Source organism: Myxosarcina sp. GI1 (assembly GCF_000756305.1).
Lineage (GTDB): Bacteria > Cyanobacteriota > Cyanobacteriia > Cyanobacteriales > Xenococcaceae > Myxosarcina.
This window is the reverse complement of record NZ_JRFE01000003.1, coordinates 1-57,671: the sequence shown is the minus strand read 5'-3', so window position 1 is coordinate 57,671 and position 57,671 is coordinate 1. Positions and strand designations below refer to the sequence as shown.

Below are 57,671 nucleotides of genomic sequence, written 5' to 3'. Positions count from 1 at the left end.
GCATTTTTACCAGGAGCGATTTTGACCCTGGGAGCGGGAGTAATCTTTGGCGTAATTTTGGGTTCGATTTATGTTTTTGTTGGGGCAACTATTGGAGCGACTCTAGCATTTTTAGTAGGACGTTACCTGGCTAGAGGCTGGATTTCGCAAAAAATAGCAGGCGATCGCAAGTTTCAAGCAATTGACGAGGCTGTAAGCAGGGAAGGATTAAAAATTGTCTTACTGACGCGACTTTCCCCCGTGTTTCCCTTTAATTTGCTCAACTATTCACTTGGCGTGACTGGAGTATCTTTAAAAGACTACGTTATCGGCTTTGCAGGAATGATTCCAGGAACGATTATGTATGTCTATATAGGTTCTCTGGCAGGTAGTATTGCTACAGTTGGTGGCGAGAGTCAACCTACAAATCCTACAGTTCAATGGACGATTCGCATTATTGGCTTTATTGCTACCGTTGCCGTAACTCTTTACGTTACTCGTATTGCCAGACAGGCTTTAAATAAAGAAATTGCCGATACACATTCAGAGGCTTGAGGCTTGAGCTTTAGATAAACCTATCCTAACTAATGCCAAAAATATGATAATTTACTCTTACATTACATGAGACGGAAAGTAAAATGGCTGGACGTTTTGAGGGATTAAACGCTCTAGAGTAGAAACTATTTGAAGATATTTTTCCACAAATGCCAAAAAAGAGCGCGCGCGGAATCCTCCTGTTCCGTTTCGCTATGTGTCGAACAGCTTGCTGTACATTTTAATAACTGGCTGTCGATGGTGCGACTTACCACGAGGAAAAATATGGGCATCGAAAAGTTCAGCGACGAACTTTGTTCGTCCCATGCTGAAAGCTGGGATAGGTTCACGAACAATAATAACTGTTCATTGCTCGTTGCTCATTGTTCATTGCTAACTGCTCATTACTTTGCTTCATCTAAGCAGTTTTTATAACCATAGAAATCGATGCGATAGTCAGTAATTTTGACACCTGTTTGTTGTTCGATGCGATCGATAATATCGTCTGGTAAAGCTATACGAACATCGATAATTTGGTTGGTATCGAGACAGTTAACATGACTGTGAGAATCGCTAATATTACCGTATAGCCTTCCTTCAGAACGCTCTACACACTCAACAATGCCATTTTTTGATAGGGCTTCGAGATTTTGATAAACTGACGTGTGACCGATTTCTTTGCCCTGTTGATTGAGCAAATCGTAGATCTCTCTGGCTGAAAGGTGTTCTTCTCGTTCCCAAAGTAATTCTAAAATATAGCGACGCTGACAACTAACTCGCATTCCCAGTGCGTGGCAGCGAGTCAAAGCATCTTTTAAAGAGTTAATTGGCTGTAAACGTGCCTCTGAAGTATTCATAAGCGAGGCTGATTTTTTTGCAACTTATACATAATCATTACCACTTTAACTTAAAATGGAGGTAAATGTCCAATATCATTCAGCAATATCGGTAGTAAATACAGATTTGGTAAACTCGCTTAATGACTTTCAACATTGCTTTAGATAATCAAAAGATCGATCGCCTGGATTTGACTGATGTTCATAACACAATTGTGCCACTATTAGAAAATAATCGCATAGCAAGTTACGAACAGCAGTTGCGATTGAAAATTGACTACCAGCGAGATGCAACAGATCCTCGCGAACTATCGGAAATTCCAACAATTAGACTATGGCATGTACGCTTGGATGCGGCATATCCCTGGTTGCCTTTTCTCCTGGACTGGAAAGCAGGTGAATTAGCTCGTTATGGAGCGATGCTAGTTCCCCACCAGTTTAATCGCAGTGAAGGAATTATTTTTAATCCTGAAGCTTTAGAAATTTTTGTAATGAACAAAATTTTTGTTCTGTCAGATTGGTTGCGTCAACAGGAAATTACTCCTCAACTTCGTCTTAAGTCATTGGCGCAAAGTTTTGGTTACGATATTGACGATGCTTTTTTTGAGATGATTTACTAAATATTTTACAAAATAAAAGACCGCTCTAATTAGTTCTTAGAGCGGTAACTTTACAAGCTGTTTTTTACTGAGGTGCAGCTTTAGGTATTGTATTAATTCTACATTCCAGAACCAACACCACCATAAGCACCATAGAAAAACAGACCAACAACGACAATTACACCTAAACCTGCGACTGTCGCTACAATCCACAAAGGGATTCTTCCGTTTGCAAACATTGTTTTTATCTCCTACTTGCCGTTATTAATTAAACCATTAAACGTAATTAGTTGAAGAAATAACTAGAAAATAAAATACCGAGAACTGCAACTAAAAGCAAACCTAAATAAAGAGAAGTGCGATTTAGCTCTACTGGTTGTTTATTGGGATTGGTATTTCTATCCATTTTTAAAACCTCTTATCTTTGAATAAACTGCATAGCCGCGATCGCGCCTAAGAAAAATACAGTGGGAACTGCTAAAGTATGAACTGCCAGCCATCTGATTGTAAAAATGGGATATGAAACTGGCTGATTGGGATTGTTACTTGTCATAGTGTTTTGCCTATTTTAAAAATCGAAACTTCTATTTGTTATATTGTTCAATTTGTTCTTTAGCCGTAAAGCGTTCTTGCAGAATGGGTAGTTCCAGTCTGTCTTGAGTAAAATACTCGTTAGGACGAGGCGTACCAAACGCATCATAAGCTAATCCAGTACTAACAAAAAGCCATCCAGCAATAAATAACATTGGGATGGTAATGCTATGAATTACCCAGTAGCGAACGCTGGTAATAATATCGGAAAAAGGACGTTCTCCAGTAGTACCTGCCATTTGGACGTATCTCCAGATTAAAATTAAAGCTCAATGTTGATATACAGTTGTCAAAGTCATCAAGCGATAAAAACTTTGACTTCGTAAAAGGCAGTGCCATCACTAGCCAAACTGTAAGGCTATTTAAAACTCGTTTGAATTATATCGCTAGACCGTAACAATTGCCGAGCTTTATAATTGTGAGTGCTACTATTAATTCTAAGAATTTTTTTTAAATTAATAGTTATTATCCTATCATGTAACATTTAACCAAAGAGCGGAGAAGTCGGAGCTTCACAACTATTTAGTTACCAAACTCAGCAAGCAAATTTGGTTCGTGCGGAAATCGTGCCACTGTTTAAACTGCTTCGGTTTGCGGTTCGTATTTTAGCAAAGTTCCTCGTTCTCCTAGCACATAACCTTGTTGGGGATTGAAGAAGACTATTCTGTTAAAGTTGGAGGGAGTTTTTTCCACCTCTCGATCCTTTTTCCAGGTTTGACCGCCATCTTTGCTGACTAATAGATTGGCACTGCCACCAGAAACCCAAATCTCATCTGAAGTACGATAAGCAACATCGAGCAAACCCCAGCTAGTAGAAAATTCTGGATAAATTGCTTCTTGCCAACTATCAAAATCTTCTGGTTCGCTAAATTGAATTTGTCCGCCGCGAGCGAGTAGCCATAAGCGATCGCTGTTGCTAAAGCCCATATTTTGTAGTCGGCGCGATGAAGTTCTTTGATGGGGTGTCCATTCGCTCTGTCCTGGTTCCCAGGTAGAATAAAAATTACCTCTAGCCGAAACAGCTACATATTTACCATCTTCAGAACGCTGAATAGTGCGAGCTACGCCTACCGAACCTTCTACTAAGGCTTTCCAGTTTTTACCATCATTGGTAGTTTTATATATCGCACCCAGGTTTGTTACCATCTCGGCTGTCGAATCGCCTAAAGCAATAATGCCATAAGGAGACCCTGGAAGCTTGGCACTTAAAGGAATTCTCGACCAGTTAGTTCCCCCGTCTTCGGTGTGCAGCAGTATTGAGGGTCTACCCACAACCCAGCCTTCTTGACCGTTAAAACTAACAGAAGTTAGAGATACTTTTTCCTCTCCTAAATCGAGAGCTTTTTGTTCCCAGGTATTGCCTCCATCATTAGTTTCAAAGAGAGCCGCTTGAGTACCGACTAACCAACCGCGATCGGGATTGTCTGTAAAAGCGATATCGGCAAAAATTGCCTCGCTAGGTAGAGTCAAAACTTTCCAGGGATTGACTTCTATTGAATCTACACTGCTGCAGCTAATACAAAATATACAAATAGCGATCGCAATCGCAATCTGCTTTAGTTTTTGAAACAATAAATTCATAAATGTCCTAGTTTATTTCATCTACTGGGTAAGATAGAACGAAAACACTCAACCCAAAATAAATATACGAACGATAAACTACGAACAAATGGCGATAGCACAATTTTCACTCTCAAAGCAAACCCAATATTCTGAGAGTAGATTGCTGCTATTATGCTTTTGTTCTATAGCTAGGAACTAACCTAGACCGTACAAGCTCAGAAAAAATAAAAATCCTAACGCCAAACCGCCAAAGATTAGTAAATTTTTTTGATTGGGAGTTAAACGATTGACTCCAATACCATAATTGAGATTGGCAGAAAATCCAGAAGGTGCGCCTTTAGCACCAATATTATTGAACTGAGTTTTACGAACTCCGCACACGGGACAACGCCAATTATCAGGTAAATCTTTAAACAAAGTACCTGCTGGAATATTGTTTTGACTGTCTCCTTTTTCAGGTTCGTAAACGTAGCCACAAGAGCGGCATTCGTAACAAGGAGGTGCTTGTTCTGCTAGAGTTTTTTCTTCTTTAGCTTTTTCATTCATTGCTTTATGTTAAGCAAATATTAAAATATCTGCTAGAAATTATCGCATAAAAAGGACGGGGGAGCTAATAGCTTTTGGGGGTATGTTTTTTACATTCGATCGCAGCGAGTGATGGAGAATTGAAGAATTAGGGTAATGTGGAGATCTTTTTAAAGAGAGCTAAAAATAATCCTGCGATCGCGCTGCGATCGCAGGATTGTAATCTAACATTTATTTTTTTGTATCAATCGGGTAAAACTCGCCGTAGTTTAGCACCTAACTGCTGTAATTTGCCTTCTAAATTTTCATAACCGCGATCTAGATGATGTAAACCGCCAACAACAGTTTTACCATTGGCAGCCAATCCTGCTATGACTAGAGCGGCAGAAGCTCTAAGATCGGTTGCCATTACAGGCGCACCAGATAAAAACGGCACGCCACTAACGAGGGCATGATTGCCTTTAACTCGAATATTAGCTCCCATACGCTGGAGTTCGGCAACATGATTCAAACGATTTTCAAACACGGTTTCGCTAATTACGCTATTACCTTCAGCAATGCTCAGTAAGGCGGTGAACTGTGCCTGCATATCCGTAGGAAATCCAGGATAGGGTAGAGTTTCGATATCGATACCGCGTAATTCGCCAGGAATCAAGCGCAGACGCTGGGGTTTGAGACTTTGAGACAAATAGCTGCCATTGTTGTCGTTTGCGACTTCTACTTTACAGCCAATTTCATTCAGCTTGGCGATAACGGGAGCCAAATGACTGGGAATTACTGAAGACAGAGTAATCTCGGATTTAGTAATTGCGCCAGCAACCAAAAAGGTACCAGCTTCGATGCGATCTGGAATGACATTGTACTCAATTGCCTTGAGGCGATCGACACCCGAAATAATAATCGTGTTGGTTCCCGCACCTTTGATTTTTGCTCCCATCTGGCAACAAAAATTAGCTAGATCGACTATCTCTGGTTCTTGAGCGGCATTTTCAATTTTGGTTTCACCTTCTGCCAGAGTAGCCGCCATCAATATAGTTTCGGTAGCTCCAACGCTAGGATAATCTAGATAAATATTCGCTCCCTGTAATCTGCGTTTACCACCCGTAAGGTTGGCATGAACGATACCAGACTCGATCCGAACATTAGCACCCATTGCTTGCAAGCCGCGAACGTGCAAATCTACTGGTCTAGCACCAATAGCGCAGCCTCCAGGCAAAGGAACCCTAGCCGTTCCCAAACGCGTTAACAGAGGTCCGATCACAAAAAAGCTGGCTCTTAACTGAGAAACAATATCGTAAGGAGCTTTAGTAGGATTTATATTTCTGGTATCTATATCTACAGTATCGCCATGTTGTCGAACTTTAAGCCCTAGAGCCGTAAGAATTTGACCCATGCGGGTAATATCGACCAAGTTTGGTACGTTATGCAGTCGGCAATCACCCGAACCAAGTATCGCTCCTGCCATTAACACTAGAGCAGAGTTCTTGGCACCGCTAATTTTAACTTCTCCTTGAAGAGAAGCACGACCATCAATTTCGAGAACGGCTTGTAATTCTCTTTTGGTGGCTGAAGTTGGTATTGAGTTAGAAACAGAATTAATGGTTTTGTCCTCACCTTACAGTTAATTCGACCGCAGCGGTATGGTTTACCGCCATAGTCTTAAGAGATCGAACTTATCTCACAGATTAGAAATAGTGAGATAACAATTGCGGTTATGCTTCGCAATCGCCGACTGACGATTTATCGCTAGTTGGCGAACAATTTTACTCGAAATAAATAAATTATAAAGACTTTGTTAAGTTTATTTACGAGCAAAAATTTTTATATTCACATTGTGCATATTTGACACGGCTTGCCAAATATATAATAATATTAGGCTGCATGCCAAATTAAAAAGCGGAACTGGCGGAATTGGTAGACGCGCTAGATTCAGATTCTAGTGTTCTTAAGAACATTCGGGTTCAAGTCCCGAGTTCCGCATTTAGCAACCAAAGTATTACTTTGCTCGATACTATTCGTCAAGTCTTTCAAGCATAAATTTTACAAACTAAATGCTCACTAGCATTAAAAATCCCCGAATAAAACAAATACGTAAACTACGTACGGCAAAAGAAAGACGCAAACAGCAATTATTGCTTTTGGAAGGAACAAATTTAATTACCGCAGCCTGTAAGGAAAATTTTCAAGTAGATACCGTTTTTTGTACTCCTCGCTGGCAAGAAGACCATCGACAACTAAATATAGCTCTCAAACGGCAAGGAGTAACAATCGAACTAGTAAGTATCGAGGTTTTAGCAGCCATTGCCACTACTGTTAGTCCCGATGGAGTGGTAGCGATCGCCCAACGTAGAAGTGCTAGATTACCTAGTATCGAACAAACTCAGTTGGGAATAGCGCTCGAAAGACTACAAGATCCTGGCAATTTGGGAACGATTATTCGGACTGCTGTAGGTGCGGGCGTGGATGGCTTGTGGTTGAGTAAAAATAGTGTCGATCTCGACCATCTCAAAGTTTTGAGAGCTTCGGTAGGTGAATGGTTTCGCTTGCCAGTGGCTGTAGAGCAAGATTTAGCCGAAGTAATTAAAAGACATCGACAACAGGGTATACAAATAATTGCTGCTTCTGCCCAGGCGACAAAAAGTTATTGGGAAGTAGATTTTCAACAGCCTAGCTTAATTGTTTTAGGCAATGAAGGCGCGGGTTTGTCATCAGAATTACTCGCTCTAGCCGACGAACGAGTAAAAATTCCTCTAAATAATGGGGTAGAGTCATTAAATGTCGCGATTGCTAATGCTTTATTACTCTACGAAGCTCGCCGACAACTAAGCAGAGCGACTTAATTAAACATAAAATAATTTTGGTTTGGGGATTTAGGGAAATTAGATTGGCATTTAATTAAATTGACTTACTTAGAACGGTAGCTGTAGCAAGTTTTAAAACGTGTTTTACGCTACTTTGTAGTCAGTACTTCTTCACTGTAAGTAGGCATTTCTCCCGAACTAAGACGCTGCATATAGTTATTGAGATCGGCAGCGACTGTACCCGATAACAAATAACAGCCAATTAAATTGGGAATGGACATAGCTAAAATCATCATGTCGCTAAAATCGACTACCGCACCTAAATTAACTACCGAGCCGATAAAAACAAACAAAACGAATATGCCTTTATAAACCAGGGTGTTACCATTGCCAAATAAATATTCCCAGGCCCTTTCACCGTAGTAACTCCAGGAAATCATCGTCGAGAAAGCAAATAAGGCTACTGCGATCGCCAAAATTGAAGGAAACCAGCCAACTACGGTAGCAAAAGATCTGCTGGTCAATAATACTCCATCTCCTACAGAACTATCTTGGTAAGTTCCAGTAATGACGATTACTAAAGCAGTCATGTTACAGATAACAATTGTATCGATTAAAGGCTCTAGTAAGGCGACAATTCCCTCTCTAAGGGGTTCGTCAGTACGGGCTGCCGAATGAGCGATCGCTGCCGAACCAACTCCTGCTTCGTTGGAAAAAGCACTGCGTCTAATACCCTGAACCATTACCCCAATAAAACCGCCGCCTACAGCTTGCGGTGAAAAAGCTTCGGTAAAAATAGTAGCGATCGCTCCTGGTAGTTGAGTTATGTTACTTAAAATTATCCACAAACAAGCAACAACATAGACTACCGCCATTAAAGGAACTATCTTATCAGTCACAGAAGCAATGCGACTAATACCGCCAATAATTACCACTCCTACCAAAGCGGCGGCAATTATGCCAAATAGCCAGTTGGGTATGTTAGGAATAACATTAGCTACCGCTACATAAGACTGATTTGCCTGAAACATATTACCGCCGCCGATAGAGCCTAATATACAGAGGATGGCAAACAAGACCGCCAGTCCTTGTCCTACAGGACGCATACCCATATCGGAGAGGGGACGAGAAATATAATACATCGGTCCGCCAGCTACCGTACCATCTGGTTTCACTCGTCGATATTTCTGTGCCAGAGTACATTCGGTAAACTTGCTGGACATCCCAAAAAAACCACCTAGAGTCATCCACAAAACGGCTCCTGGTCCTCCAGTCTGTACGGCGATCGCCACTCCAGCGATATTACCCAATCCTACCGTTCCCGATAGTGCTGTTGCTAATGCCTGAAAGTGGGATACTTCGCCATCGTCGTGAGGATCGTCGTATCTACCGCGTACGACATCTATGGCGTGTTTCAGACCGCGAATGTTGATAAATCCCATTCTGAGCGTAAAAAAAATCGAGCCGCAGATCAGCCACAGCACGATTAAGGGAAAACCCGCAATTTCAAAAAAGAGAATTTCGCTCAAAACAGCGACAATTGCTGAAAAAATTCCGTCAATGGCACCTAAAACTCCGCCTGTTGGTTCTGGTTCGGCAGCTAAAGTTAGTTTTGGTGTAGCAACAATAATTATTACCATTGCCAAACACAGCCACGTAAGTTTGAATCTCGATTGCTGGCTCGCTTTGGGTTTATTTCTGGCTATAAAAGATTTAATTTTATGCTTAACAATCATATGTTCGATCGAGTAATCTGTCTTCAAAAATTAGTTTATTTGACTCGATTATTGATTTTTTTGAAGTTTTTACAGTATTGTAAGCTACAAATTATATTGACAATATATTTTTTAAAACAAAATCTTTGTTTTATATGCTCAAACAAGCTATTTTATAGGAAAGCATTCATATTGACAAAATTAATATTAATATTAGTTTCAAAACCAGAAGTTAATATTTGTGGTGTATTTTCAAACAAGCAATTTAGCAATGAGCCATTATCAACGGATCGGTAAACACTATTCATTGTTCATTGTTCGCTGTTCACTGTTCATTGTTAACAGTACTAATACAATTCTGCATCTTTAAATTCAAATTTTTTGGCGTTAGCTGCCTCACCACAACTACGAGGAGTGGGAAATACCTTACCAGGATTGGCTAGTCCTTTGGTATTTATGGCATCGCGTATATAGCCCATAGTTTCTAGATCCGTTTCGTCAAACATATAGGGCATATAGCAATTTTTATCCGCACCAATACCGTGTTCCCCAGATAAACTACCACCTGCTTCCACACAGAGTTTGAGAATTTCGCCGCCAATTTCTTCGACGGTTGCGAACGCCCCCGAAACCGAATTGTCATAGAGAATCAAAGGATGTAGATTACCGTCGCCAGCGTGAAAGACATTAGCAATTCTATAGCCGTAGCGATCGCTCAAAGCTTCAATTTTTCCCAATACTTCAGCTAACTTAGTGCGAGGAATCACACCATCCTGGACAAAATAATCGGGACTGATATGTCCTGCGGCAGCAAAAGCAGCTTTTCTACCCTTCCACATTTTGAGACGAGTTGCCATATCGTTAGCGGAAGTAATCTCACCAGCATTATGACGCTTACAAATTTCTTTGACTTGCTGTTTGTAGGTTGCCACTTCTACCGATAAGCCATCTAACTCTACCAGTAATACTGCCGCAGCCTCGCGATCGTAACACCCCGTCGCTACCACATCTTCTACAGCATTAATGCTGAGATTATCCATAATTTCCATGCCAGCAGGTATAATTCCCGCACCGATAATATCTGCTACAGCGACACCAGAATCTTCTACTGACGGAAAACTAGCTAAAATCACACACACAGATTCGGGTTGCTTGAGAATGCGCAAGGTAACTTCTGTAGCAATACCTAAGGTTCCCTCAGAACCTACCAACAAGCCAGTAAGATCGTAACCAGGCATTTCGGGAACGGTTCCGCCAACATCAACTATTTCGCCATCGGGAGTTACCCATTTCAACCCTAAAACGTGATTGGTAGTTACGCCATATTTGAGACAGTGTACGCCACCAGAGTTTTCTGCGACATTACCGCCAATAGAACAGATGATTTGACTGGAAGGATCGGGAGCGTAATAAAAACCCGCACCGCTAACTGCCTGAGTTACCCAGTTATTAATTACCCCTGGTTGAACGGTGATGCGATGATTATCTAAATCTACACTTAAAATCTGATTCATTCTGGCGGTAACAATTAGCACGCAATCTTCGATGGGTAAGGCACCTCCAGATAAACCCGTACCCGCACCCCTGGCAACCCAGGGCAAATTGCGATCGCAGCAAATTTTAACAGCAGCAGCAACCTGTTCGGTAGTGCGGGGTAAAATTACCAAACCAGGACGCTGTCTGTAGCTGGGCAAACCGTCACATTCATAAGTCAGTAATTCCTCTTTACGACGTATTACGCCATCTTTACCAACCACCGCTTCAAACTCTTTAATTACTGGCTGCCATTTTTTATCTGCTGACTTAAGAAGATTGCTGAGAATCATATCGGTTATATATAAGCTCGATTTAATCTTATTTTAGTAATAAACGGTGTATTGCTCTATAACAGTTATTTTTGTCAACTCGACACAAAAAAAAAATTCTACGTTCACCAAACTTTTACTCCTTTAGATTATCTTCTATCTAACCAGTAAAAAAATAAAAGATCGTTTTTTTCGATTGAAGTTAATTTTCTGGTAGCTGCGATCGACATCGTACTATGTCGGTTTAGATTACTAACAAACTAAATAGGTAAAAAGCGGCAAAATCGAAGACATCTTATTGGTTAATCCTCTATTCCTCGGAAAAATTTATAAGTGATGCTAAGTAATATATCCAAACCAGAAATATCTTCTAGAACCAGAACTACCCTTGAAGTTTCTATCGTAATGCCTTGTTTGAACGAAGCCGAAACTTTAGCTATCTGCATTAGAAAGGCAAAATACTACCTTAATGAAAACAATATTTATGGAGAAGTAATTATTGCCGACAATGGTAGTCAAGACGGTTCTCAAGAGATTGCTATGAGTTTGGGAGCGAGAGTTGTCAACGTACCTGCCAAAGGATATGGTAGTGCGCTCTTGGGTGGAATTGCTGCCGCACGTGGTGAATATATTATTATGGGCGATGCCGACGATAGTTATGATTTTAGTAACTTAACTCTTTTCATCAAAAAATTACGCGACGGTTACGATTTGGTAATGGGAAATCGTTTTAAAGGCGGCATCAAACCAGGAGCCATGCCTAAGTTACACCGCTATTTAGGTAATCCTGTATTAACGGGAATCGGCAGATTGTTATTTCCTAGTCCCTGTGGTGATTTTCACTGTGGACTACGAGGTTTTAGAAAAGATTCAATTGTCGCTCTCGATTTGCAAACTACGGGAATGGAGTTTGCTAGCGAGATGGTAGTTAAGGCAACTCTCAACAAAATGAGAATTACAGAAGTGCCTACTACTCTATCTCCTGATGGTCGTAGCCGTCCCCCACATTTACGTAGCTGGCGCGATGGCTGGAGACATCTGCGTTTTCTATTAATGTACAGTCCCCGCTGGTTATTTCTCTATCCTGGTATCTTTTTGATTTTTGCGGGTTTTCTGGCTACTCTCTGGTTGCTACCCAGTCCTAAAGTACATACGTTACTTTACTCTTCGACAGCAATGACAATCGGTTTTCAAATTATTATCTTTGCTTTATTTACTAAAGTATTTGGTATGAGTGAAGGTTTACTTCCTGAAGATCGCCGCTTTAAAAGATTATTAAACCATGTCAATTTAGAATCGGGTTTGATTGTCGGCTGCTCGCTGGTATTAATAGGAATTACGGCATCGATTTATGCTTTTGGAATTTGGGGCTTAAATTCTTTTGGCTCTCTCGATCCTACTCAAACTATGCCCATTGTTATTCCTGCCGTTACCTGTTTGGCATTAGGTTGTCAGGTAATATTTTCTAGCTTCTTTTTGAGTATTTTGGGTTTGAAAAGACAGTAAAAACTTTTAGTCGCTATAGCGCAAACAAATAAAGCATGAATAAACCTTGGCTATCAATTATTATTCCTACTTATAATGGCGAAAAGTATTTAGCAGCAGCTTTAGATTCTGTAGTCGCTCAACAAGACAGTGACATAGAATGTGTAATTGTTGATGACGGTTCTACAGATAGTAGTTTCTCCATTGTCGAAACTTATCGAGATAAACTAAATCTGGAATTAGTTAAAAGATCGCGGGTGGGTAACTGGGTAGCTAATACCAATTACGGTCTGTCTGTGGCTAGTGGTGAATATGCTTGTTTTTTACATCAAGATGATATTTGGCTGCCCAATCGCTTGAAAACTATGCAAAGAGCGATCGCACTATATCCTCAAGCTAATTTCTACTTACATTCGGCTCTGTTTATCGACGAGAGTGGCGATCGCCTGGGAATTTGGCAATGTCCTTTACCTGCATTACAGTTAATCGAGCCAAACAAAATGGTAGCCAAGCTATTAGTACAAAATTTTATTGCCATACCCGCTCCCATCTTTAAACGTCAACTGGCACTCGATCTAGGAAGTATGGATGAGCAGCTTTGGTACACTGCCGATTGGGATTTTTGGCTCAAGCTGGCATCAGTTAGTCAATCAGTCTATGCTGCCGAACCTCTAGCGGCGTTTCGCGTTCATGCCGACTCTCAAACTATTCGTCGCAGTTCCAGCATTGAAGATTTTCGCCAACAAATGCGACTGGTAGTCAGCAAATATCTTAGCTCTACTGAAGATAATCGGGCAGCAGTAGAAAAAGTAGCCTGGTTTTCTACCGAAGTAAATACTACCCTGGCAGCGATGGTTCACGGCAAATCGGCTAATTTATGGGGATTGTTATCTAATTTTGCCACTCTCGGACCTCTGGGATGGCACCGTTATTGGCAAGATTCTCGAATTCAAGAGCGGGTAGCGGCGCGGCTTAAGGCAAAGTTGCAAACATCTAATTAATCTAACAGTGCCAGAACCCGATCGCCTTACGGATCTTGTACGAGCCAATAAAAAATTAGGCAGCATAGTTGTGGGATGATGAGGTGAAATGGAGCAGGAGAGACAAAAAGCGCGAGAGACTAGGAGATTTCACTCTACTAAAATCATCCCCAAGTCCCCCAGTCAGCCTCTACCATCCTATGATGATGCAACGCCAAAAATTAAAATTTTAGGGTAGCTGTTCGAGATGTTTCAGAAGCAGAAATTGTGGTATCAAAAGGGAAGTAATTAAGAGGTGATAATGAAACCCAAAAATGGTGGCGAGGTTTCCAATACGCGAGAGCAAAAATACACAAATTTCTTACTGGAGAAACAGACAGTTAGTTGGAAAAGTTTAGTAGATGTTCAAGCACCCTATCGTTGGAATCTGCAACGATTAAAACCAGGTTTAACTCTCGATCTTGGCTGTGGAATTGGCAGAAATTTAATCAACTTAAAAGGCAAAGGTGTAGGAATCGACCATAATTTAAATTCAGTACGAGTTGCGCGAAACTTGGGATTTACCGCTTTTACCCCCGAAGAGTTTTTTAATTCAACCACCAAAACATCTCAAAAATTTGACTCTTTGCTCTTGTCACATGTAGCCGAGCATATGAAACAAAACGAAGCGATCGAACTATTGGAAAAGTATCTAACCTTTTTAAAGCCTAAAGGTAAACTCATTGTTATGACTCCTCAAGAGGCAGGATACAAAAGCGATCCCACTCACATTGAATTTATGAACTTCCCCAAGCTACGTAATATTGCCAACCAAATTGGATTTAAAGTATTTAAGGAATATTCATTTCCCTTTCCGAGAGTTATGGGTCATTGTTTTATTTACAATGAATTTATTTCAGTGAGCTACAAAGCTTAACGGCGAAGAAGAACAGGAATAGTTGGGATATTGGTAGCTACTATGTCAACCTTGCCGAACCAGTGTACTATGTATTAGTTGCAAATAAGCTTCAATAGATTAAATAGCATTATTTAAGAATCAAATGAAAGAACCTAATTTTTTTATTGTCGGACAACCAAAGTCAGGTACTACAGCACTGCATCAATTTTTAGGACAGCATCCGCAAATTTTTATGTCTGGTATTAAAGAGCCACATTTTTTTTGCCAGGATTTTCATCAAGAAAGCGATCGCTACTACGGCAAACAGCGTTTTTTTGATTTTAGAACGGAAGCTGAATATTTACAGCTTTTTGCTAAAGCCGATACGGAAACTATAGTAGGAGAATCTTCGACTAATTATTTATACTCTCAGGTAACGGCACAAAATATATATCAATTTAATCCTAAAGCTAAAATACTTATTGTATTACGAGAACCTGCCAAGTATCTCTATTCTTTGCATAGTCACTATCTTAAGTTTACTGAAGAAAACGAAGCAGATTTCGAGCGAGCTTTAGCTTTAGAACCGCAAAGACGTGAAGGCAAATTTATCAGTCCTAGAGTTACGAGTCCTTGTTATCTATATTATTCAGATCGCGTTAAATATTACGAACAGATCGAACGCTATTACGATTTGTTCGATCGCTCGCAAATAAAAATAGTGTTGTTTGAAGATTTCAAGGCTAATAATCAAGAAGTTTATCGAGAAATTTTAGATTTTTTGGGTGTAGATAATAGTTTTGTACCCGAATACGAAGCAATTAACATTAACAAAGAAGTTCGCTTCCAGGCATTAAACAATTTAGTTAATAATCCCGTACTGAAAAACATTTCCAAAACCTTAGTTTCTCAAGAATTTAACGAATTTATTCGCGATAAGATTGTAGAACGGTTTTTATGGCATCAAAGTCCTAAAGAAGTGATGCCAGACGAGATTAAATACCAGCTAATGGAACGATATCGCGCCGAAGTCGTCAAGGTATCAAAATTAATCGATACTGATTTAGAAGCCAGATGGGGTTACAAACAACTAAAAAGCGATCGCCAGGCTGTATGCTAGATAAATGCTTTAACTCAATCTACTTAATATTTAAAAATAATTTTTTATAAATGCTATCTAGAAAAAATGTAGTATTCAGCATTTTATCTTTAGGTTTGGGAATTTTCCTAATCTGGTTAATACTGCGCTTTACAAACGTTGAACTCGCAGAAGTTATTGCCAAACTCTACGATCTCAATCCCTGGTATACTGCCCTGGCAATTTTAACTTTATTAATTCACACCTGGTTTACTGCTTATAAGTGGAATTTAGTTACCCATCAAGTTACCCCCGATCGCGAACAACCGTTTCGTTTCTATCTGTTTTATACTACTCTGGGTTCTCTAACCATGCAGTTTATGCCGCAGTATATAGGCATGGTGGCGGTACAGAATTTAGCTTTGAGAGTACATAAAGTAAGCTCCCTGTCAAAAGGTTTTTTATCAGTTATTTACGATCAGTTTTTTAATTTTCTAATTCCCTTTTTACTATTTCCCGCTTCAATCTTATTCGTTCTCGGACATATTTCTCTAGGAATCGCAGTTTTTGCCACGTCAACAATTATAATTGCCTCTCATTTTATAATCAAAAGATGGTACAGATACTTGATGGGTCTTTTGATTAAATCCTATATTTCTTTTAAAAATTCAAGGAAAAAATCACAAGCGACTCATTCCAATATAGCTTTTAAAAACTCAGATATTTTAGACCGTAAGTTTACCTTAAATCAATATTGGCTTTCGGTAATTCGCTATGTTTTTTGGCTGATTAGAGGTGTAGTTATTGTTTATGCAGGAGGATTAAAAATAGGTTTGTGGGCGGTAGTTTTTACTACGCCAATCGTACAGCTAGCGATGTTAGTCAGTTTTACTCCTGCTAACTTGGGCTTGATGGAATTAAGCTGGGTGGGATTACTGGCACTGTTTAATGTTTCCAATACCGATGCAGTTCAATTTGCTCTCTTACAAAGGTTTCTTTATGTCGTGGCTACTGCTTTAGCATTAGTAGGATTTTTGTTTGTTTGGACTATCGAGCGTTTTTTCGCTTCAAAACCAGTAAAAGATAGCCAAAAATAGACATATTACTTAATTATTAATAATTGTTATTGTCAATGCTCCACACTGCAACTGACTTACCTCCCAAAAAATCTATCGACCGTAGATTGAGTATAGAAACGGTTTTACAAATACTTGCTTTGCTGATTGTTACCTCGATATTTCTCAAAGCAATTATCGATATTGATATTAATTACGATCCCTGGTGGTATCATATACCTTTCGCTGCCAGAATTTGGGGCATCGTACCCAAAGAACTATTTATTGGCGACGAAAAATGGTTTGAGCCTCGTTATCAAGGATTTCCTTTATTAGCCCATTTTCTTCAAGGTTTTTTATGGCGAATTACTGATAGGGTTCAGTCAACTAATTTAGTTGGTTTTCTAAGTTTAATTTTTTACTTAGTCTTTCTAAAAAGTTATTTTCGAGTTCCGCTTTACTTATCGGCGATCGCCCTGTTAACAATTCCTTTAGTGTTGGCTCACTCAACCTCCTCTTATGTCGATCTGTTTGGCAATATCGGCGCGTCGGTTTTAGTGATGATGACCTACAACCTGTACAGGCGATCGCAACTGCCGAGTAAGGGAGAGTTATTTATATTGGTTTTAGGAGCGGCTATTGCAGCTAATACTAAGACACAACTGCAAATTCTAGTGTTTTTTATCTGTGGTTTTGTAGTAATCAGATTGGGTTGGCTGTATTTTCGGCACTCTTCATTCAACTTCAAACGTTCCCTAAAAATTGTCTCTATTTGCATTTTGGCTGCGGTTTTAATCTTTGCTACACCAGTTAAAAATACTGTTGTTTATGGCAACCCTTTGTATCCAGTAAAAGTAGAAATAGCAGGTACCGTTCTCAATCATAAACTAGTGCCAGAAGCTTACCAGGATGGCAACAGACCAGTAAAATGGCTGCGATCGATCTTAGAAATAGACAAAGCTCGCTGGACGGTAGATCAATGGAGTGACGATCCCGAAAAACTACGCATGGGTGGTTTTTTTGGAGCTTATGTAGTTTTTAATCTGTTACTGCTAGTTGGTTTGTCTATTGCCGAGTTGTGGCGTAATCGAATATCTAAGGCAGAAACTTCGAGGGATGCCTCCACTGCTTTGTTAACAGTCCTGGTAATGTCAATCGTTCCCGCAAATTTTCCTCAATCTCACGAATTGAGATATTTTATTTTTTGGATGATTTCCCTGGTATCTTTGAATCTGTATCTTATTTCGACTCCCCGAACCGCTTTACCTCGCTGGCGATGGTTGCAGCCTAAATATATGGGTTTAGTTTGTCTGGTTTTTTTGACTATTGTTTTGAGTAATATGGGCAAGGTTTATGCCAAACCTTCTTTCTACAATCTAGAAACTCAAATTGCTATGGGAGTAAAACCAGAATTGTTGAGCCAAATCGAACCAGAAACCAGAAATTGTTTGATTAGCAGACACAGAAGCGATCCCCTAAAAGCTCCGATGGCAGCTTTAAAATGGGCGTTTTTGTATAGTTCTCCTTTCCATCCTGAAATAGATTATCCTTATGCCATACAAACGGCATTCAATCCTGAAAGCTGTGGCGAACTCAAACAAATTCCCCAAAACGTCAAGCTAAATTATTGAAATTAAACGGACAGCAATGATTAGAGGGGTAACTTCAAAAAATCGGCACAAAAAGATCGAGCAAAAGAGTTTAGAAATAGCTTTTTTGGCGATCGCCACTTTGGTAACAATCTCGATTTTTCTCAAGGCGATTATCGATATCGATACCAATTACGATACTTGGTGGTATCATCTGCCTTTTGCTGCCAGAATTTGGGGCATCGTACCTAAAGAAGAATTTATACCAGAATTAAACCTCGAATATCGCTTTGCAGGGTTTCCTCTTTTAGCTCACTGGCTGCAAGGCTTGTTATGGTTTGTAACTGGCAGGGTACAGGCAGCTAACCTGGTAGGGTTGTTCGGTCTAATTATTTACTGGTTCTTTCTAAAGATTTATTTTCGAGTTCCCCTCTATTTATCTGCAATTTCACTTTTGGCAATTCCTGCTGTTATTACCCATGCCAGTACTAGTTTTGTCGATTTACCAGGCAATGTCGGGATGTCGGTACTGGTAATGATGACTTATCTGTTCTATAAAGAGAAACGATTTCTCAGTTTTAAAGATGCAGTGGTGATGTTTTTGGGGGCAGCAACAGCAGCTAATATCAAGCCCCAACTACAACCGCTGACATTTTTGGTTTGTTGCGCGATCGCTCTACGGTTTTTGTGGCTGTATTTCAAAAAAACTTCTACACCCAAGCCAAAGTTAGTTAAGGTCGTACCAATTGCTCTAATTTCTTCGCTGTTAATCTTTGCCACGCCAGTTAAAAATATTGCTTTATACGGTAATCCTTTTTATCCAATAAAAATTCAGGTAGCAGGTGTTGTCCTCAACCACGAACTAGTTCCCGATACATATAAAGAAGGAAACAGACCGCAAAAATGGCTGTATTCAGTACTAGAGATTGGTACTCCTCCCTATTGGTCAACCGATCAGTGGAATGGAGGAAATGACAAGTATATGGATCGTGGCGGTGGTTTTTTTGGTGCTTACGTCGTCTTTAATGTATTGCTTTTAGTAGGTTTATTTATCTACGAATTTATCCAAAATCGGCAATTACCGAAAGGAGAAACCGCTGCTCGTACTGCATTGTTGACGGTTCTAATTATGTCCATCGTTCCTGCTAATTTTCCTCAATCTCACGAACTGAGATATTTTATGTTCTGGATGATTTGCCTGGTATCTTTAAACTTGTGCTTGCTTTCCCGCAGTCAGATCGATTGGCAACGTTGGCGATGGTTACAGCCAAGATATATGGGATTGGTATATTTAGTCTTTTTGACTATAGTGTTGAGTAAAGTTGGTAGTTTCTATGGCAAACCAGTATTCTACAGTTTAGAAAAACATATTTCTACAGCAGTCAAACCAGAATTACTAAGTCAGATACAACCCCAGGACAATATTTGTCTGATTAGCAAACACGGATTGGTAAATCCAGATCGAGTTCCGTTTGCCTCTATACAACATTCTTTTCTTTACAGTTCTTATTTCCATTCCGAACTAGATTATTCTTATTCTATTAGGGCAGCAGTCGATCCTAATAATTGTGGAGATCTTAAGGTAGTACCTAAAATAGATTAAAAGTGTCTGACTTACAGTAAAGTAGCGATCGCTTTTTGGCTAACTCAATGTAATTAAAAATATGAGTATTAATGCCCGAAATATTGCCATTATCGGTGCTGGACTTGGAGGATTGGCTTGTGCGATCGCTCTGCGGAAACAAGGTATTGAGGCTACAGTTTACGAGCAAGCCACAGATTTTCGTCCTGTTGGCGGAGGCTTGGCTTTATTTCCCAATGGATTGAATTTTTTAGAACTTATCAAACCTGACATAGTTGCAGATATTAAAAATTCTGGCTGCTGCATTCAAAAAACAGTAAAAAAGAATATTGCTGGAGAAACAATTAGTTCTAATCCAACTACCAAATTACAAGAAAAATACGGTCAACCTATAGTTACTATTTGGTGGTGGCATTTACAACAAATCCTCGCCTCAAAACTACCTGCAAATACTATTCACCTCGATCGCCGATGTATCGATCTCGAACAAAGCGAGCGAGAAATCATAATTTATTTTGAGGGAGGCAAAACAGCACGGGCAGACTTATTAATTGGTGCGGATGGTATCCACTCCACAGTTAGAAAAACTCTCATTAGAAAAACTCTCATAGGAGAAGAACAACTTCGTTATCTTAATAGTATGTCTTGGCGAGCTACTATTAAATGCCAGCAAGATCTGCTCGCTCCCAATGAAGTAGTTCGTATTGTCAGTGACAAACAATTTCTATTTCTGATAAATGTTGGCGATGGATATCTTAATTGGACTACTCGAAAATTTGCTCCAGAATATCATCTTTCAACTAATAGTGAGGCAATGAAAGAGCGTATTCTTCAAGATTTAAGTAATTGGGCAAAGCCGATACGCAATATAATCGAAATTACTCCAGCAGCAGAAATTTTTGAATCTTTAATTTGCGATCGCCTGCCTATAGACAACTGGAGTAAAGGTAGAGTTGTTCTTTTGGGCGATGCAGCCCATCCGATGAGTCCTTCAATGGGACAGGGTGCTAATAGTGCTTTTGAAGATGCTTGGGTACTAGCACAATGTCTGACAAAATTTTCCGCTATTGAAGAAGCTTTTGACGAATACGAACGAGAAAGAAAAGAGCGCACTAAAATTATGCAAACTAAAAGCGCGGAAGGCGAAAAAAATCAGTGGCAAACTAATGACAAAACACCGTCGCGATCGCAACAACGCAGAGATTTAGGTGGTGACTTTACCGATTGGCTGTACGAATACAAACCCTTTTCCAGCTAAATTGATGGTTATAAGTTAGAAAAAATGCAGGAATTACAATAATGTTTTTTATAGCGATCGCAATTAATTTAACGTTAGTTTGACAGATTCGGTTTTGATGTCAATTATCGATTTTTCTGTAGGAAAAAATAGACTATTCCCTGTTCCTCGTTCCCCGTTCCCTATTCCCTAAAGCCAAACCAAACAACTTTGACCTTATCGAACTCACGTTAGTTCAAGCAAAAACAAAATCGCTCTCGCTTATAGTTTCCGCATCAATTCCCTGCAAAACTGCTAAGTCTTGAGTTTCGGTAGCAATTAGAGTATTACTTTTCTTTTGAGTCAGACTGAGATCGCTAAAACTCAGATCTACTCCACCAATGCCAATAACATCTTTACCAATTTCAAAATCGGTAATGGTATTAGCTGTATCGGGTAATTGAGCGTTGGCAATCCAAAATTTATCGACACCAGTACCACCAGTAAGCAAATTGTCTCCTCCAGCAACTACAAACAAGCTGTCAGACCCCTTGCCGCCAAAAGCACTATCCTTGCTGCCGAGAAAAAATTCATCTTTACCAGCACCACCATAAAGACGATTTTTTCCTCTACCAACTGAAGCGTCCAATAGATCGTCACCTTTAGCACCAAAAGCCCGATCTTCGATACCGACAATTACCTCATCATCGCCAGCACCAGCATAAATACGGTTTCCGCCACTAAAAGCCTGGGAAGTATCGACGAGATCGTCTCCCGCTCCTGCCAAGATTAAATCTCCATTGCCGTCGAAGTCATCTAGTAATTCTGGAGCAATCTCATTATCTTTGCCATCTCCGTAAACGGCTACCTGAGTAAAATACTCAAATGATTCTCCCTCCAAAGGCGGTGTAGTTTCAGGCGGCATCCGAAACTTGGTACCCTGCTCGAAGGAATAGGTCAAACCAATCAAAGTCGGTTCGCTAAAAGCTCGACCGAGAAACTCAATTCCTACGGGAAGACCATCCTCGGTAAATCCTGCTGGAACGCTAATAGCGGGAAAACCCGAAAAAGGACTCAAACGATTTGCCGAACCCGTACCCGTATCTTCATCAAATAAGTTTGGTGGACTTTGAGAAGTAGGATAGATTAAAGCATCGAGGTTTTTGCCATCTAACACTTTTAATAGAGAACTCTGGGTTAAAGCTGGTCGTTCGGTGATAATTTCTTGATATTCGGCAGCAGTTTCTGGATCGCTTAGATCGACCTGATTTCTTTCAATATAAGATTCTTCATTGTCTTCTAAATATTCGCCGCTGGCGATTAAGTCTCCCAGATTATCGATTGGTGCATCTCTTTCTGCTAAATAGTTATTGAGATCTCGTTTGAACTCTAAGGTGCTAAGACTAGGAAATTCTAAAATTTCATCGAGGTTGGGAATCTCGACATTAATTGTTGTCGCTCCCAAGGCTTCCATCTCGGCGATCGCTTTATTAACTACGGCATTAGTCGCAGCCATTCTAGGATCGTCATTGGAGCCAAATAACTCTCTCACTACGCCAATTCTCGCACCCTTAAGTGCTTTAGGATCGAGAAAGTCAGTATAGCTTTCGGGAATTTTACCAACACTAGATTCGGTTACGGGATCTTCTGGGTCGAATCCTGCCAGAGCGTCTAGGGTTATCGCCGCATCAGTTACGGTGCGAGTTATCGGTCCTCCAACGTCTTGGGTTAGAGCCAAAGGAATAATCCCCGAACGACTGGTAAGACCGATAGTCGGTCTGATTCCTACCAAACTATTGAAAGTTGAAGGAATACGAATCGAACCACCCGTATCGGTTCCCGTACCAATCGTACCAAAGTTGGCAGCGATCGCCGCTCCAGTACCGCCACTGGAACCGCCCGCATTACGTTCTGGGTCGTATGGGTTGAGGACAGTTCCTCCTAGAGAGCTAGTAGACTCGTAGGAAAAAGCAAATTCAGACAGGTTGGCTTTTGCCAGAATTACGGCTCCTTCATCGCGCAATTTCTCTACCTGAAAGGCATCGTCTTCAGGAATAAAATCTTCTAAAGCGATCGCGCCTGCGGTGGTAGGAACATCAAAGGTATCGTAGTTATCTTTGAGAATAATAGGTATTCCTGCCAGAGTTCCCAGATCTTTGCCTGAAAAACGCTCTTTGTCGCTTTTATTCGCGATATCTAAAGCGTTGGGATTGAGATTGATAATCGAATTAATTGCGGGGTCGGAATCGTCATAAGCCTCTATGCGGTTGAGGTAGAGTTGGACTAATTCTTTTGAGGTCAATGCGCCATATTCAAAAGCGCGATCGATATCATTGACAGTTGCTTCGACCAAATTAAAGATAGTCGGTTCCGAAAAAGGAGAAACTTTAATAGACACTATAAATTCACTCTTGCTAAAAATGTCTTACCGAGGCGATCGCACTATAGATCTATAGTGCGATCGCCGCCATCTATTTACACCAAAACAAAATCACTTTCGCCTAAACTTGCTGTGATTCCCTGCAAAATTGCCAGGTCTTGAGTTTTTGTAGCAATCAAAGTATCACCGTCTTGTTGTGTCAGGCTGAGATCGTCAAAACTCAAATCTAGTCCACCAATACCGATAACATCTTTACCAATTTCAAAGTCGGTAATAGTATTAACAGCGTCGGGTAACTCTGCATTGGCAATCCAGAACTGGTCGGCACCGACACCACCAGTAAGAAAGTTGTTGCCACCAGCAAGAACAAAAAAGCTGTCAGACCCATTGCCACCAAAAGCGCGATCTTTACTACCGAGAAAAAATTCATCATTACCAGCACCACCATAGAGGCGATTTTGTCCCCTGCCTACAGAGGCATCCAAAAGATCGTCACCTTTACCACCAGCAGCAAAATCTTCCAAGCCAACAATAACTTCATCCTTACCAGCACCACCATAGATTCGATTACTGCCAGTAAGAGCCTGGGAAGTATCGATAAGATCTTCTCCCGCACCTGCAAAGATTAAATCCCCATTGCCGTCAAAGTCAGCAACTAACTCTGGAGAAATCTCGTTATCTTTGGCATCTCCAGTGACAGTTACCTGAGTTTGATATTCAAATAATTCTCCCTCTAACGGGGGTGTGCTTTCGGGAGAAACGCGCAGTTTGCTAGCTTGCTCGTAATCATAAGCAAATCCAATTAATTCTGGTTCGCTAAAAGCAGTGCCTGAAAAGGTTACGCCAAATGGTTCGCCGTTAGGAATATAACCGCCAGGGACGTTGATACTAGGGTATCCTGCTTTAGCAGCTATGCTGGCACCAAAGTTTTCGGGAAATAGAATTGCATCGAGGTCGTACTGTTCGAGGTAAGCATCGATGCCTTCTTCTTTTGCCAGACGTAAATCTGTGGCTCGATCTTCTAAATACTGCTCTCGATCTTCTACCAGGTCGATTGCCTGTGATTCTAAAGCGCGGGTTTGTCCGTATCTCAGAGCTTCTTCAGCATTGGCTTCATTAAAAGCAATAACCTCCGCCAAGGTGTCTACAGGAGCGTCATCACCTAAGCTATCTAAATAGGCGTTGAGGTCGCGTTTAAACTCGTAGAAAAGTACAGAAGAACTAAACTCCGATAGCTCTTCTGTAGTGGGGATTTCTTCATAAACAATCGTCGCTCCCTGACTTTCTATGGTAGAAATAGCAGTTTCTATCAGTGGTACTTGGTCTTCTGAAAGTCTTTCCCAATAGGCTTTGGGAACGCCAATTCTAGCTCCATCAAGAGCATTAGGATCGAGAAATTGAGTATAGTCGGTATAAAACTTACCCTCACTAGCTGCGGTTGCTGGATCGCTGGGATCTACTCCAGTCAGGTCGCCCAATAAAGTAGCAGCATCGGCAACGGTACGACCAAAAGGACCGGCAGTATCTTGACTTGCGGAGATGGGAATAATTCCATCGCGGCTGACCAAACCAACAGTGGGTTTAATACCAACAACTGAATTATTGGTAGCAGGACTGAGAATCGAACCAGAGGTTTCCGTACCGACCGATACGGGAGCTAAACTTGCTGCAACTGCCACCGCAGGACCGCTACTAGAACCACCAGGATCGAAAATTGGTTCTCCGTTGGGTTCGGGAGTCGGATTGTAGGGATTATAGGTAAAGCCATTGAGCGAGCTATAGCCGTTGGGCATGCCATCGGTGAGGAAATTAGCAAATTCGGTTAAACTTGCCTTGCCCAAAATTAGCGCACCCGCATCCTGAAGTTCGGCAGTGATCAAAGCGTCATCGGGAGGAATTGAGCCTTCTAATGCTAGAGAACCTGCGGTTGTAGGTAAATCTGCCGTGTCGACGTTATCTTTTAACAGAACTGGAATCCCTGCTAGAGGATCGCTTATGTTTCCCTGCTGACGCTGGACATCGATCGCTCTGGCTTGCTCTAAAAGATCCGGATTGAGTTCGATAATTGGATTGAGTAGCGGATCGTAAGCTTCAACACGGTTGAGGTAAAGTCGAGCTAATTTTTCTGAGGTTAATGCCCCAAATTCAAACGCCTCGTTAATTTCTGCAACTGTTGCTTCTGTCAGATTAAAAGAAACTGGCTCTGAGGTTGAGGTAACGGTGATAGACAAATCGTTCTTGCTCCCATAATTTTGGTAGTTGACTAGTTATGAACGGTAAGATTAAACTTTCTCGCTTAAAAAAAGTGGCAATTTTGCTTGAAGCGATTAGGCGATATTCGCCCAAAAGAGTAAAATCCAACGCTGTCAACGGGTCTATAATCGAGCAATCAAATTTAAATAACTGTGGCAATAAATACGTTTTGAGGTTTTTCCTTGCTATACGTTCGAGTAAAAGCGACTGTCAAAAAATAGAGGAAGGATAATATCCCTCCTCAAGTTGCGATCTTGAATAGATTCTTCTTTTAGTAACTTTGCTGTAAGACGCGGTTTAGTTTGCCGCTACGGTAGCCTTCTAGATCGAGAGTGACAAACATAAAGCCCAAATCTTGAAATTTAGCAGTTAACTCCAGTAAATCGATATCTCTAACAAAATTTTTAATATCTTCTGGAGGTAGTTCGATTCTAGCGGTATCGGCTTGAGAGCGTACTCGCAGATTCTTATAACCCATGTTACGCAGATAAATTTCGGCTCTACCTACTCTTTGTAGCTTGCCAAGATCGATCGCTTCCCCATAGGGAAAACGCGAACTGAGACAGGGTTGAGCGGGTTTATCCCACCAGGAAAGCCCTAGCAACCGCGAAATTTCTCGAACTTCTAGTTTGCTGATGCCCGTTTCTGCCAGAGGCGATCTGGCACCTCTTTCTTTAGCCGCTTGAATTCCTGGGCGATAGTCTTGTAAGTCGTCGGCATTTACTCCATCAACAACATAAGGATAGCCTCGTTCGTGTGCAATGGGTTTAAGAGTATCGTGTAATTCGCTTTTGCAAAAATAACAGCGATTGACGGGGTTAGAAGTATAGTTGGGGTTATCCATCTCATGGGTTTCTACCAGTTCGTGTTTAATCCCAATTTCTGCCGCCTGAAGCTGTGCTGCATCTAATTCTTCTGGCATTAGCGAAGGAGATACAGCGGTGATTGCGATCGCGCGATCGCCCAAAACATCGTAAGCAACTTTAGCAACCAGCGTACTATCAACACCACCAGAATAAGCAATTAAAGCTCGCTCCATTTCTTGAAATAAATTTCTAAGTTGCTGTAATTTTGCTTCTATCACGGCTGAAAATTCGAGTTACAAGTCATCAATTTCAATTATTACTCGATTTATAACTTTTAGTATCCCTAGATAACCGAACCAAAGTTGAGTAGCGAGTCGCACTTCCCGAAGGACGAGTAAATATCGCAGTATGTTTATTAATAAACAACTGCTCGTTGATAATTGATAATTAATGAATAGTATCGATCTTTTCTAATTTTACTGATTTTAACTTTCTACTTTTTTAAACTTTGAGGGAAGATGTAGAGTAAAACAGCTACCCTTACCTACTTCCGAGCCAATAGTAATATCGCCACCATGAAGTCTTGCTAATTTACGAGATAAAACCAAACCCAAACCCGTCCCTTCACGCCAGCTATTAAGTTGTTGGAAAGCTTGAAAAAGTTTATCACAGTCGCTGGGAGCTATACCAATTCCCGTATCGATTACTGCAAATGTCAGCATTTCATCTTTTTTCTCTACTTTTAATGTTACCGAACCTGCTGCGGTAAATTTGACTGCGTTAGACAACAAATTGAGCAATATTTGTTTTAAGCGTATCGGATCTGCAAAACAAAAGTCCACATCTTTGCCTAAACCGAAATTTAGCTCTAAGTTCTTTTCTTTGACTCTGGGTCTAATTATTGATAAAGCACTATAGCAAACTTCTTCTACTACTAATCTCTCAATATGTATTTCTTCTTTATCAGCTTCAATTTTGGCAAGGTCTAAATAGTTATTGACCAATTCTAAAAGATATTCACCAGTTGAAGTTATCGAACAAATATACTGCATTTGTTTGGTATTTAAAGCACCATAGATACAGTCTCTAAGCATTCTGGCAAATCCTACGATTCCTGCGACGGGACTGCGTAATTCATGAGCGAGATGAGAAATATGTTCTTGAATAGCTGTTTCTGCCGCTCTCAAACGTTGGTTTTCAGCTTCAAGCTGCTCGATACGTTTTTGTTGCTGCCCAACTGTAACAAATTGTAGCTGCGATTTTTGCCAACTAAAATTAGCAAGCAAATTTTCTATAATATTTGGCAGTTTGTCGAGCCTGTGTCTGAGAACGTAACCGCCAACCCCTGCTTGTATACATTCTACAGCTATTTCATCTCCCAAAGTGTCTGTAACCAAAACTAAAGGAATTTGAGGCGACAGTTCGTACCACCAACCTAATTGTTGTAAAGGATTCTTAATAGAGCGATCGCCATCGGCAGAATAGTCGTACAACATTACATTATACGCATCATCCACTAAAGCTTTACGGGCTTGCTTCACCGTCACACAAACATGGTATTGACAATTTAAGCTGCTCGAACGTAATGTTGTGGCAATTGCTTCAGCTTCAGCAGTATGAGTTGCCAAAATAAGAACTTTTTTGACCCGTTCAAACTGCTTTAACTTTGTTTGTTGCTGTACGCTCGATCCAGAACCATCTGACATAAAAATAAACCGACCATTTCTGGAGGGACTATATTAGTTACGGAATATCGCTCTAAAGAGATGTTGTAAGGCACGCCTCTTTAAATATGTGGTTCGACAAGTTTTAAAAAACCATTTTGCTACCACACAAGCTCGATAAGCCATCGCGAGACGAATTCAATTTTTTATTTATCTCTATTTATACTATTGTTTGTAACGGTTTAGATCGAGTTATTTTCGAGAATATTGCTTAAATAAAAGTTTTTTTGACAAATTTAGGCTTAACTCGCTGCAAAAATTGTAAGTCGATGACGCTGACAATCTAAAATTCTTTACGAGCAAAAATAGTCATCGATAAAACCAATAATAAAGCCGTGTATAAAATACCATACAAAGCATTGGCAGCTAAATTGCCCGAGTCGGGCAGCAAACCGTAAACTGCCTCATTCTTTAAATCCAGTCGCGAAAGGTCGGGCAGAATTAAATAGAGACTGGTAGTTAAACTTTTAATACTCTCGTTTTCACTCAATTTTCCTAGCTCTACTAAATCCTGGCTGAAATGACCCATCAAGTAAACGCCAAAACTAAGTAAAGTTGCCAGAATCGAACTGGTAAATACGCCGAACAATAAGGCTACACCAATTAATAAAGCTAACTCTAGCAACAGATAAACAGCCGTAACTATTAGCGCGCTTAAAGGATAGGTAATGTCAGAAAAACTTAGCATTGCCAGGTAAATTACCATCATGATTGTTACCACGACTGCTAAAACTGCTACTAAACCTAGTTGTTTGCCCAAAATAAATTCAGCGCGGCTGATGGGTTTTGGTACGAGCATCAACAAAGTGCGCTGTTCGATCTCTTTGTTAATCGTTCCCGTACCGATAAAAATAGCTATGGTCACGCTCATTAGAGCAATAGCACCGATACCAAAGTCTAAGAGTATTTTTTCATGAGTACCTGCGGCAATCTCTGGAATTATTCTCTGGGCGAGAATTAACAATAGGGTAAAAAAGCCGATAAAGTAGAGGATGCGATCGCGAATAACTTCTTGAAAACCATTTTTGGCAATGGTTAGCACTCTATTGGGATTCATGGAAATCTTCTGGAAAATTTGTTAGTCAAGATCGGGGTCGATACTGTTGCATATTTCCCAAAATAAGTGGTAAACATAACATCGATCGCTCTAATGTTAAGTAAAGTTTAAGTTTATCGCTCGACTACACATTTGACTAAAGGCTCAAATTTTGCCACCAATTCGGAGCGGCAGATACCCAGGCTGGGAAAAGGAGTACTGCCATAATTTTTCCCTATCTGTAGGGGAAATACGGAGTTTTCGTCTAAAAACACAAATTCGCCACCTGCAGCTTTGATAATTACCCATGCCGCCGCAATATCCCAAATTTTGGGGGTAGCTTCTACACCACCAATTGCCGCTCCTGCTGCTACTAGTAACAGGTTATAACTGGCAACCCCGATCATTCTTACTTTGCAGGGAAAAGGATGTTGCAATACTAACAAACTACGAGCGCAGAAGTTAAATAAATGACTTTTGCTGGGATTATCTTGAGTTGTTGAGAGGGGTTGCTGGTTGAGATAGGCTCCAGTAGGACCATTTAAACCAGTTTCACCATACCAATAGCCATAAAAAGACTGTTGCAGCATGGGTAAATAAACAAAGCCAAATACTGGCATACCCTGGTAAAACAAACCCAACGAAATTGCCCAGATAGGCACGCCGCGAGTAAAGTTGGTCGTCCCATCTACAGGATCGACGATCCAGCACCAGTCGGTAGCGGGAAAGACATGGGTAGTTTCTTCTGTCAGTACGCCATGTTCGGGAAAAGCAGTAGCGATCGCTTCTCTAATAGCTTTATCCGACCATTTGTCGGCTTTGGTTACTAAGCTGCCATCGGCTTTAGCAGTGGCTTGTATTTTACCAAAATCTTCCCTCAAGCGATCGCCTACAGTCTGAGTTGTTTCCTGACAAAAATCTAACACCTGTTGCCAAAATTCATTCATTTTATGTCGTGCCTACCGCTATAGTTTTGCAAAAAAAAAGCTGGGTTTTAATAACCCAACTTACAATCTATAGCTAAATAATTACTTACTCAACCGCTCTAAATTTGGTGCGCCCTGAGAAAGGGTCGAGTAAAAAGAAGTTTGTGGCGACCGCCGTGCTGTTTCGATTAAACTCGGTACGGAATTACGCGCTCTAGCGGTTAACTGAGCGATACTAGAATCATAAATTTGGGTAATTAGTTTGGGATACAACCCGATGCCGATAATGGGAATTAACAGACAGGCAATAATAAATACCTCTCTCGGTTCGGCATCGATCAGGTTGGTATGATGGACGAGTTCTTTATTTTCGGGACCGTAGAGCATTTCTCTTAACATTGACAAGAGATAAATTGGCGTGAGAATTACCCCAACTGCGGCTAAGAAAACAATAATTACTTTAAAAGTAGAGTTATAGGCATCACTGGTGGCAAAACCGACAAATACCATCAGTTCTGCGACAAACCCACTCATTCCAGGTAAAGCTAAAGAAGCAAAGGAACAGGTAGTCCACATGGCAAAGATTTTTTTCATTTTTTGCCCGACACCACCCATTTCATCTAACATCAGCGTATGAGTGCGATCGTAAGTAGCTCCGACCATAAAAAAGAGGCTCGCGCCGATTAGACCGTGAGAGATCATCTGTAGCATCGCTCCACTAGTACCCAAATCGGTAAAGGAAGCAATCCCAATTAACACGAACCCCATGTGAGAAATTGAAGAATAGGCAATTTTGCGCTTGAGGTTGCGTTGGGCAAAAGAAGTCAATGCCGCATAAATAATATTGACTACCCCTAAAATCACCAAAATGGGAGCAAAAACAGCATGAGCATCGGGCAGCATTCCCATATTCATTCTGATTAAGGCATAACCACCCATTTTTAGCAGAATACCTGCCAGCAACATGTGCGCTGGTGCGGTGGCTTCGCCGTGAGCATCTGGCAGCCAGGTGTGTAGAGGAAAAATCGGTAGCTTGACACCGTAAGCAATCAAAAATCCACCATAAAGTAATAGCTGTAAATTTATCGTATAATCTTTAGCGGCGATCGCGCTCATGTCAAAGGTAACTGTATCCCCATAGAATGCCATAGTCAAAGCGGCAATCAAAATAAATAATGAGCCGCCAGCAGTGTAGAGAATAAACTTAGTTGCCGCATACAAACGTTTTTTACCGCCCCAAATTGACAGAATTAAATATACGGGAACGAGTTCCAATTCCCAGACGAGAAAAAATAGCAGCATATCCTGTACGGCAAAGACAGCAATTTGTCCGCCATACATTGCCAACATCAAAAAGTAAAACAGCTTGGGTTTGAAAGTTACGGGCCAAGCTGCCATAATCGCCAGGGTGGTAATAAAACCCGTAAGCAAAATTAACGGCATCGACAACCCGTCAGCCCCAACCGACCAGTTGAGATCTAGTTCGGGTATCCAAGAATAACTTTCTACTAACTGTAGGTCGGGATTGTTGAAGTCATAACCAGTATAAAAAGCATAGACTAAAACTACAAAATCGATTAAGCCCACGCTTAAGGCATACCATCTTACCGTTTTGCCATCTTTGTCGGGAATCAACGGTAGCAGCAAGGAAGCAGCAATGGGAAACAAAATGCTGATAGTTAACCAAGGAAAGTTTGTCATAAATTGAAGGTAGAAATTTGGCTTGGGTAGGTTTGTTTGTTAAGTCTCTTTAATTTCTATGTTCCAAGCTAATTCTAGTAATCTAGAGCATTCTTAACAAATTATTTATAGCCGAACCAAAAAAATTTAGCAGAAATAGCAAGTTTACTGATGTTTGCTAAAATATGAAAAGATTATGAAAAAGCTTGAAACTTTTAAAGCGAAAAAATTACGAGACGGCAAAACCTTTGTGCGATCGCGGCTTACAAAAAGTTTATTCAGCTATCTGCCCGTAGCCTATAAATACCAATGATGAATCCAGCTTTAGGAATTACAGTCGATAATATTAGCGTTACCTACAATAATGCTCGCCTCGCGCTTTATAATGCTAGCTGCCAAATTTTACCAGGGACGATTACTGGGTTGGTAGGACCTAATGGTGGTGGTAAATCGACTTTGTTTAAAGCGATTATGGGGTTTTTAAAGCCAAATCAGGGATGGGTTCGCATTAATGGTTTGTCAATTGCTAGAGCGCAAAAACAGCAGCTTATGGCTTACGTTCCCCAGGCAGACGAAGTTGACTGGAACTTTCCTATTAGCGTCGCAGATGCAGTAATGATGGGACGTTACGGCTATATGAATCTATTACGGATACCTGGTTCTCAAGATCGCCGTCTGGTCAGAGAAAGTTTGGCGCGGGTAGGGATGTCCGAATATCGCAACTGTCAAATTGGAGAACTTTCGGGAGGACAGAAAAAACGAGCTTTTTTAGCCAGGGCTTTGGCTCAGGAAAGTAAAATAATGTTGCTCGACGAACCTTTTACAGGGGTAGATATTAAAACCGAAAAAAGCATTATCGATCTGCTGCTACAGCTAAAAAATGCAGGACATACTATCTTAGTTTCGACTCACGATTTAGCCTCAATTTCTACTTTTTGCGATCGCGTCATTTTACTCAATCAAACTATCTTGGCGGCAGGTACTACCGAAGAAGTATTTACCGAAGAAAATTTAGCAATGACTTTCGGTGGTTTATCTACAGTAGGTAGCGATCGTTATAAGAATACTAAATCGCCAAAAAGATAACTTATTTCTCCTCGTCTCCTAGTCTCTTGGTCTCCCAGTCTTAAAATTATTTGTTATTAGATTAAAGAGAAATGGTATTGTCCCTCTGTACTTCACTGCTATTGAAAAGGTAGCGATAAGCCTACGGCATAGCTTCGCTACACATTTTCAATATCATTTAATTTCTTCTGTAGCTGTGTTGCCTGAAATTCTTAGTCTGCTAATCTTTGCTCGTATTCTACTAACTATCTCTAGGTTCGGAAACGGAAGACAGTGTTAGCTTCTAGCGAAAATTACAGGCTATGCCAGACCACAAATTGATGATAATACCATCTGGCTTATTTGCAGAAAGCAAACCAAATAGACTGTCTGATGCTACAAACTCTATGCCTAAAGTACTTTCTGTCACTTCAACATTATAATTTGCTTCCAAATCAGCAAGCGTTTTGCCCAAGCCAATATTATTTACTGTTGTTAGATTCGCACTCTCAGTATTTTGATGCACTGTCCAGCCAACAAAGCGATCCTTAATTGCATTTATGCTCAAGCCATTAGACCAAGTGATGAAACTCATCGCTCCTGCTGAACATTCACTGTTTCGGTTTTTTTGCATTGGTTCTCCTAAGACAGAAGAAATCGCAACAGTTGAAGTAGCAATATCTGTATCAAAAGGAATAGTTTGTGTTTTTCCCGACTGCTCGTCAATAAGCAATAAACCATCTCCAGACAAGGCGAGTAATGTGTCTGTCAAATTTTCTGTTTCCGTTTCGACTGCAATATTGTCTGCGGCTTCTCTTTCAGTAAGTGAAGATTCTGTGTCTTTTACTGTCGTCTGTAAGTTATTTGTTTCACTGCCACTGACAGTATCTGAGGATGTGTTGCTACAAGCAGCAAACCATAACAGTAAAAGTAGGCTTGAGGTAGATAAAGCCATCGAGCTTATGTTTTGTTTAGGCACAATCTCTATAGAAAGTAATTAGTGGCTCATAAAGATGTTTCAAATATCATCTCCTACTGGCACGCTTATTACCGAACTATTTTTAGTTCGACCATCCTAGCAGCATACTGGTTTTTCAGCATTACTATCGCTCGTTCCAAAGAAAATCGAGGATGCGACGGCTAAGATTGAGCATTGATTGCAACAGAAGTGAGTCATAAATTACTATAAAATTCAGTTCTTTGAAAGTTAGCTCAAAACATATTCAATCATCATCCACCAATACCCAAACGTAGAGCTAAGGTGGAACTTAAAGGAATTAGCGTAGCTAACATCAGAAATAGTGCCAGTAAACCCCAAGCAGCCCTAGTATCGTTTGGTTCTGTTAATTCGTTCATTACGGGGCGTTCTAAATCGCGCTGTAGAAACAAAATTAATATCGCCCAATAAAGCGGAATGGGATTGGTAGGATTGAATAATGAAACAATACCTAAAACAATTAATGTAGCTACGGTGGTACGCCGAGCAATTTTACGTCCGTAAATAGCGTGAACGATTCTGCCGCCATCTAACTTACCTGCTGGCAAGAGATTTAAAGCTGTAATTACCAAACCCAGCCAACCTACTATGACTAGAGGGTGGATATCGACAATTGCTGCTTCTAAAGACGAACCTAAAACAGTTTTTGCCAAAGCACCGACTAAAATCGAACTGCGAAAAAATTCTGTAGGCAACTGAAACAGACTGCCAGAATGAGATAAAACCAAGCCTAACATTAGCAGTATTAGAGAAACAATTCCTCCTACTGCCGGTCCTGCCAGAGCAATATCAAACAAGGTAGAGCGGTTGGGCAACAAAGATTCAAAACGAGTAATTGCCCCAAAAGAACCAATTTGCCAGGTGGGAATGAAAAAAGGAATGCTAAGACGAATGTTATTACGTTTGGCTAAAACGCGATGCCCAATTTCATGAGCGATTAGTACGCTCCATAAGCCAATACCCAAAGGAATGGTTTCCCCGTAGCGACTAAAATCGCTAAATAAATCGAAACCTAACAGTAAACTAGCTGCTTCTAAACTTGTAACGACGGTAGCAATAAACAAAACTAAAGCAAGATTTTTTTGAGCCAGGGTAGTAGGTTGGGGATCGTTCGAGCTAGGTAAAATTACTACTACAGGCTTTTGGTTGGGATTATTAACTAAAAACAGACGATATTTTTCTCCAAATAGCTTTTCTAGCTTTTCGCTCATCATCGAATGTGCTGTTTCGGGATCGTTTCGCAGATTACCGCGAAAAATCGCTCCATTGCCTTCGAGAATTGTTTCGGTAGCGAAGAAGGTATCAATACTAAAAATTTCTTTAAGTTTAGCGATATCGTCTTCGGGAATTGGTGTGAGTGCCGATAACATTAAATCGGTTCCAGAATCTGTTGACTCGGAAGATTCTGCCTCTTTAATCGCTTCGGCTTTGATTCTGGCTGCGGCTTTTTCCTTGAGAAATTCTTCTTGTCCTGCGGCTCTTAATTTTCTGCCCAACCAAATATAAACTGCAACTGAGGCAATAAATAAAAATAGTATTCCTACTATGTTGATGTAAATTCCCAGAGCAAATAAGCTAAAAAACAGTAGCCAAGGAGCAGTCAGGACTACTGATTGCAACCATCCTAAAATTCCCAGTCTGCCATATTCTTTGGCTCGATTGTAACCCCAAAGCAAAATTACAAAGACGACAGCAATTAAGAAAAAAACTAGCGGAGATTGCGATTCATTAAACATTAGCTATTTATTTGAGTAGGAGTAAACCATTAGGAATTACAACACTATTTTATAAGAATAATTACCGAGAAGTTAATACAATGAGCAATGAACAGTGTTTACCGATCTGTTGATAATTGCTAATTGCTCATTGCACACTGTGTAGAGCAGCTCTAAGATTACCGTTGTTTTGTAATAGTAGTTCGGATGCTGCCGTTGCATCCAAACCAGTCCAGTACATTAATAGAGCTAGTTTGACTTTTTTATTGCTGCGCTGTAACAATTGTTCTGCTTCTTGACGATCTAAGTCTGTAAGATCGCTAATTATTCTCAAGGCGCGATCGTGTAATTTGCTGTTGGTTACGGCTACATCAATCATGCGATTGCCGTATACTTTGCCTAGACGCACCATAACTCCTGTAGAAAGAATATTCAACGCCATTTTTGTAACGGTTCCTGCTTTGAGTCTGGTAGAGCCTGTTAAGATTTCTGGTCCTACTAACAAACGGATATCGATATCGGCATCTATAGGAACTTGTTCGGCACTAACGCAGCTTATAGCAATAGTAGCTGCGTCTAACTCTTTGGCAGCCTGCAACGCTCCATGTACAAAAGGTGTAGTTCCTCCCGCAGTGATCCCTACAACTACATCAAATTTGGTTATGGATTCGCTAAAAATGACATTTTTACCGTCTGACTGGCTATCTTCTAAAGCTTCAGAACTTTTGACCAGGGCATCGTCGCCTCCAGCAATAATTCCTCGAATTAATTCTGGAGGGGTGCAAAAAGTTGGAGGACATTCGGCTGCATCTAAAACTCCCAATCTACCGCTAGTACCCGCACCAACATAAAATAGTCTCCCTCCCTGGCTTAGCGAACTGGCGGTAAGCTCGATCGCTTCTGCTAGTTGAACTCTTGCTTTGGCAATTGCTTCTATAGTTTGGCGATCTTCTTGATTGAACAAATCGACTAGTTCTAATGTAGACAGGCGATCTAGATTGCTGCTGCGAGAATTTGTGCGTTCGGTTAGAAGATGTCCTCTCGATGGTAAATTGTCTTTCATCCTCTGTTATCTCAAATTTTAGCGATCGCCAAACGGACTCGATTCCTATTATTAACCAAATTATAAAAGTCCTTCTAGCTGTTGGCGAATTCGTTCTAGTTCGGCTTCTGCGAGCGAGGAATTGGACGAAGTTTCATTGGCAGTTGGTGGCTCTTCGTCATTCCAATCTGGTTGCTCGACGTTTTTCTCGGGAGGAACTGCTAATTTTTCGCTATCGACAATTTCCCAACCATAGTCGCTTTGACGGCAGAATGCTTCTACTTCTTCAGAATCTATTGCTTCTACTGAAGGAGCGGGAAAATCTTGTGCTTCTAGTAACCCTGCATAACGAAGCGCGTCATCTTCCTCTTTAAACATTAGTATGGTGTTGCGATCGCCGATCTGAATGGTATGAATTCCCTCATTTTCGGTTCTGGCATTAAATAGCAATATATATACGCGCATCTCAAGTAAATATTAGTAATATTTATGACAATTACATCACAAAATAGACCATATTAGTATTTTGAAATAAACAAATGTAAAATTGCTTACCGCCTATTATTAAAAAATGAGCGATTTTTAAAGCAGCTTGCAGAGAGCAATAAGCCCGACAACATTCGCTTCGCGATTGCCAAAGGCAGCGCGCATACTGCGATCGCACGCGCTCTTAGTTTCTAGTTAACCATTTTTGAGCGTTAAGACGCTGCAAAACATACATAACTAATAAATCTAAAGTTACTTTACGTTCGTCAATCATAAAGGACTCAATCGTGCTAGGTTTAGCACCGCCAGCAGAATAGGAAAAGGCTTTTTTCCCCGTGATATCTTCTTCTGGAAAATAAAGTTTGAACTGACGTTTACCTTGTTGCCAGTTACCGATTACCTGCCAACATTCATCGTTTAATTCTGCTCCTTCTAAAGTTATATTTTGCTTGGTAAAGGTTAAATTTATATCTTCAATCCCTTCATCAGCAAACGCTTTTTGCAGTGCGGGAGTAAAGTATTCTTCAATAAATTCAGTAAAGGGCTTATCTTCTGGCTTTTCTTGCTTTTTTTTATCAGCAGGCTTGTTTTTAGCTGCTGATTTTGCTTTTGTATCTTTACCTTCTTGCTTGTTAGTTTCTTCTGCTGATTTTGCTTTTGCCTCTTTACCTTCTTCTTGCTTGTTAGTTTCCTCTGCCATGTTTTACCAAATATAGAGCGTGGGCTAAAGTTAAGTAGTCGATATTTAAGTTTATGGTATTTCGGAAATATTTTACCATAGGCGATAAATCAGCAGTTAATTTATTGCATGGCAGGATAAGTCAGACATAAGTAACATAGTAAGCTATATTATTTACACCTACCTTGGCGATCGCTCATCTACCTATTGCATAACTTTGTATTGTTTTTAGCGACATCTTTCAAAATTAGTAAGTTACGCTTGGCTTGGTTATAATCCAGTTCATTAACTCTTTAAAAAAGAAATAAGAATCCCAAAAAATATAGCTATAAGTTCCTACTATTAAAGTTGTTATTATCAAACTTACTTTTTTCAGTTTGCTGGCACTAACATAAGCCAACCAGTAAACGACAAAAGGTGTCGTCCAATAAAAAAAAATTCCAAATCCAAATGTTTTAAATGTTGTAGCAAAAAAACGGTCTGGTATGTGTGTAGCTAGTTTTAAGAAAAAACAACAGGCTAACATTCCGACAACAAATTGAACTAAATTGTTTTTTAAAAGTAAAAATAAATCTTTTTTAGCGTTAGTTTTTTTCATTATAATTTTTCGGTTTTTTTGTCGATTTAGACAAAAAAATTTATAAATATTTGTTTGCTTCTCATGTAAGCAATTATATCTAAGTGTTTATAACTATTTATTGAAGAGTTAGCAAAGTTTGCTACGTAAATATAATGATAGCGTGTAGAAATACTACATTATTGCTACCAATATCGTGTAAACCTCACACAAAATTTTTTATTACCAGATATTTTTCAGTCGTGTTCGAGCAAAGCTGTACGACTTTGAAAATTACTTAAATATGGTTTGAAATTCTGTATTTTGTAAGCTGTATTGTGCTATAGGCACTTAGAGTTGCGTCAAATTAGTTAACGCTTACTGTAATTTCCATTTTGTAAAGATAGCTGTAGCGAGCCTGAAAATTATGGATGTGGAGAATTTACAGACTAATTTACAGCAATAAAAGAAAAAATAAATTGGCGATCGCAAGTCTTCAATTCAAAATTGGCAATCTATTGGGTGGGGTAAATTATGCCCACCCATAATTCTGTTAAAAATAGATTTTGTTTGAGTAATAATTAGTTATAAATGTTTTTCGAGCATAGTTTGCAGTTGCTGTTTGCCGATCGCGCCTTCATGAGAAGAGATGACGCTATCGTCTTTAAACAATCTCAAAGCTGGTACGCCTTCAACTTTACATTTGGCTACAGATTCAGGATTAGTATCCATTTCTAACTTAACTACTTTCAGGCGATCGCTGTAATTGTCTGCTGCCCAATTTATCGAAGGGGCAACCAAACGGCAGGGACCACACCAGTCTGCCCAAAAATAAACTAATACTGTTTTATCGGCTGTCAGTACTTCTCGCTCGAATTCTTTGTCTTCTATTTCAATTACTTTACTCATTACTTCTCGCTCCTAATCTAACGACGAATACCTTAAACAAACTTTATCGAACTGTGGTCAAAAATGGAAATAGCAGGTAACTAGTACCGCTAGGCGAAAGTTAAAAGATAAAAGCGCACCGCCTGCGCTGAGGATACCTCAGCGTAAAGACGGAGCAAGAAGCCAAAGGTTTTAAACTATAAGGCTTTCAATATTTTTAAACGGTTTTTTACTTATGTCCTAGTCCACTGATACCTGCTTTAACTACTAGCGAAAGCAATCTATTAATTGTCAATTGTTACTATGCCGCACAAAATTTTTCCCAGTATTGAAGTCATTAAGGATCTAGTCTAACGATCTAGCTGAGAACGCAGTTCGTCCAACTCGGCATCAATTACCGAATCATTAGGAGATGTGTCAGATTCTTCGGCAGCAGGTAAAGCTTCTTGTTTTGGAGAAGCACCAGATAACTGAGCCTTCATTGCTGCAAGCTCGTCATCAACTCCGCTACTGGCTTCGAGTTGGGCAAACTGTTGCTCGATTCCCGAACCGCCTAATTCGGCAGCAGATTCGGATTCTGCTTCTAACTGCATTACCTTATCTTCCATACGCTCGAAGGCTCCCATGGCGCTATTGGTACTCAGATTATTGACGCTATCCTGTAGCTGTTTTTGAGCTTTAGCAGCATTGGCTCTGGCGCGGAGCATATCTTTTTTGGTTTTAGCTTCGGAAATTTTACTTTCTAAAGCGATCAAACTGCGCTTGAGAGTAGAGACGTTTTTACTTTGTTGATCTAGCTGCGCTTTTAGAGTAGCGGCAGTATCGGCAAAAGATTTTTTGCGTACCAATGCTTCGCGAGCCAGATTTTCATCACCCTTAGAAAGAGCTAGTTGCGCTCTTTGCTGCCAGGTATTAGCTTCAGACTGATTTTTGTTGTACTGTTGCTCGGTTCGTTTTTGAGTCGCGATCGCGCGGGCAACGGCTTGGCGAAGTTGCACCAAGTCTTCCTGCATATCGATTACGGCTTGTTCTAAAACTTTTTCGGGGTCTTCGGCTTTGCTAACTAAGTCGTTAACGTTAGCTCGAACCACTCTGCTAAGACGATCGAATAATCCCATGATGACTGTAGATCCTTTATTCGTTGACAAAAAGCGTGAAAATTAGGCAAACTCAAGGATATTAGTCCGCCGTGAATTGCGTCTTTAGACTGCGATAGACTTTCACGTTTCTAGTGTTACACATTCCACTAGGCTACCTTCTATTTTAGGAAATAGGTCAAAATGATTAAAATCCTTCATCTATCTGATATTCACATGGGTAGCGGCTTCGCACACGGTCGCATCAATCCCGAAACGGGAATTAATACTCGTCTAGAAGATTTCCTCAACAGCCTCAGTCTTTGTATCGATCGCGCGATCGCCGAACCTGTAGATCTGGTATTGTTTGGTGGTGATGCTTTTCCCGATGCTACCCCCGCCCCCTATATTCACGAAGCTTTTGCCAGTCAGTTTCGCCGTTTGGCAGATGCTAATATACCTGCGGTGTTGCTAGTGGGCAATCACGACCAGCATTCTCAGGGCAATGGCGGCGCGAGTTTGTGTATCTATCGCACCTTGGTAGTTCCAGGCTTTATCGTCGGCGATACGGTAACAACCCATCGTCTGACTACGCGCAATGGCGAAATTCAAATAATTACTTTACCCTGGTTGAATCGCTCTACTCTATTAACTCGTCCTCAAACCGAAGGCTTAGATCTTGCCGAAGTTAACCAGCTATTAGTACAAACTCTTCAGCCAGTTTTAGAAGCCGAAATACGCCGTTTAGATCCCAACTTACCGACAGTCTTATTAGGTCATCTCATGGCGGATCGGGCTAATTTGGGTGCAGAGAAATTTTTGGCAGTAGGTAAAGGATTTACTATTCCTCTGTCGATGTTAATTCGCCCCGAATTTGATTACGTAGCTTTGGGACACGTCCACAAACATCAAAATCTCAACCCCACCAACGATCCCCCCGTAATCTATCCTGGCAGCATCGAACGAGTAGACTTTAGCGAAGAAAAAGAAGATAAAGGCTACATTTTACTGGAAATCGGATCGGGTAAAGCTGAGTGGGAATTTTGCTCTTTACCAGTGCGTCCCTTTTGTACTGTAGAAGTAGATCTTTCCCAGTCAGAAGATCCCCAAGCAGCAATTTTAGCAGCGATCGCCAAACAGCCAATCGAAGAGGCGGTAGTAAGATTAATCTACAAGCTTCGCTCCGAACAGCTAGAGTTAATTAATATTGCAGCAATCAACCATGCACTTAAAACCGCTCACAGCTACAGCATTCAACCTCAGTTAGTCAGTCAGTTAGCTCGTCCTCGTCTACCAGAACTGGGCGCGGGTAACACTTTAGATCCTATTGAAGCCCTAAAAACTTATTTAGATAACCGCGATGATTTAAAAGATCTAAGTAAAGATTTAATTGCAGCTGCAGAAGGTTTACTGAATAAATAGGGTTATTAGAGAAGAAGCAAGAGGCAATAGATAGTAGATTTAGCTAGTTTTTCTGATTTTTTTATTTACTGCCATACTGCAAAGCTGCTGGTATTTGTTCTTTTGTATTAACGTAGTTGGGCGATCGCTGTTCGATCGAATAAATTTGCTGTAGTTTATCGGAGCATTCTCGTTGCAGTTGGCTCAAATGAAGTAGTTTCGCTTTTTACCAAAACTCGATCGAGATAAATTTCACAGTCTGACTCTTGAGAAGTTATTCGAGCATTCTCAAGGCTATTGACTTGAGCGATCGCTCTTTGTCTTAAAATTGCTTAATTTAAAATCCTAGTTTCGGTTAGGTTTGAAAATTTTTGATTGAGTACAAGCTTTTGACATTAATAACAAGTTGTGGTTCTATCGAAAGTTAACATTAAATTAACAATAGTTTAAAAATGTACGATATTGAACCCCAAGAGTACAATGCCAATAATTTTCTTAAAAAATCCAGTACAGCAAAGCAGCCGCTTATTATAACGGTTTCTTTTGAATTGCGAAAACTTTTAGAAATTAGATTTGAGCCTAAGACGATTTTTAAAATAATTACTTTATTAGTAATTATTTTGGTCGTAATTAGTACCGTGGGACAAATGTATAAATATATTTTGGCTGATGGCAACGAAAATATACTAATTAAACTGTTTTATCTAAATAATGAAAAAAATCTGCCTACGGCTTATTCTTCTTTGTCTTTGTTATTTTGCAGTTTGTTACTAGCTGTTATTGCTATAAATAAACACATCAGGAGCGATCGCTATCGATTTCATTGGACTACTTTATCTCTAATTTTTTTATATCTTTCTGTAGATGAAGCAATCTCTATTCATGAAAAAAGTATTGAAACAACTCGCAATTTACTTAATACTACTGGCTTTTTTTACTATGCTTGGATAATTCCAGTCATGTTTCTACTTGTTATTTTTATTCTATTTTATTTGAAGTTTATTAAAAGGCTACCACAAAAAACTAGATTTTTATTTTTATTCGCAGGAATGCTATTTATAGTCGGCGCGCTTGGTATAGAAATGATTGGTGCAAAAATATATGTGATGCAAAATAAAAGTGAGAAGAATTTAATTTATGCAATGGTTGCTACTCTCGAAGAAACTTTAGAAATGATGGGAACTACAGTTTTTATTTATGCTTTATTAGATTACATTAAAAAATACATTAGGTATTCAAACCTCCAAGTGGTTTTAAAAAGATGAAAAAAAGATAGAAAACAAGTATGGGCGAGTACTAAAGCACCATCTGCACCCCAAACTGCTTAAAACATCAGTCCGCTATTCGGTTCTGGTTGCTGTATTCCCAGGCAATCGTAAACATCAGTTAACCTGCCGTCTTTTAGTATGACTAATACCGTTACCGCAATAACCAGCCCGTGTCATACGCGTACAGGCTTCATGATAGTACAGAAATTTAATGAACAGTGAACAGCGACAATAATTTAGCTGCGAGAGTGTTACTTGCTCATTGCTCCTGGAAAAGTTGAGGTCGATCTTTACTGGTAGGACGAGATACCTGTCCCGTTAAACTAGAAGTATTAAGTTGAAGTTCAGCTTCGGCAAAATTAGCATAAGCCAATATTCCCAAACTAAGTTCTACCGCCAGCAAGATGTTGAATAAATTGGTTTTCATAGTAAATTGAACTTCCTTGAATTTTCAATTTTTAATTTACGAAGCGATAGAGAATAACTAAGGAAGTTTTTATTAATAGAGGATGCAAAATGGAACGAGGATTACTCTGGCTACCGTTATTGCTAGCGTTTATTTGGCTGGCTTGGAGTGGCTGGAATGAATATCAAAAGCTAGAGGCTTATAAAGTTTGGGCAGAACGGTTCGACAAAGCCAAATATGATATTTATGCCGTACTAGGACAAAAAGATGCAAAGTTGACTTGGGGCAAGCCTACTCGTAAGGGCATGGTAGATTTAGAGAGTTTTTTCCTTGATGACGTTACCGCAATAGACTTAATGGTAGGCGATCGCGTCGTAGAGTTTGATAGAATTCCTACTAAAGGAAAAGCCGCTCTTAAATTCAGTCGCAATGCTGCCGACTCGTTACAGATTCCCTTTACCGATATTGGTTTGGCTGCCAAATGGTGCCAATATTTACGGCAGGAACGAGAGAAAGTAACGAGTACGTAGTTATACCGATTAAAAAATGTTTGCAACATACGAAATTTTAGTAGGGGCGTTTCGCGAAACGCCCTAAAATCCAAACTGCAATCTCACGTTACCCACATAAATATTAGGATTGTCTTCAAAGTTATTGGGATTGGCGACTAAATAAAAAGCTGGAACTATGGCAATGTTATCGTTAATAGGATAGTGCAAAGTTACTTCAAACTCATATTGAGTGCCGCCATCTCCCGCACCAGAAACCAAAAACTCTTCGCCGTCTATGACATCAAAGGGAATGACAAAAGAAAAAGTTCCCAAACCCCCTTCCTTAATTAAGTCGGGAAACGCTATTCCTGCTTGGAAAGCTTGAGCGTTAACTTCGCCATCATCTAAAGCTGGATTTCTGGGAAAAATGCTGGTACTACCATAGCTGTAGCGTCCAAAAACGCCGAGCCAATCCAAAATTGTCCAATCAAAGCTAACTGCAAAAGTATCGGCAGGTGCATCGCCAATGGTACCGCCAAAGCCATCGTCGGCAACACCATAAATCGGTTCGCCCGTAGCACCACCGACACCAAAGCCAGTAATGTTTCCAGCAGCATCAAGTATTGGTTGATTGTTATCTAAAGTCGATCGCGTGTAGAGCAGACGAATATTAGCTTTATCGGCAATCTCTAAATCTATTTCGGCGGTAATAGTTTGTGTGGCACTAAAAAAACCTTTATTAGGATCGGACGAAGTATTATAAAACTCGGAAGGTAAAAATTCCGTATTCTCTCCTAAATAACCAACTTTGAAAGTTAGAAAATCATTAAAGTCGTAAGTTACTACCGCTCCCGAACCGCGATCGATTGCATTAACTAAAGTTCCACCGCTAGAGTTATAGCTACTGGCTCCATTGAGAAAAAGGGTATAGGCATTGTTATCAAAATAGCGATACCAGTTGATTCTAGGTCCCACTACTACCCGCAATTTTTCGCCAATGGGAAAGTCATAAAATAGCTCGCGAACAGCGACGCTGCTGGCTTCTGGCGCGCCAGTCTGGTCGGTAAAGGGAACGCCAAAGGTATTATAAAGTCCTGCGGAAATAAAGGTATTGGCAGGAGAATTAGCATTACCTGCTACCAATTGAGTAACTAAAATATCTTCTCCTGTAAAAGAAGTATTAAAGTTAATCCAGGAATAATAGCTAAAGGTAATTTCTGGATCGCTAGTAATATCACTAACTATAGGTTCGCCATCTGCTCCCCTCGCACCACGTCTGATGGTTAGAGGGGTATTCAAATCATTCGTTTCGGCGAGAACATCATCTTCAGCCGTAGCACCTGTAATATTAAAAAAGATATTTCCTGTAAGTTTGGTAGTAGTAGAAAATCGGTTGTCTTCTAAAACAGCAACTCTACCTTCAAGATTATCGACTCTGCCTCCTATGGCTGCTAGTTCGGCAGCAAATTCCTCGCTCAGGCGATTGATGGTGTCTAAATCTTCTCTAGAAACAGCACTGGAGGAAGCAATTAACCGCTCTATTTGGTTTAAGCAAGAATTTAAGCCTGCGGCGAATTCGTAACGGGTTATAGCTTGACTACCGCGAAATGTTTGGTTGGGATAACCAGCAATGCAACCATAGCGATCGACTAAGCTTCTCAAAGCTTCGTAAGCCCAGTCAGTTGGAGCGACATCTCGTAACTGGTTGACATTAGTTACCTGTGACATCCCATTAGGAACTTCTGGCTGTGGTTCCAAGGCAAAATCTTCTGAAGTATCTAGATCTTCAGCTAAAAACTCAATTTCAGCTATGGTAGCAGATGTGTTATCTTCAGTCTCAACTCTACTTTCGGTAAAACTTTTCACTTCTGAAGCTAAAGTCGATCTTGTTAAAAATGACAATAAAAATAGTGGGAAAAATATAAAAATTGGACTGTTAGCAAAATTGTTGCTGTTTGATAATAAACACCACAATCTCAATCTGAATGGTTTCATTTTAACTCTCACACCTAATAATCTTAGCGATCGAAGTTAGCATTGTTATTTGGTTGAGAAAGTATTGCTGTATACAGTATAATACTATTGGTTTATTAAGTTTTAAAAACTACGATCGCTGTATGTTATAGAAAACAGCTAAAATCAAAAATAATAAAACAATACTCGTGCTCGTCTCGTTTTTTATTCTTTAATGTATTGCTAGTATTAAAATAAAATAACTATTGAAAATCATTACTTGCAAACGAAATTTATAGCTTAAATATTGAATAAAAAAAATTAGGAAGTTGCAATATTTAACCAAACGCAATAAAGTGAGTATAAGAGCAAAGTTATTAAACTAGCAATATTATATTAGCAAAGAATAGTATTGTTTATTTGACGATTATTTTTTGACTGTAAAGGTGTTTATTTAACAATTAACTTCCTTGCTATGCGTTCGGCTTTTTCTTGTAAAGCTGCTAATTATACGGTAGATAACTTACCTCGCTCTACTATTTTTTGCCGTCAATAAAACTGTATTCTACATAGTCAGTTTGACAGCAAATTAAAGCTGCTACTGGATCTTGTTACGTACCTATAAAACCAGGGCGATAAAATTGGAAGCCGCTCCATTTATACCCAAACCTACTGAAATTTTGGCATTTAACATTTTACAAATTGGTGCGATCGCGCGATCGCTCAACTTAATCTAGTGAATGTGCCACACATCGATTCCCAGCTAGCCACACGATTTAATAATTGGTTGATACATTAATAAGTACGAGTTTGGAAGAGAAATTTAGCATATTTCCACTTTTGCTACACTATCTGTTGAAAACAGCCTAATAAATCGAACAGAACCAAATTAACTTTTTTTTCGTTAATCCGACAATACTTAATTTCTCAGAAAAAATTCAGTAAAAAAAGGTTTAATAAATAATTAAAAGAACATTAACAATTGAAATGACCGAAAAGTTTTTGAGTTTATTAGCTTTTAGTTTGTTTGTAGGATTGGGACTGACGGCTTGTAGCCAAAATTCTGCTAGTTTGGAATCTCAGAAATTGACTCTAACTGGTTCGAGTACGGTTGCCCCTTTAGCGAGTGAAATTGCCAAAAAATTTGAGGCAGAACATCCAGAAGTACGAATTGATGTACAAACAGGGGGATCTTCTCGTGGTTTGGCTGATGCAGTCCAAGGGTTAGCCGATATTGGTATGGTTTCGCGAAGTTTAGAAGAGAATGAAACCGAGCGATATCAAAGCTATGCGATCGCGCTTGATGGCATTGGCATTATTTTAGAAAGCAGCAACCCCGTTTCTAGCCTTAGTAACAAACAGGTAGTAGATATATATACGGGTAAAATTGATAATTGGCAAGAAGTAGGTGGAAATAATGCGCCTATTACCGTCGTTAACAAAGCAGAAGGTCGTTCGACATTAGAGCTATTTTTGGAATACTTTGAGTTAGAAAATTCTCAAATTCAAGCTGATGTCATTATTGGGGACAATCAACAGGGGATTAAAACCGTTGCAGGGAATAAAAATGCGATCGGTTATGTTTCCATTGGGGCAGCAGAAATAGATATTGACGCGGGTGTTCCTTTAAAATTGTTATCGGTAGGAGGAATAGATGCTAGTACCGCAACCGTTCGCGATGGCTCGTTTCCTCTATCACGCCCATTAAACTTGGTAACAACAGAAACACCTTCTGGCTTGACTGAAAAATTTATCGAATTTGCCCAATCGGAGAAAGTTCATAACCTTGTCGAAGCTCAAAATTTTGTCCCCATCTCTTCTGACCAATTGGTTAAGACACTATAAAGATTTATTTTTAGTTGGGCTACTTAAAATCTTAGCCGCGATCGCTGGTGCAATTATAGTATTGATTTTAAGTTTTCTCTTGAAGGAAGCTTTACCCGCACTGCAAGAAGTAGGAATTAAGGCTTTCTTTACCGATAAAACCTGGAATCCTAACGAAAAATCTTACAATTTAGTGCCGATGATTTGGGGAACGGCTTTTACTACTACTGGTGCGGTTTTACTAGCCACTCCCCTGGGTATTATTTCTGCGCTGTTTTGTCAGTATTACGCACCTAAAGCGATTGCCAGTAGCTATCGTCGTTTAATCGAACTATTAGCGGGTATCCCTTCGGTAGTCTATGGCTTTTGGGGATTGGTGGTGTTAGTACCGCTAATCACTCGGCTTCATCCTCCAGGGACGAGTTTGTTAGCGGGAATTGCTATTCTAACTTTAATGATTTTGCCGACTATTGCTTTGGTTGCTGATGCCACCTTTGCAGAAGTACCTCAAGAATATTTACTAGGTGCAGCAGCAATGGGTTTATCAAGCTGGGGAATAATTTGGCAAATTTTGTTACCTGTTTCCAAAGCGGGACTTCTTACAGGAGTAATTTTGGAAGTAGGTAGAGCAATTGGCGAGACTATGGCAGTTTTGATGGTATGTGGCAATGTAGTACAAATCCCTGATAGTATTTTTGACCCCGTTCGGACTCTAACGGCTAATATTGCTCTGGAAATGGCTTACGCTTTAGATAACCATCGTTCTGCTTTATTTGTCAGTGGTTTATTGCTGTTGAGCGTAATTATTTTTCTGGCGATCGCCATAGAGTTAGTTGAGAGAAAGGTGTGATGATTTCTCAAAAACAGCAAGGTATAGATAGAATAGTCAGTTTTTTATTCTGGGTAGTGCCGTTATCAGTTACCGCTATCTTTATTTGGATTTTGGGAGATATCGTGCGAGGTGGCATCGGGCGACTTAATTGGGCTTTTTTGACTACCGCTCCCTTAGATACGGGAAGACAAGGGGGCATTGCTCCAATTTTGGTTTCTACCCTGCTAATTTTGGCGGTTTGTTTGGCTGTATCTTTACCCATTGGTATTGGCACGGCAATTTTGCTGGCAGAATTTACCTCAGAACGAAACTGGTTTGGCAGATTGGTTCGTCGTAGTTTAGATGTCTTGGCAGGAGTACCTTCAATTGTCTTTGGTTTGTTCGGCAATGCCTTTTTTTCCCAAACCTTGGGGTTGGGTTTTTCGATTTTATCTGGGGGCTTGACTTTAGCCTGTATGGTGTTACCAATTTTAATTCGTGCTTCTGAAGTAGGCTTGAGAGCAGTTCCTAATGAGTATCGTTTGAGTTCTGCTGCTTTGGGTATATCTCGTACCAGCACTATATGGCATTTACTATTACCCGCAGCTATTCCAGGACTATTAGTCGGTTTGGTTTTGGGAATTGGTAGGGCGATCGCCGAAACCGCTGCTTTGATTTTTACCAGTGGTTATGTAGATCGTATGCCCACATCTTTGTTAGATTCTGGTCGTAGCCTATCGATTCACATTTTCGATCTGTCGATGAACGTTACGGGAGGAGATGCGAATGCTTATGGTTCGGCTTTAGTTTTAATTTTAATTTTGTTGCTAATTAATGCGATCGCTGCTTGGTTAGCAAATAGATACAATCATAGTTATGACTAAATCGATTAAGAATTTTTCTCATCATAAAATAGCTGATATTCAGCCTGTGATGCAAATTCAACAATTAAGCTTACGCTATGAGCATAGGCTGGCTTTCCAAGACATTACCCTCTCTATTCCTCAAAATTCAATCGTTGCCATAGTCGGACCTTCGGGTTGTGGTAAAAGTAGCTTTCTTAACTGTCTTAACCGTCTCAGCGATCTAATTCCCGACTGTACCGTTTCTGGTCGTATTCAACTAGGAACGCTTGATATACTTAACCCTAAAGTTAACACTACTGCCTTGCGTCGGCGCATCGGCACGATCTTTCAAAAACCCAATCCTTTCCCCATGTCGATCGAGAAAAATATTACTTTCCCACTTAAAGAACATGGTGTCAGGGATAAGCAAGAGCGCGATCGCGTAGTAAAAAGAGTTTTACAAGATGTAGGCTTGTGGTCGGAAGTTAAAGACCGTTTGCGAGATAGTGCTTTAAATCTTTCAGGAGGTCAGAAACAAAGACTGTGTATCGCTCGCACCCTAGCATTACAACCCGAAATTCTTTTGATGGATGAGCCTTGCAGTGCCTTAGACCCTATAGCTAGTGGTATTGTTGAAGATTTAATCGTTCTTCTGCGTCAAAAATATAATTACACGATCGTTATCGTGACTCATAACTTAGCTCAAGCAAAACGCATTGCTGACTATGCAGCTTTGTTTTGGATCGATAATGGCTGCGGTAGACTCATCGAGTTTGCTCCTGCAGAACAGTTTTTTAATGCTCCCAATTGCGAACTGACGAAGGCTTATATTAATGGTGCTAAAGGGTAAATTATAAGTTGCTTCGTTTGCTCGATCGCCTTCATGTCCAAGTTACCATTAAAGATTTTTTTGTTAAGTCATTTTTTAGCTGTAAAGTGTTTATTTCATAACTAATTCCCTTGCCATATCATTAGCTTTTTCTTGTAAAGCTGCTAATTCTACAGTAGTTAATTTACCTCGATCTACTACTTTTTTACCGTTAATAAAACTGTAGTCTACATAGTCGGTTTGACAGTAAATTAAAGCCGCTACTGGATCTTGTTGGGTACCTACAAAACCAGGGCGATCTAAATTAATAGCGATAAAATCGGCTGCCATACCTGGAGCGAGATAGCCAATATCATCTCTGCCTAAAACTTTCGCTCCGCCTCTGGTGGCAATTTCTAAGGCATCGCGAGCGGTCATGACTGCTGCCGACTCGTCTCGAACGCGAGCGAGTAAAAAAGCAGTACGGGCTTCGTGCAGTAAATTTGTAGCATCGTTTGAAGCCGCTCCATCTACACCCAAACCGACTGGAACTTTGGCATTTAACATTTTACGAATTGGCGCGATACCGCTTGCCAAACGCATATTGCTACAGGGACAGTGTGCCACACCAGTACCAGTTTGTCCGAATTGAACGATCGCGCGATCGCTCAACTTAACACAGTGAGCGTGCCAAACATCGTCTCCCAACCAGCCTACCGACTCGGCATAGTCTCCAGGGATTAAATTAAACTTTGACAGGCTATACTCTACGTCTCCTTTAGTTTCTGCCAAATGGGTATGCAGTCTTACTCCTGGATAACTCCTCGCCATTGCTGCCGACTCTTTCATTAAATCTTGAGATACAGAAAAAGGCGAACAGGGAGCGAGGACAATTCTCAGCATCGAATAGCGCGAATTATCGTGATATTGCTCGATAAGCCGCTGTGAATCTTTGAGAATATCGGTTTCGTTCTCTACTAAGAAATCTGGTGGCAACCCTCCCTGACTTTCCCCCACGCTCATACTGCCACGACTGGAATGAAACCGCAGACCAATTTCTGCTACAGCGCGAATTTGTTCGTCGAGGACGCAGTCATTGGGAAATAAATAATGATGGTCGCTAGCGGTGGTGCAGCCAGATAAAATTAACTCTGCGGCTGCCATCTGCGAACTATAATACATCCCTGCTGCGGTTAATTTATGCCACAGGGAATAATGTGCCGTCAGCCATTGAAACAAATCGCCATTTTGCCCTGCGGGGGTAACGCGGGTTAGGGTTTGGAAAAAATGATGATGGGTATTTACTAAACCAGGCAAGACTATATGTTTATCTTGTAAATCTATAATTTCATCGGCAGTATCTGGTAATTCCGCTGTCGTTCCCACTTGCTCGATAACATTGTCTCTAACCAACAGCGCACCATGACGAATCTCGCGCCGTGCTTCGTCCATAGTTACTAGGGTATGAATATTTTTAATTAGTAGAGTAGTCATAATAATAAAGTTAAGGACGAGCAGGCACAAATCAAATCATTGTTGGATATCTTAGCAATAGAAAAAATTTTTTATTGGTGCGAGTCTAATAATCAGATTGCTCTAAATTTTACGATATACTATCAATAGATTAATATTTATAATCTTGTTTGTATACAGTATGCAAATAAAAAGCAATAAAAAGTATTCAAAACTACCAAACTTTAAGATGAATTAGACTCAAACGGCGTACTTGTACGATCGCCGTTTGAGTCTTTCAAGATAATCGGGGCAGCTATCCCCCTCTGTATTCATAGGGATGAACTGCACATACTAGCTCGACACCTCCATAAATTTGACGAGCGACCCCGCGTCTTTTCAAGACGCTAGGGAACGCGCAAGTGTTGACCGTTCATACTGAACCAACTGCAACAACTCTCTTACTAATTTCTCTTGCTTAATCTCAACACTAACAATCTGCTCGATAGTGCGATCGCCACGAACAAATTATATTTAAAAAACTTACGATCGGTAGAATTTAAAAAATCTCTCTTTAGAGTCGTGTTTGTCTTTCTTTTAACTGTGAAACTAAATAATAAATACGAGCGTAGAGACTATGGAAAAAGAGACATTATTCGACAAATTCTTTCGTGACAGCAATGGAAATATTGTGATTGTACAACCACCAAACCTACCTATTATTGTTTGGGGTGTAGCTAGTTTGCTCAAACTAATCTTTACAACTGGCTTGATTAATGTAGGATTAGACCTAATAGCTTTTGGCTCTTTGTTTACCTGGGCGTGGCTTGAACTATTTCAAGGCGTTAATTATTTTCGCAGAACGTTAGGTTTCATCGTGTTAGTTGGATTTGTTGGGTTGAGAATTTTTAGCAACAATACAATTTAAATGAGTTTTTAGTCTTTAGTTCAATTAATTAATCGCCAGTAAAAACCAAAGCGATCGCAAATATTTTAACGAGCGATCGCCTCGACAGACATTTGACTATGTGTCCAGGACAGTCCTGGAAGAAACTGTACCCAACTGTAATAAACATTTTTCCATCAAGATTGAAAGCATTGTCATCTTAGATAAGATTTTCTTTTTCAAATCTAAAGTCACATACGGCGTAAGGATTTTTCCCGTCAATTGTTTTGGGAACTAACAGCACGAGCCGCAATTTTGTCTACTAAATTGGGAGCTAACAACTTCAACCATAAACCTAACTTTGCTTTAAAAGTCATTACTAGTTCGCGTCGGCGTTGGCTCATGGCTTCAATTATTAAATCCGCACATAACTCTGGAGACATAGAGTGCCGTTCTTTATTTAGAGTAGCTCGAACGGGTTTTCCTTTCGAGCCGATGATGCGATCGCGTATATCTGTAGCTACAAAACCAGGAGAAACAACTAAAACATCTACCCCCGTATCTTTTAACTCGATGCGTAGCGAATCAAAGAAGCCCTGTAGGGCATGTTTGCTAGCTGCATAACCGCTGCGAGTAGGAACGCCAGTTTTGCCAGTCAGAGAAGACACAGCCACCAGTAAACCGCGAGATTCTTTGAGGTAGGGTAAAGCATAGTAAGTACAGTAGACCGCACCTAGATAGTTAACCTGCATTAGCTTTTCAAACATCGAGAGATCTTGTATTTCCTCGAACCGCGCCCACATAGATATCCCTGCATTATTTATCAAACAGGCGATCGTGCCAAAAGCCGCCACACTATCTGCTATCAGTTTTTCACAACCTTCTTTACTAGTTACATCGGTAAAGACGACAATTGCCTTAGCTCCGACTTTGATACATTCACTTGCAGTAGTTTCTAAAGCCTCGCGATCGCGTGCTGCTAAAACCAGATTTGCACCCCGCCTTGCTAGCTTTACTGCTAAAACTTTGCCAATTCCCCTAGAAGCTCCTGTAATGATAATAGTTTTATTTTTAAAATCTAGCATTGAGTTTTGTTAGGTACGCTATTGACTCTAATTTGGCGATAAGTGCTTTCTTGTCGGGAGCTTAACCAAATGCTAACCAGAGAAAATCTCTTGTTTAGCTTATAGCTTATGGCTTATAGCTTTTTTAAGCCGCAGGAAATAACAATTCAGTATTTACTACATGACGATAATAATTTTGTAGATGGCGAGTAGCTGCTGCCCAGCCCCAACGTTCTGCTTCGCTACGAGCATTTTGCCTCAGTTGTTCTCTAATGTCTGTAGCTTCTAGCAAAGCTTTAGTGGCTTTAATGGCACCTTGAGGATCGTCTGGTTCAAATAGATAACCGTTAACTCCATCGGTAACAATATCGGGAATACCGCCAGAATTTGCCGCCACTACGGGACACCCCGCAGCCATAGCTTCTAATAAAACCAACCCTAAAGTTTCGGTACGGGAAGGAAAGATAAAAGCATCGGCAGAAGCATAAGCAGAGGCAAGTTCTAAACCTTGTAAATAGCCGACAAAATGCGTATTGGTATCGGCAAACTTTGCTTGTAATGCCTCTCGGTAAGGACCATCGCCGACAATTGCCAGACGCGCTTCGGGAATGGCTTCTAAGATCGGTTTAATTTCATCTATTTGTTTTTCTGCCGAGACTCTACCCACATAAAGTAATAAAGGACTGTCTGGATAACCTTGAGATAGACGCGATCGCATCTGTACAGAGGCTAAATGGGGCTGAAACATTTCTGTATCTACCCCTCGCTGCCAGAGATCTACCCGTTCGATACCGCGCTCGCTTAGTTCTTCTACCATTGCTGTAGAAGTACACAAGTTTAACCGAGCCTGATTGTGAGCGGCTTTAAGCAATTCCCAGAGTATTCCTTCTAAAGCTCCCAAGCCGTAATGTTGTAAATATTGTGGTAGATGGGTGTGATAGGAAGCAACCAGCGGAATATTCATGGTTTTGGCATAGTAAATTCCTCCCAAACCCAAGACGGCGGGATTGACCACATGAATCAAATCTGGTTGAAAAGCTTCTAGCTCATTTTTCGTACCGATAGGAGGCAGAGCTAATTTTAATTCTGGGTACAGTGGCAAGGGTAAACCTGGCACTCCGTATACTTTTGCCCCTTTGTATTCAGTTATACCTCCTTCGGGAGCTACTACTAAAACGCGATCGCCGTTACGTTCGAGATGTTCGATTGTGTGGCGCAAGCGAGTAACAATACCATCAACTTTTGGTAAGAAAGTTTCTGTAAATAAGGCAATACGCATAAAAAGTCTTAAAAATAATTGTTGAGATTGCTCGAAACCCCTGCTAAAGTCCGAAGGTTCTAACAGCGAGGTAGGCACTGTCTTCGGCAGATTTCTGAGTTGCGATTGGCTGAAACTAATTGATATTGTGCCAGAAGATGGTAACTCGGTTAATAAAAAAATTTTAGAAATTAGCAAGTATAGTAAAAGTCAAAAGTAATTTAGGCTTCAGGGAACGGGGAACGGGGAACGGGGAACGGGCAAGAGGCAAGAGTAGAAACTTTTTACTCGCTATTTTTAATTGTTTTAGTAGCTAAAATTGTTAGTAGATAAAACTTAAGATTGACATGAATACAGAGCGAGGGTTTTCATCTAAAATTATAGTTGCGATTTTTTAATCTAGTTCTCTAACGCTCGGTTGGATAAAAACAGTAGCCGCACAATCTACTTCCCCTCTCAAAGGTTTGTTTACACCAACCCAAGCTCAACAATTTTTTGAAGCAGGAAAACATCAATTAGAAACGAAAACAAAATTTTATCGTCCCGAACAAATTTTAGAGATCGATCGCGTAGAGTTCGATCGCAATTACCAGTTAGAATCAATGAAGGTGGAGACGATAGATCGCAGAGACACTAAAGCAGAATCATCTTCAGAAAACCCATCTCATTAAGCTACAACTGTTTTATAGTCATTCCAAATAAAACCATAGGGAAAACGTACTACTTATTGTTCACTGTTCCCTGTTCCCTCGAAACGATAAATTGGAACACAAGGAAATTAATTGGAACGACTATAGTTCCCAGGCGGCAACGAACAAACTAATCCAACCTGCAATTAAAGCTACACCACCAATAGGCGTAATTGCCCCCAAAAACTTGACATCACTTAATGCCAGAGCATACAAACTACCAGAAAAAATAACTGTACCGACTATAAAAGCCCAACCTGAAATTGCTAAGGCAGTAGGTAATGAAGCGGCGCGACTCAGCAGCAAAGCTACCATCAGTAAAGCTAGAGCATGATACATTTGATATTTAGTGCCAGTTTCCCAAATTTCTAAAGCGCGATCGCTCAATTTATTTTTCAGGGCATGACTGGCAAACGCACCAAAAACTACTGACAATCCGCCATAAACAGAGGCGATCGCTAAAAAAATTCGTGTCATTACTAATTTAATTTCAGAGAAATATTTTCCTGCAAAAATATTATATCGAACTCTTCAGTAAGGCGATCGCTGCTAATTTTTTACAGTTATTTTATTCGCCTTAAATAACAGCTTGATTTAATCTATATTATCTTTGATTTCAATATCGTCGAGATGAAAAAGTGAAGTTAAATTAGAACAGTCACATCGTTATAGAGCAATAAAAAAATTAAAGATGGTTAGTCCTTTATTAGATTTAACTGAATTGGATGGTGAAAATGGCTTTGCGATCGTTGGCTTGAGCGATTTTGGTAATTTGGGCGAAGCGGTAAGTAATGCAGGAGATGTTAATGGCGATGGTTTTGACGATTTAATTATAGGTGCGCCCGAAGCAGGAACGGCATTGTCTAGTTACAACCCTGATAGCTATGGTAGCTATCAGGGTGAAGCATATATTGTTTTTGGTAATGCTAATGGCTTTAATGCCACGCTAAATTTAAATAATCTCAATGGCAGCAACGGTTTTGTCGTTCGTGGTTTAGAAAATCTAGATAATTTGAGTGAAGCGGTAAGTAATGCAGGAGACATTAATGGCGATGGTTTGGATGACCTAATTATAGGCGCGCCTTTTGCAGGAGAAACAGTTTCTACTTCTGAGGGTTATAGCTATAACGATAATCGTGGTCAAGTCTACGTTATTTTTGGCAATACTAGTGGTTTCGCGCCTGAGTTCGATCTTAATAGTCTCGATGGCAGTAATGGTTTGAGCCTTAAAGGTTTGGATAGTTCCGATAATTTAGGTGCCGCCGTAAGTAGTGCTGGCGATATTAATGGCGATGGTTTTGATGATTTTGCTGTAGGTGCCCCTAATGCCAAATTTGGTGATGGCTACAGTAGTGAAGGGGAAGTATACATTATTTTTGGCAATTCTAATGGTTTGACCGCCAATTTCGATCTTAATAGCCTCGATGGGAATAATGGTTTTATAGTTCCAGGTATAAACAGTTACGGCAATTTGGGTGAAGCTATTAGTAATGCAGGAGACATCAATGGCGATGGTTTTGACGACCTGATTATTGGGGCATCTTATGCTGGAGAAGCAATTACCAGCCCCTATGGCTACAAGTATAGTAGTAGTCGTGGAGAAGCCTACGTTATCTTCGGCAGTAGTAATGGTTTTGCGCCTGAATTCGATCTCAATAATCTTGATGGCAGTAATGGTTTTGTCGTTCGCGGTTTAAATAGTTACGATAATTTGGGTAGGGCAGTTAGTAGTGCTGGAGATGTTAACGGTGATGGTATTGATGACATAATTATTGGTGCGCCTAATGTCAATGTTGGTGGTGCCTACAGTAGTGAAGGAGAAGCCTACGTTATCTTTGGCGGTAGTAATGGTTTTGCGCCCGAATTCGATCTCAATAGTCTCGATGGCAGTAATGGATTTAGTGTCATAGGTTTGGGTAGTTACGATAATTTGGGTACGGCAGTCAGTAGTGCAGGAGATGTTGATGGTGATGGTTTTGACGACATTATTGTAGGCGCACCCGATGCCGATGTTAGTGATGCCTATAGTAATGAAGGAGAAGCTTATATTGTTTTTGGTAAGGAGGAAGGCTTTACTGCCAGTGTTGACCTAGCCGATATAAATAGCGATCGAGGTGCTGCCATCCAGGGCGTAGATGATTCAGATAGTTTGGGTACGGGAGTGAGTAATGCAGGCGATATTAACGGCGATGGTTTAAATGACCTAATTGTAGGCGCGCCTGCTGCTAGTGATGATAATCGAGGAACTGCCTATGTTGTCTTTGGGTTTCAGCCTCTAGAACTTTTAGGTACCGCAGCAGACGATACTCTCTTGGGCAGTAGCGGCAGTGACTCAATTTTTGGCTTGGGTGGAAATGACAGTTTGGAAGGATTTGGCGGTAATGACGAACTTCTCGGCGGTTTGGGTAAAGATTCGA

Annotated in this window: 56 protein-coding genes and 1 tRNA gene (1 of these 57 running past the window's edge); 24 read left to right on the top strand and 33 right to left on the bottom strand. The window is 40.3% G+C overall.

Annotated elements, in window-relative coordinates; genetic code table 11:
- Positions 1 to 534 carry the 3' portion of a TVP38/TMEM64 family protein gene (locus KV40_RS01135; RefSeq protein WP_052055240.1) on the top strand. Its footprint begins 198 nt before the window's first position, so the window shows 534 of its 732 coding nt (coding positions 199-732); the start codon falls outside the window, past its left edge; it ends in the stop codon at positions 532 to 534.
- A gap of 383 nt (positions 535 to 917) precedes the next feature.
- Here KV40_RS01135 and KV40_RS01130 read toward each other — a convergent pair whose 3' ends face one another.
- A complete protein-coding gene (locus KV40_RS01130; protein WP_036477051.1) occupies positions 918 to 1,370 on the bottom strand; it encodes a Fur family transcriptional regulator in 453 nt (150 codons plus the stop codon).
- Between the two features lie 122 nt (positions 1,371 to 1,492).
- Here KV40_RS01130 and KV40_RS01125 point away from each other — a divergent pair, with 122 nt between their 5' ends.
- Positions 1,493 to 1,969, top strand: a complete 477-nt coding sequence (locus KV40_RS01125) for a CRR6 family NdhI maturation factor (RefSeq protein WP_036477050.1) — start codon at positions 1,493 to 1,495, stop codon at positions 1,967 to 1,969.
- Positions 1,970 to 2,067: 98 nt separating this feature from the next.
- On the opposite strand, the gene KV40_RS32940 is transcribed toward KV40_RS01125, so the two are convergent.
- From KV40_RS32940 to murA, 7 genes are all read right to left on the bottom strand, one after another.
- A complete protein-coding gene (locus KV40_RS32940; RefSeq protein ID WP_072013747.1) occupies positions 2,068 to 2,187 on the bottom strand; it encodes a photosystem II reaction center protein J in 120 nt (39 codons plus the stop codon).
- 47 nt (positions 2,188 to 2,234) lie between these two features.
- Positions 2,235 to 2,354: a photosystem II reaction center protein L gene (locus KV40_RS01120; protein ID WP_036477049.1), complete on the bottom strand. Its 120-nt coding sequence runs from the start codon at positions 2,352 to 2,354 to the stop codon at positions 2,235 to 2,237.
- 12 nt (positions 2,355 to 2,366) lie between these two features.
- On the bottom strand, positions 2,367 to 2,501 hold the full coding sequence (gene psbF, locus KV40_RS01115; RefSeq protein ID WP_036477048.1) for a cytochrome b559 subunit beta: 135 nt from the start codon (positions 2,499 to 2,501) through the stop codon (positions 2,367 to 2,369).
- Positions 2,502 to 2,532: 31 nt separating this feature from the next.
- Positions 2,533 to 2,778 carry a cytochrome b559 subunit alpha gene (gene psbE / locus KV40_RS01110; RefSeq protein WP_036477047.1) on the bottom strand — a complete coding sequence of 82 codons (246 nt, stop codon included), beginning with the start codon at positions 2,776 to 2,778 and terminating at the stop codon, positions 2,533 to 2,535.
- A gap of 337 nt (positions 2,779 to 3,115) precedes the next feature.
- Positions 3,116 to 4,120, bottom strand: coding sequence for a photosynthesis system II assembly factor Ycf48 (locus KV40_RS01105; RefSeq protein WP_036477045.1), 1,005 nt, complete (start codon positions 4,118 to 4,120; stop codon positions 3,116 to 3,118).
- 177 nt (positions 4,121 to 4,297) lie between these two features.
- On the bottom strand, positions 4,298 to 4,648 hold the full coding sequence (locus tag KV40_RS01100; RefSeq protein ID WP_036477043.1) for a rubredoxin: 351 nt from the start codon (positions 4,646 to 4,648) through the stop codon (positions 4,298 to 4,300).
- Positions 4,649 to 4,871: 223 nt separating this feature from the next.
- Positions 4,872 to 6,206: a UDP-N-acetylglucosamine 1-carboxyvinyltransferase gene (gene murA, locus KV40_RS01095; RefSeq protein WP_036477042.1), complete on the bottom strand. Its 1,335-nt coding sequence runs from the start codon at positions 6,204 to 6,206 to the stop codon at positions 4,872 to 4,874.
- 317 nt (positions 6,207 to 6,523) lie between these two features.
- Between murA and KV40_RS01090 the strand changes: the two genes are divergently transcribed.
- Both KV40_RS01090 and KV40_RS01085 read left to right on the top strand, forming a co-directional pair.
- Positions 6,524 to 6,607: transfer RNA gene (locus KV40_RS01090), tRNA-Leu, on the top strand.
- Positions 6,608 to 6,678: 71 nt separating this feature from the next.
- Positions 6,679 to 7,467 (top strand): RNA methyltransferase, encoded by a 789-nt coding sequence (locus KV40_RS01085; RefSeq protein WP_036477040.1) that lies wholly within the window; start codon positions 6,679 to 6,681, stop codon positions 7,465 to 7,467.
- 110 nt (positions 7,468 to 7,577) lie between these two features.
- On the opposite strand, the gene KV40_RS01080 is transcribed toward KV40_RS01085, so the two are convergent.
- Positions 7,578 to 9,164 carry a sodium:alanine symporter family protein gene (locus tag KV40_RS01080; protein WP_081942714.1) on the bottom strand — a complete coding sequence of 529 codons (1,587 nt, stop codon included), beginning with the start codon at positions 9,162 to 9,164 and terminating at the stop codon, positions 7,578 to 7,580.
- A 326-nt stretch (positions 9,165 to 9,490) separates the two neighbouring features.
- Positions 9,491 to 10,969: an FAD-linked oxidase C-terminal domain-containing protein gene (locus tag KV40_RS01075; protein ID WP_036477038.1), complete on the bottom strand. Its 1,479-nt coding sequence runs from the start codon at positions 10,967 to 10,969 to the stop codon at positions 9,491 to 9,493.
- Positions 10,970 to 11,284: 315 nt separating this feature from the next.
- On the opposite strand from KV40_RS01075, the gene KV40_RS01070 reads away from it, so the two are divergent.
- The 8 genes from KV40_RS01070 (at position 11,285) to KV40_RS01035 (ending at position 20,852) form a co-directional block, all read left to right on the top strand.
- Positions 11,285 to 12,454, top strand: a complete 1,170-nt coding sequence (locus KV40_RS01070) for a glycosyltransferase family 2 protein (protein WP_052055239.1) — start codon at positions 11,285 to 11,287, stop codon at positions 12,452 to 12,454.
- Positions 12,455 to 12,489: 35 nt separating this feature from the next.
- Positions 12,490 to 13,434 carry a glycosyltransferase gene (locus KV40_RS01065; RefSeq protein ID WP_036477036.1) on the top strand — a complete coding sequence of 315 codons (945 nt, stop codon included), beginning with the start codon at positions 12,490 to 12,492 and terminating at the stop codon, positions 13,432 to 13,434.
- A gap of 280 nt (positions 13,435 to 13,714) precedes the next feature.
- Positions 13,715 to 14,329: a bifunctional 2-polyprenyl-6-hydroxyphenol methylase/3-demethylubiquinol 3-O-methyltransferase UbiG gene (locus tag KV40_RS01060; RefSeq protein ID WP_036477033.1), complete on the top strand. Its 615-nt coding sequence runs from the start codon at positions 13,715 to 13,717 to the stop codon at positions 14,327 to 14,329.
- 124 nt (positions 14,330 to 14,453) lie between these two features.
- Positions 14,454 to 15,410 carry a sulfotransferase gene (locus KV40_RS01055; protein WP_036477030.1) on the top strand — a complete coding sequence of 319 codons (957 nt, stop codon included), beginning with the start codon at positions 14,454 to 14,456 and terminating at the stop codon, positions 15,408 to 15,410.
- A 50-nt stretch (positions 15,411 to 15,460) separates the two neighbouring features.
- On the top strand, positions 15,461 to 16,465 hold the full coding sequence (locus KV40_RS01050; protein ID WP_036477027.1) for a lysylphosphatidylglycerol synthase transmembrane domain-containing protein: 1,005 nt from the start codon (positions 15,461 to 15,463) through the stop codon (positions 16,463 to 16,465).
- Positions 16,466 to 16,500: 35 nt separating this feature from the next.
- Entirely contained in the window at positions 16,501 to 18,054 is a 1,554-nt protein-coding gene (locus tag KV40_RS01045) for a hypothetical protein (RefSeq protein WP_052055238.1), read from the top strand.
- A gap of 16 nt (positions 18,055 to 18,070) precedes the next feature.
- Positions 18,071 to 19,615 (top strand): hypothetical protein, encoded by a 1,545-nt coding sequence (locus tag KV40_RS01040; RefSeq protein WP_052055237.1) that lies wholly within the window; start codon positions 18,071 to 18,073, stop codon positions 19,613 to 19,615.
- A gap of 61 nt (positions 19,616 to 19,676) precedes the next feature.
- Positions 19,677 to 20,852, top strand: coding sequence for an NAD(P)/FAD-dependent oxidoreductase (locus tag KV40_RS01035; RefSeq protein ID WP_036477025.1), 1,176 nt, complete (start codon positions 19,677 to 19,679; stop codon positions 20,850 to 20,852).
- A 214-nt stretch (positions 20,853 to 21,066) separates the two neighbouring features.
- Here KV40_RS01035 and KV40_RS01030 read toward each other — a convergent pair whose 3' ends face one another.
- The 7 genes from KV40_RS01030 to ndhD1 all read right to left on the bottom strand — a co-directional run bounded on the left by KV40_RS01030 (position 21,067) and on the right by ndhD1 (position 31,636).
- On the bottom strand, positions 21,067 to 23,208 hold the full coding sequence (locus KV40_RS01030) for an amidase family protein (RefSeq protein WP_072013746.1): 2,142 nt from the start codon (positions 23,206 to 23,208) through the stop codon (positions 21,067 to 21,069).
- 77 nt (positions 23,209 to 23,285) lie between these two features.
- On the bottom strand, positions 23,286 to 25,421 hold the full coding sequence (locus KV40_RS01025) for an amidase family protein (protein ID WP_072013745.1): 2,136 nt from the start codon (positions 25,419 to 25,421) through the stop codon (positions 23,286 to 23,288).
- A gap of 293 nt (positions 25,422 to 25,714) precedes the next feature.
- Positions 25,715 to 26,527, bottom strand: coding sequence for an ATP-dependent sacrificial sulfur transferase LarE (gene larE / locus KV40_RS01020; RefSeq protein WP_036477024.1), 813 nt, complete (start codon positions 26,525 to 26,527; stop codon positions 25,715 to 25,717).
- 207 nt (positions 26,528 to 26,734) lie between these two features.
- Positions 26,735 to 27,955 carry a hybrid sensor histidine kinase/response regulator gene (locus KV40_RS01015; protein WP_036477022.1) on the bottom strand — a complete coding sequence of 407 codons (1,221 nt, stop codon included), beginning with the start codon at positions 27,953 to 27,955 and terminating at the stop codon, positions 26,735 to 26,737.
- A gap of 301 nt (positions 27,956 to 28,256) precedes the next feature.
- Positions 28,257 to 29,030, bottom strand: a complete 774-nt coding sequence (locus tag KV40_RS01010; protein ID WP_036477021.1) for an ABC transporter permease — start codon at positions 29,028 to 29,030, stop codon at positions 28,257 to 28,259.
- Positions 29,031 to 29,143: 113 nt separating this feature from the next.
- Positions 29,144 to 29,956: an inositol monophosphatase family protein gene (locus tag KV40_RS01005; protein WP_036477019.1), complete on the bottom strand. Its 813-nt coding sequence runs from the start codon at positions 29,954 to 29,956 to the stop codon at positions 29,144 to 29,146.
- 81 nt (positions 29,957 to 30,037) lie between these two features.
- Positions 30,038 to 31,636, bottom strand: a complete 1,599-nt coding sequence (ndhD1, locus tag KV40_RS01000; RefSeq protein WP_036477018.1) for a photosynthetic/respiratory NAD(P)H-quinone oxidoreductase subunit D1 — start codon at positions 31,634 to 31,636, stop codon at positions 30,038 to 30,040.
- A gap of 291 nt (positions 31,637 to 31,927) precedes the next feature.
- Between ndhD1 and KV40_RS00995 the strand changes: the two genes are divergently transcribed.
- Positions 31,928 to 32,701: a metal ABC transporter ATP-binding protein gene (locus KV40_RS00995; protein WP_156113902.1), complete on the top strand. Its 774-nt coding sequence runs from the start codon at positions 31,928 to 31,930 to the stop codon at positions 32,699 to 32,701.
- Positions 32,702 to 32,963: 262 nt separating this feature from the next.
- On the opposite strand, the gene KV40_RS00990 is transcribed toward KV40_RS00995, so the two are convergent.
- Complete coding sequence (locus KV40_RS00990; RefSeq protein ID WP_036477011.1) at positions 32,964 to 33,614, bottom strand: hypothetical protein; 651 nt, start codon at positions 33,612 to 33,614, stop codon at positions 32,964 to 32,966.
- A gap of 45 nt (positions 33,615 to 33,659) precedes the next feature.
- Here KV40_RS00990 and KV40_RS34495 point away from each other — a divergent pair, with 45 nt between their 5' ends.
- Positions 33,660 to 33,803 carry a hypothetical protein gene (locus KV40_RS34495; RefSeq protein ID WP_156113899.1) on the top strand — a complete coding sequence of 48 codons (144 nt, stop codon included), beginning with the start codon at positions 33,660 to 33,662 and terminating at the stop codon, positions 33,801 to 33,803.
- A gap of 86 nt (positions 33,804 to 33,889) precedes the next feature.
- Here the strand turns inward: KV40_RS34495 and KV40_RS00985 are convergent, their stop codons facing one another.
- The 7 genes from KV40_RS00985 to KV40_RS00955 form a co-directional block, all read right to left on the bottom strand.
- Complete coding sequence (locus tag KV40_RS00985) at positions 33,890 to 35,392, bottom strand: site-2 protease family protein (protein ID WP_036477010.1); 1,503 nt, start codon at positions 35,390 to 35,392, stop codon at positions 33,890 to 33,892.
- Between the two features lie 127 nt (positions 35,393 to 35,519).
- Positions 35,520 to 36,434 carry an N-acetylmuramic acid 6-phosphate etherase gene (gene murQ, locus KV40_RS00980; protein ID WP_036477008.1) on the bottom strand — a complete coding sequence of 305 codons (915 nt, stop codon included), beginning with the start codon at positions 36,432 to 36,434 and terminating at the stop codon, positions 35,520 to 35,522.
- A 60-nt stretch (positions 36,435 to 36,494) separates the two neighbouring features.
- Positions 36,495 to 36,878 (bottom strand): DUF3110 domain-containing protein, encoded by a 384-nt coding sequence (locus tag KV40_RS00975; RefSeq protein WP_036477007.1) that lies wholly within the window; start codon positions 36,876 to 36,878, stop codon positions 36,495 to 36,497.
- A 205-nt stretch (positions 36,879 to 37,083) separates the two neighbouring features.
- Positions 37,084 to 37,599: a DUF2996 domain-containing protein gene (locus KV40_RS00970; protein WP_036477005.1), complete on the bottom strand. Its 516-nt coding sequence runs from the start codon at positions 37,597 to 37,599 to the stop codon at positions 37,084 to 37,086.
- 226 nt (positions 37,600 to 37,825) lie between these two features.
- Positions 37,826 to 38,176, bottom strand: a complete 351-nt coding sequence (locus KV40_RS00965; protein ID WP_036477002.1) for a hypothetical protein — start codon at positions 38,174 to 38,176, stop codon at positions 37,826 to 37,828.
- 543 nt (positions 38,177 to 38,719) lie between these two features.
- Positions 38,720 to 39,043: a co-chaperone YbbN gene (locus KV40_RS00960; protein WP_036477000.1), complete on the bottom strand. Its 324-nt coding sequence runs from the start codon at positions 39,041 to 39,043 to the stop codon at positions 38,720 to 38,722.
- A 329-nt stretch (positions 39,044 to 39,372) separates the two neighbouring features.
- Entirely contained in the window at positions 39,373 to 40,140 is a 768-nt protein-coding gene (locus KV40_RS00955; RefSeq protein ID WP_036476998.1) for a PspA/IM30 family protein, read from the bottom strand.
- A gap of 162 nt (positions 40,141 to 40,302) precedes the next feature.
- On the opposite strand from KV40_RS00955, the gene sbcD reads away from it, so the two are divergent.
- On the top strand, positions 40,303 to 41,520 hold the full coding sequence (gene sbcD / locus KV40_RS00950; protein ID WP_036476996.1) for an exonuclease subunit SbcD: 1,218 nt from the start codon (positions 40,303 to 40,305) through the stop codon (positions 41,518 to 41,520).
- Positions 41,521 to 41,581: 61 nt separating this feature from the next.
- On the opposite strand, the gene KV40_RS36880 is transcribed toward sbcD, so the two are convergent.
- The gene (locus KV40_RS36880; RefSeq protein ID WP_256381098.1) at positions 41,582 to 41,707 is read right to left on the bottom strand and encodes a hypothetical protein; all 126 of its coding nucleotides are present in this window, start codon (positions 41,705 to 41,707) and stop codon (positions 41,582 to 41,584) included.
- Between the two features lie 244 nt (positions 41,708 to 41,951).
- Here KV40_RS36880 and KV40_RS00945 point away from each other — a divergent pair, with 244 nt between their 5' ends.
- Entirely contained in the window at positions 41,952 to 42,764 is an 813-nt protein-coding gene (locus tag KV40_RS00945; RefSeq protein ID WP_052055236.1) for a hypothetical protein, read from the top strand.
- A gap of 117 nt (positions 42,765 to 42,881) precedes the next feature.
- On the opposite strand, the gene KV40_RS37145 is transcribed toward KV40_RS00945, so the two are convergent.
- The gene (locus KV40_RS37145; RefSeq protein ID WP_371260756.1) at positions 42,882 to 42,971 is read right to left on the bottom strand and encodes an ADYC domain-containing protein; all 90 of its coding nucleotides are present in this window, start codon (positions 42,969 to 42,971) and stop codon (positions 42,882 to 42,884) included.
- A 55-nt stretch (positions 42,972 to 43,026) separates the two neighbouring features.
- On the bottom strand, positions 43,027 to 43,194 hold the full coding sequence (locus tag KV40_RS34490; RefSeq protein ID WP_156113898.1) for a hypothetical protein: 168 nt from the start codon (positions 43,192 to 43,194) through the stop codon (positions 43,027 to 43,029).
- Positions 43,195 to 43,283: 89 nt separating this feature from the next.
- On the opposite strand from KV40_RS34490, the gene KV40_RS00940 reads away from it, so the two are divergent.
- Positions 43,284 to 43,703 (top strand): hypothetical protein, encoded by a 420-nt coding sequence (locus tag KV40_RS00940; protein ID WP_036476995.1) that lies wholly within the window; start codon positions 43,284 to 43,286, stop codon positions 43,701 to 43,703.
- Between the two features lie 63 nt (positions 43,704 to 43,766).
- Here KV40_RS00940 and KV40_RS00935 read toward each other — a convergent pair whose 3' ends face one another.
- Positions 43,767 to 45,530, bottom strand: a complete 1,764-nt coding sequence (locus tag KV40_RS00935) for an iron uptake porin (protein ID WP_253274121.1) — start codon at positions 45,528 to 45,530, stop codon at positions 43,767 to 43,769.
- Between the two features lie 1,074 nt (positions 45,531 to 46,604).
- Between KV40_RS00935 and KV40_RS00930 the strand changes: the two genes are divergently transcribed.
- The 4 genes from KV40_RS00930 to KV40_RS00915 are packed head-to-tail and all read left to right on the top strand — an operon-like array spanning position 46,605 to position 49,947.
- Complete coding sequence (locus KV40_RS00930; protein ID WP_156113897.1) at positions 46,605 to 47,462, top strand: phosphate ABC transporter substrate-binding protein; 858 nt, start codon at positions 46,605 to 46,607, stop codon at positions 47,460 to 47,462.
- Positions 47,422 to 48,291, top strand: coding sequence for a phosphate ABC transporter permease subunit PstC (pstC, locus tag KV40_RS00925; protein ID WP_216595483.1), 870 nt, complete (start codon positions 47,422 to 47,424; stop codon positions 48,289 to 48,291). Before KV40_RS00930 ends, pstC begins: the two co-directional genes overlap by 41 nt.
- Positions 48,291 to 49,136 (top strand): phosphate ABC transporter permease PstA, encoded by an 846-nt coding sequence (pstA, locus tag KV40_RS00920; RefSeq protein WP_036476991.1) that lies wholly within the window; start codon positions 48,291 to 48,293, stop codon positions 49,134 to 49,136. The genes pstC and pstA overlap by 1 nt, the downstream gene beginning before the upstream one ends.
- Positions 49,129 to 49,947 carry a phosphate ABC transporter ATP-binding protein gene (locus KV40_RS00915; protein WP_052055235.1) on the top strand — a complete coding sequence of 273 codons (819 nt, stop codon included), beginning with the start codon at positions 49,129 to 49,131 and terminating at the stop codon, positions 49,945 to 49,947. Before pstA ends, KV40_RS00915 begins: the two co-directional genes overlap by 8 nt.
- Positions 49,948 to 50,037: 90 nt before the next feature.
- Here the strand turns inward: KV40_RS00915 and KV40_RS00910 are convergent, their stop codons facing one another.
- The gene (locus KV40_RS00910) at positions 50,038 to 51,399 is read right to left on the bottom strand and encodes an 8-oxoguanine deaminase (protein WP_036476990.1); all 1,362 of its coding nucleotides are present in this window, start codon (positions 51,397 to 51,399) and stop codon (positions 50,038 to 50,040) included.
- 595 nt (positions 51,400 to 51,994) lie between these two features.
- Here KV40_RS00910 and KV40_RS00905 point away from each other — a divergent pair.
- Complete coding sequence (locus KV40_RS00905) at positions 51,995 to 52,285, top strand: hypothetical protein (RefSeq protein ID WP_036476989.1); 291 nt, start codon at positions 51,995 to 51,997, stop codon at positions 52,283 to 52,285.
- Positions 52,286 to 52,521: 236 nt separating this feature from the next.
- Here KV40_RS00905 and KV40_RS00900 read toward each other — a convergent pair whose 3' ends face one another.
- Positions 52,522 to 53,328 (bottom strand): SDR family oxidoreductase, encoded by an 807-nt coding sequence (locus KV40_RS00900; protein WP_036476988.1) that lies wholly within the window; start codon positions 53,326 to 53,328, stop codon positions 52,522 to 52,524.
- A 124-nt stretch (positions 53,329 to 53,452) separates the two neighbouring features.
- Positions 53,453 to 54,586 carry a glycosyltransferase family 1 protein gene (locus tag KV40_RS00895; RefSeq protein ID WP_036477227.1) on the bottom strand — a complete coding sequence of 378 codons (1,134 nt, stop codon included), beginning with the start codon at positions 54,584 to 54,586 and terminating at the stop codon, positions 53,453 to 53,455.
- A 443-nt stretch (positions 54,587 to 55,029) separates the two neighbouring features.
- Here KV40_RS00895 and KV40_RS00890 point away from each other — a divergent pair, with 443 nt between their 5' ends.
- Positions 55,030 to 55,236, top strand: coding sequence for a hypothetical protein (locus tag KV40_RS00890; RefSeq protein WP_036476987.1), 207 nt, complete (start codon positions 55,030 to 55,032; stop codon positions 55,234 to 55,236).
- A 120-nt stretch (positions 55,237 to 55,356) separates the two neighbouring features.
- Here KV40_RS00890 and KV40_RS00885 read toward each other — a convergent pair whose 3' ends face one another.
- Complete coding sequence (locus tag KV40_RS00885; RefSeq protein WP_036476986.1) at positions 55,357 to 55,731, bottom strand: DUF423 domain-containing protein; 375 nt, start codon at positions 55,729 to 55,731, stop codon at positions 55,357 to 55,359.
- A gap of 214 nt (positions 55,732 to 55,945) precedes the next feature.
- Between KV40_RS00885 and KV40_RS00880 the strand changes: the two genes are divergently transcribed.
- A partial coding sequence (locus KV40_RS00880) for an integrin alpha (protein WP_036476984.1) occupies positions 55,946 to 57,671 on the top strand: 1,726 nt, incomplete at its 3' end.

Coding starts and splice junctions, on each gene's coding strand:
- KV40_RS00895 (WP_036477227.1), bottom strand. CDS start 54,586: ATGCGTATTGCCTTATTTACAGAAACTTTCTTACCAAAAGTTGATGGT.
- KV40_RS00945 (WP_052055236.1), top strand. CDS start 41,952: ATGTACGATATTGAACCCCAAGAGTACAATGCCAATAATTTTCTTAAA.
- KV40_RS00915 (WP_052055235.1), top strand. CDS start 49,129: ATGACTAAATCGATTAAGAATTTTTCTCATCATAAAATAGCTGATATT.
- KV40_RS01125 (WP_036477050.1), top strand. CDS start 1,493: ATGACTTTCAACATTGCTTTAGATAATCAAAAGATCGATCGCCTGGAT.
- KV40_RS00885 (WP_036476986.1), bottom strand. CDS start 55,731: ATGACACGAATTTTTTTAGCGATCGCCTCTGTTTATGGCGGATTGTCA.
- KV40_RS00940 (WP_036476995.1), top strand. CDS start 43,284: ATGGAACGAGGATTACTCTGGCTACCGTTATTGCTAGCGTTTATTTGG.
- KV40_RS00910 (WP_036476990.1), bottom strand. CDS start 51,399: ATGACTACTCTACTAATTAAAAATATTCATACCCTAGTAACTATGGAC.
- KV40_RS01075 (WP_036477038.1), bottom strand. CDS start 10,969: ATGATTCTCAGCAATCTTCTTAAGTCAGCAGATAAAAAATGGCAGCCA.
- KV40_RS01045 (WP_052055238.1), top strand. CDS start 16,501: ATGCTCCACACTGCAACTGACTTACCTCCCAAAAAATCTATCGACCGT.
- KV40_RS01080 (WP_081942714.1), bottom strand. CDS start 9,164: ATGATTGTTAAGCATAAAATTAAATCTTTTATAGCCAGAAATAAACCC.
- KV40_RS01010 (WP_036477021.1), bottom strand. CDS start 29,030: ATGAATCCCAATAGAGTGCTAACCATTGCCAAAAATGGTTTTCAAGAA.
- KV40_RS01050 (WP_036477027.1), top strand. CDS start 15,461: ATGCTATCTAGAAAAAATGTAGTATTCAGCATTTTATCTTTAGGTTTG.
- KV40_RS01040 (WP_052055237.1), top strand. CDS start 18,071: ATGATTAGAGGGGTAACTTCAAAAAATCGGCACAAAAAGATCGAGCAA.
- KV40_RS01055 (WP_036477030.1), top strand. CDS start 14,454: ATGAAAGAACCTAATTTTTTTATTGTCGGACAACCAAAGTCAGGTACT.
- KV40_RS00960 (WP_036477000.1), bottom strand. CDS start 39,043: ATGAGTAAAGTAATTGAAATAGAAGACAAAGAATTCGAGCGAGAAGTA.
- KV40_RS01065 (WP_036477036.1), top strand. CDS start 12,490: ATGAATAAACCTTGGCTATCAATTATTATTCCTACTTATAATGGCGAA.
- KV40_RS01100 (WP_036477043.1), bottom strand. CDS start 4,648: ATGAATGAAAAAGCTAAAGAAGAAAAAACTCTAGCAGAACAAGCACCT.
- KV40_RS00905 (WP_036476989.1), top strand. CDS start 51,995: ATGGAAAAAGAGACATTATTCGACAAATTCTTTCGTGACAGCAATGGA.
- KV40_RS01005 (WP_036477019.1), bottom strand. CDS start 29,956: ATGAATGAATTTTGGCAACAGGTGTTAGATTTTTGTCAGGAAACAACT.
- KV40_RS00995 (WP_156113902.1), top strand. CDS start 31,928: ATGAATCCAGCTTTAGGAATTACAGTCGATAATATTAGCGTTACCTAC.
- KV40_RS00955 (WP_036476998.1), bottom strand. CDS start 40,140: ATGGGATTATTCGATCGTCTTAGCAGAGTGGTTCGAGCTAACGTTAAC.
- KV40_RS00965 (WP_036477002.1), bottom strand. CDS start 38,176: ATGAAAAAAACTAACGCTAAAAAAGATTTATTTTTACTTTTAAAAAAC.
- KV40_RS01060 (WP_036477033.1), top strand. CDS start 13,715: ATGAAACCCAAAAATGGTGGCGAGGTTTCCAATACGCGAGAGCAAAAA.
- KV40_RS00990 (WP_036477011.1), bottom strand. CDS start 33,614: ATGGCTTTATCTACCTCAAGCCTACTTTTACTGTTATGGTTTGCTGCT.
- psbF (WP_036477048.1), bottom strand. CDS start 2,501: ATGACAAGTAACAATCCCAATCAGCCAGTTTCATATCCCATTTTTACA.
- KV40_RS01085 (WP_036477040.1), top strand. CDS start 6,679: ATGCTCACTAGCATTAAAAATCCCCGAATAAAACAAATACGTAAACTA.
- KV40_RS00930 (WP_156113897.1), top strand. CDS start 46,605: ATGACCGAAAAGTTTTTGAGTTTATTAGCTTTTAGTTTGTTTGTAGGA.
- pstA (WP_036476991.1), top strand. CDS start 48,291: ATGATTTCTCAAAAACAGCAAGGTATAGATAGAATAGTCAGTTTTTTA.
- KV40_RS34490 (WP_156113898.1), bottom strand. CDS start 43,194: ATGAAAACCAATTTATTCAACATCTTGCTGGCGGTAGAACTTAGTTTG.
- KV40_RS00975 (WP_036477007.1), bottom strand. CDS start 36,878: ATGCGCGTATATATATTGCTATTTAATGCCAGAACCGAAAATGAGGGA.
- KV40_RS00985 (WP_036477010.1), bottom strand. CDS start 35,392: ATGTTTAATGAATCGCAATCTCCGCTAGTTTTTTTCTTAATTGCTGTC.
- KV40_RS00900 (WP_036476988.1), bottom strand. CDS start 53,328: ATGCTAGATTTTAAAAATAAAACTATTATCATTACAGGAGCTTCTAGG.
- KV40_RS01130 (WP_036477051.1), bottom strand. CDS start 1,370: ATGAATACTTCAGAGGCACGTTTACAGCCAATTAACTCTTTAAAAGAT.
- KV40_RS01105 (WP_036477045.1), bottom strand. CDS start 4,120: ATGAATTTATTGTTTCAAAAACTAAAGCAGATTGCGATTGCGATCGCT.
- KV40_RS01070 (WP_052055239.1), top strand. CDS start 11,285: ATGCTAAGTAATATATCCAAACCAGAAATATCTTCTAGAACCAGAACT.
- KV40_RS01015 (WP_036477022.1), bottom strand. CDS start 27,955: ATGTCAGATGGTTCTGGATCGAGCGTACAGCAACAAACAAAGTTAAAG.
- KV40_RS01120 (WP_036477049.1), bottom strand. CDS start 2,354: ATGGATAGAAATACCAATCCCAATAAACAACCAGTAGAGCTAAATCGC.
- psbE (WP_036477047.1), bottom strand. CDS start 2,778: ATGGCAGGTACTACTGGAGAACGTCCTTTTTCCGATATTATTACCAGC.
- KV40_RS01035 (WP_036477025.1), top strand. CDS start 19,677: ATGAGTATTAATGCCCGAAATATTGCCATTATCGGTGCTGGACTTGGA.
- sbcD (WP_036476996.1), top strand. CDS start 40,303: ATGATTAAAATCCTTCATCTATCTGATATTCACATGGGTAGCGGCTTC.
- KV40_RS32940 (WP_072013747.1), bottom strand. CDS start 2,187: ATGTTTGCAAACGGAAGAATCCCTTTGTGGATTGTAGCGACAGTCGCA.
- ndhD1 (WP_036477018.1), bottom strand. CDS start 31,636: ATGACAAACTTTCCTTGGTTAACTATCAGCATTTTGTTTCCCATTGCT.
- murQ (WP_036477008.1), bottom strand. CDS start 36,434: ATGAAAGACAATTTACCATCGAGAGGACATCTTCTAACCGAACGCACA.
- KV40_RS00970 (WP_036477005.1), bottom strand. CDS start 37,599: ATGGCAGAGGAAACTAACAAGCAAGAAGAAGGTAAAGAGGCAAAAGCA.